The 44,140-nt window shown below is 63.8% G+C and carries 42 protein-coding genes; 37 read left to right on the top strand and 5 right to left on the bottom strand.

Annotated elements, in window-relative coordinates; translation table 11 throughout:
* Window positions 1-451 precede the first annotated feature (451 nt).
* From CK220_RS29735 to CK220_RS29715, 5 genes are all read left to right on the top strand, one after another.
* The gene (locus tag CK220_RS29735) at window positions 452-1,699 is read left to right on the top strand and encodes an ABC transporter substrate-binding protein (protein ID WP_095814938.1); all 1,248 of its coding nucleotides are present in this window, start codon (window positions 452-454) and stop codon (window positions 1,697-1,699) included.
* Window positions 1,700-1,718: 19 nt separating this feature from the next.
* Complete coding sequence (locus CK220_RS29730) at window positions 1,719-2,690, top strand: YVTN family beta-propeller repeat protein (protein ID WP_095814937.1); 972 nt, start codon at window positions 1,719-1,721, stop codon at window positions 2,688-2,690.
* Window positions 2,691-2,770: 80 nt separating this feature from the next.
* Window positions 2,771-3,559 (top strand): ATP-binding cassette domain-containing protein, encoded by a 789-nt coding sequence (locus CK220_RS29725; RefSeq protein WP_095814936.1) that lies wholly within the window; start codon window positions 2,771-2,773, stop codon window positions 3,557-3,559.
* 11 nt (window positions 3,560-3,570) lie between these two features.
* Complete coding sequence (locus CK220_RS29720; protein ID WP_176479258.1) at window positions 3,571-4,431, top strand: ABC transporter permease; 861 nt, start codon at window positions 3,571-3,573, stop codon at window positions 4,429-4,431.
* Window positions 4,431-5,060 carry a hypothetical protein gene (locus CK220_RS29715; protein WP_095814934.1) on the top strand — a complete coding sequence of 210 codons (630 nt, stop codon included), beginning with the start codon at window positions 4,431-4,433 and terminating at the stop codon, window positions 5,058-5,060. The genes CK220_RS29720 and CK220_RS29715 overlap by 1 nt, the downstream gene beginning before the upstream one ends.
* A 44-nt stretch (window positions 5,061-5,104) precedes the next feature.
* Here the strand turns inward: CK220_RS29715 and CK220_RS29710 are convergent, their stop codons facing one another.
* Both CK220_RS29710 and CK220_RS29705 read right to left on the bottom strand, forming a co-directional pair.
* Window positions 5,105-5,305: a hypothetical protein gene (locus CK220_RS29710; RefSeq protein WP_095814933.1), complete on the bottom strand. Its 201-nt coding sequence runs from the start codon at window positions 5,303-5,305 to the stop codon at window positions 5,105-5,107.
* A 407-nt stretch (window positions 5,306-5,712) separates the two neighbouring features.
* Window positions 5,713-6,093, bottom strand: a complete 381-nt coding sequence (locus CK220_RS29705) for a cytochrome c family protein (protein ID WP_095814932.1) — start codon at window positions 6,091-6,093, stop codon at window positions 5,713-5,715.
* 288 nt (window positions 6,094-6,381) lie between these two features.
* Between CK220_RS29705 and CK220_RS29700 the strand changes: the two genes are divergently transcribed.
* The 4 genes from CK220_RS29700 to CK220_RS29685 all read left to right on the top strand — a co-directional run bounded on the left by CK220_RS29700 (window position 6,382) and on the right by CK220_RS29685 (window position 9,154).
* Entirely contained in the window at window positions 6,382-6,591 is a 210-nt protein-coding gene (locus CK220_RS29700; protein WP_095814931.1) for a hypothetical protein, read from the top strand.
* 91 nt (window positions 6,592-6,682) lie between these two features.
* Entirely contained in the window at window positions 6,683-7,621 is a 939-nt protein-coding gene (locus CK220_RS29695) for an ABC transporter substrate-binding protein (RefSeq protein WP_245429449.1), read from the top strand.
* Entirely contained in the window at window positions 7,618-8,445 is an 828-nt protein-coding gene (locus CK220_RS29690) for an ABC transporter permease (RefSeq protein ID WP_095814930.1), read from the top strand. The genes CK220_RS29695 and CK220_RS29690 overlap by 4 nt, the downstream gene beginning before the upstream one ends.
* Window positions 8,414-9,154 carry an ATP-binding cassette domain-containing protein gene (locus tag CK220_RS29685; RefSeq protein WP_095814929.1) on the top strand — a complete coding sequence of 247 codons (741 nt, stop codon included), beginning with the start codon at window positions 8,414-8,416 and terminating at the stop codon, window positions 9,152-9,154. Before CK220_RS29690 ends, CK220_RS29685 begins: the two co-directional genes overlap by 32 nt.
* 27 nt (window positions 9,155-9,181) lie before the next feature.
* Here the strand turns inward: CK220_RS29685 and CK220_RS29680 are convergent, their stop codons facing one another.
* Window positions 9,182-9,535 (bottom strand): hypothetical protein, encoded by a 354-nt coding sequence (locus tag CK220_RS29680; RefSeq protein WP_095814928.1) that lies wholly within the window; start codon window positions 9,533-9,535, stop codon window positions 9,182-9,184.
* Between the two features lie 722 nt (window positions 9,536-10,257).
* On the opposite strand from CK220_RS29680, the gene CK220_RS29675 reads away from it, so the two are divergent.
* From CK220_RS29675 to pqqE, 7 genes are all read left to right on the top strand, one after another.
* Window positions 10,258-12,147 carry a methanol/ethanol family PQQ-dependent dehydrogenase gene (locus CK220_RS29675; RefSeq protein WP_245429451.1) on the top strand — a complete coding sequence of 630 codons (1,890 nt, stop codon included), beginning with the start codon at window positions 10,258-10,260 and terminating at the stop codon, window positions 12,145-12,147.
* Between the two features lie 159 nt (window positions 12,148-12,306).
* The gene (locus tag CK220_RS29670; RefSeq protein WP_095814926.1) at window positions 12,307-12,831 is read left to right on the top strand and encodes a c-type cytochrome, methanol metabolism-related; all 525 of its coding nucleotides are present in this window, start codon (window positions 12,307-12,309) and stop codon (window positions 12,829-12,831) included.
* Between the two features lies 1 nt (window position 12,832).
* The gene (locus tag CK220_RS29665; protein ID WP_176479256.1) at window positions 12,833-13,705 is read left to right on the top strand and encodes a substrate-binding domain-containing protein; all 873 of its coding nucleotides are present in this window, start codon (window positions 12,833-12,835) and stop codon (window positions 13,703-13,705) included.
* Between the two features lie 451 nt (window positions 13,706-14,156).
* Window positions 14,157-15,095, top strand: a complete 939-nt coding sequence (gene pqqB / locus CK220_RS29660) for a pyrroloquinoline quinone biosynthesis protein PqqB (protein WP_095814939.1) — start codon at window positions 14,157-14,159, stop codon at window positions 15,093-15,095.
* Entirely contained in the window at window positions 15,092-15,847 is a 756-nt protein-coding gene (gene pqqC, locus CK220_RS29655) for a pyrroloquinoline-quinone synthase PqqC (protein ID WP_095814924.1), read from the top strand. The genes pqqB and pqqC overlap by 4 nt, the downstream gene beginning before the upstream one ends.
* Window positions 15,847-16,143 (top strand): pyrroloquinoline quinone biosynthesis peptide chaperone PqqD, encoded by a 297-nt coding sequence (gene pqqD, locus CK220_RS29650; protein ID WP_095814923.1) that lies wholly within the window; start codon window positions 15,847-15,849, stop codon window positions 16,141-16,143. Before pqqC ends, pqqD begins: the two co-directional genes overlap by 1 nt.
* Entirely contained in the window at window positions 16,140-17,261 is a 1,122-nt protein-coding gene (gene pqqE / locus CK220_RS29645; RefSeq protein WP_095814922.1) for a pyrroloquinoline quinone biosynthesis protein PqqE, read from the top strand. The genes pqqD and pqqE overlap by 4 nt, the downstream gene beginning before the upstream one ends.
* Before the next feature lie 106 nt (window positions 17,262-17,367).
* On the opposite strand, the gene CK220_RS29640 is transcribed toward pqqE, so the two are convergent.
* Window positions 17,368-18,045, bottom strand: a complete 678-nt coding sequence (locus CK220_RS29640) for a GntR family transcriptional regulator (RefSeq protein WP_095814921.1) — start codon at window positions 18,043-18,045, stop codon at window positions 17,368-17,370.
* A 134-nt stretch (window positions 18,046-18,179) separates the two neighbouring features.
* Here CK220_RS29640 and CK220_RS29635 point away from each other — a divergent pair, with 134 nt between their 5' ends.
* From CK220_RS29635 to CK220_RS29550, 18 genes are all read left to right on the top strand, one after another.
* A complete protein-coding gene (locus tag CK220_RS29635; RefSeq protein WP_095814920.1) occupies window positions 18,180-18,767 on the top strand; it encodes an amino acid synthesis family protein in 588 nt (195 codons plus the stop codon).
* Window positions 18,760-20,559: an alpha/beta fold hydrolase gene (locus tag CK220_RS32880; protein WP_095814919.1), complete on the top strand. Its 1,800-nt coding sequence runs from the start codon at window positions 18,760-18,762 to the stop codon at window positions 20,557-20,559. Before CK220_RS29635 ends, CK220_RS32880 begins: the two co-directional genes overlap by 8 nt.
* Window positions 20,556-21,593 (top strand): LLM class flavin-dependent oxidoreductase, encoded by a 1,038-nt coding sequence (locus CK220_RS29625; protein ID WP_095814918.1) that lies wholly within the window; start codon window positions 20,556-20,558, stop codon window positions 21,591-21,593. The genes CK220_RS32880 and CK220_RS29625 overlap by 4 nt, the downstream gene beginning before the upstream one ends.
* A 12-nt stretch (window positions 21,594-21,605) precedes the next feature.
* A complete protein-coding gene (locus CK220_RS29620) occupies window positions 21,606-23,078 on the top strand; it encodes an aldehyde dehydrogenase (protein WP_095814917.1) in 1,473 nt (490 codons plus the stop codon).
* A gap of 65 nt (window positions 23,079-23,143) precedes the next feature.
* The gene (locus CK220_RS29615; RefSeq protein ID WP_095814916.1) at window positions 23,144-24,148 is read left to right on the top strand and encodes an ABC transporter substrate-binding protein; all 1,005 of its coding nucleotides are present in this window, start codon (window positions 23,144-23,146) and stop codon (window positions 24,146-24,148) included.
* A 62-nt stretch (window positions 24,149-24,210) separates the two neighbouring features.
* Window positions 24,211-25,071, top strand: coding sequence for an ABC transporter permease (locus CK220_RS29610; RefSeq protein ID WP_095814915.1), 861 nt, complete (start codon window positions 24,211-24,213; stop codon window positions 25,069-25,071).
* Window position 25,072: 1 nt separating this feature from the next.
* Entirely contained in the window at window positions 25,073-25,873 is an 801-nt protein-coding gene (locus CK220_RS29605; protein WP_095814914.1) for an ABC transporter permease, read from the top strand.
* Window positions 25,870-26,949: an ABC transporter ATP-binding protein gene (locus tag CK220_RS29600; protein WP_095814913.1), complete on the top strand. Its 1,080-nt coding sequence runs from the start codon at window positions 25,870-25,872 to the stop codon at window positions 26,947-26,949. The genes CK220_RS29605 and CK220_RS29600 overlap by 4 nt, the downstream gene beginning before the upstream one ends.
* Window positions 26,950-27,268: 319 nt before the next feature.
* Window positions 27,269-28,291, top strand: a complete 1,023-nt coding sequence (locus tag CK220_RS29595; protein ID WP_095814912.1) for an ABC transporter substrate-binding protein — start codon at window positions 27,269-27,271, stop codon at window positions 28,289-28,291.
* A gap of 72 nt (window positions 28,292-28,363) precedes the next feature.
* Entirely contained in the window at window positions 28,364-30,847 is a 2,484-nt protein-coding gene (locus CK220_RS29590; RefSeq protein WP_095814911.1) for an ATP-binding cassette domain-containing protein, read from the top strand.
* Entirely contained in the window at window positions 30,844-31,884 is a 1,041-nt protein-coding gene (locus CK220_RS29585; RefSeq protein ID WP_095814910.1) for an ABC transporter permease, read from the top strand. The genes CK220_RS29590 and CK220_RS29585 overlap by 4 nt, the downstream gene beginning before the upstream one ends.
* A 109-nt stretch (window positions 31,885-31,993) precedes the next feature.
* Window positions 31,994-32,821, top strand: a complete 828-nt coding sequence (locus CK220_RS29580; protein ID WP_095814909.1) for a phosphogluconate dehydrogenase C-terminal domain-containing protein — start codon at window positions 31,994-31,996, stop codon at window positions 32,819-32,821.
* A 284-nt stretch (window positions 32,822-33,105) separates the two neighbouring features.
* A complete protein-coding gene (locus CK220_RS29575) occupies window positions 33,106-34,047 on the top strand; it encodes a D-ribose ABC transporter substrate-binding protein (RefSeq protein ID WP_067325557.1) in 942 nt (313 codons plus the stop codon).
* Window positions 34,048-34,126: 79 nt separating this feature from the next.
* On the top strand, window positions 34,127-34,792 hold the full coding sequence (locus CK220_RS29570) for a DUF2291 family protein (RefSeq protein ID WP_095814908.1): 666 nt from the start codon (window positions 34,127-34,129) through the stop codon (window positions 34,790-34,792).
* Window positions 34,789-36,333, top strand: a complete 1,545-nt coding sequence (locus CK220_RS29565; RefSeq protein WP_095814907.1) for a sugar ABC transporter ATP-binding protein — start codon at window positions 34,789-34,791, stop codon at window positions 36,331-36,333. Before CK220_RS29570 ends, CK220_RS29565 begins: the two co-directional genes overlap by 4 nt.
* Window positions 36,330-37,394 (top strand): ABC transporter permease, encoded by a 1,065-nt coding sequence (locus CK220_RS29560; protein ID WP_095814906.1) that lies wholly within the window; start codon window positions 36,330-36,332, stop codon window positions 37,392-37,394. The genes CK220_RS29565 and CK220_RS29560 overlap by 4 nt, the downstream gene beginning before the upstream one ends.
* A gap of 2 nt (window positions 37,395-37,396) precedes the next feature.
* The gene (locus CK220_RS29555) at window positions 37,397-38,431 is read left to right on the top strand and encodes a Gfo/Idh/MocA family oxidoreductase (protein ID WP_095814905.1); all 1,035 of its coding nucleotides are present in this window, start codon (window positions 37,397-37,399) and stop codon (window positions 38,429-38,431) included.
* Window positions 38,428-40,332: a hypothetical protein gene (locus CK220_RS29550; RefSeq protein WP_095814904.1), complete on the top strand. Its 1,905-nt coding sequence runs from the start codon at window positions 38,428-38,430 to the stop codon at window positions 40,330-40,332. The genes CK220_RS29555 and CK220_RS29550 overlap by 4 nt, the downstream gene beginning before the upstream one ends.
* 6 nt (window positions 40,333-40,338) lie before the next feature.
* Here the strand turns inward: CK220_RS29550 and CK220_RS29545 are convergent, their stop codons facing one another.
* Window positions 40,339-41,052 (bottom strand): transcriptional regulator NanR, encoded by a 714-nt coding sequence (locus CK220_RS29545; protein WP_095814903.1) that lies wholly within the window; start codon window positions 41,050-41,052, stop codon window positions 40,339-40,341.
* Window positions 41,053-41,237: 185 nt separating this feature from the next.
* Here CK220_RS29545 and oiaX point away from each other — a divergent pair, with 185 nt between their 5' ends.
* From oiaX to CK220_RS29530, 3 genes are all read left to right on the top strand, one after another.
* Entirely contained in the window at window positions 41,238-42,488 is a 1,251-nt protein-coding gene (gene oiaX, locus CK220_RS29540) for a 3-oxo-isoapionate-4-phosphate decarboxylase OiaX (protein WP_095814902.1), read from the top strand.
* A 2-nt stretch (window positions 42,489-42,490) separates the two neighbouring features.
* On the top strand, window positions 42,491-43,816 hold the full coding sequence (locus CK220_RS29535; RefSeq protein ID WP_095814901.1) for a four-carbon acid sugar kinase family protein: 1,326 nt from the start codon (window positions 42,491-42,493) through the stop codon (window positions 43,814-43,816).
* Between the two features lie 68 nt (window positions 43,817-43,884).
* Window positions 43,885-44,140: triose-phosphate isomerase (locus tag CK220_RS29530; protein ID WP_176479257.1), on the top strand; the 256-nt coding region annotated here is incomplete at its 3' end.

Below are 44,140 nucleotides of genomic sequence, written 5' to 3'. Positions count from 1 at the left end.
CTCCATGATCTCCAGCGGCTTTCCCGCACCAACGGCAACAGCGGCACGCGTTTTCATGAGGCATTCCTCCCAAGGCAGTCGAAGATTTCATGGTTCCGGCGGGCTTGAGACCTGCCTCGCAACAAAATTTCCGTTTTTCTGGTCGCCGTGAGGTCGCAATAGTCGAACGATCCAGCGCATAAGTCTATTCTACCAAGGTCCCCACCCCCGCCCGCCTCGAGACAGCTGCGTTATGGGCGCTCCTCGAGCATCGGTTTGGAACTTCCGCGCGGTTGCCGGCAGGCCGTGACACCGACCTCCTTGCCATGGGAGTAGGACTAAAGCAGAAGCCGAGACGTCCTGCTCACGAGGTTGATAAATCCCGACGGTTCACTAAGCTCGCCTTGGGGCACCTTGGCTTCGCGCTGGTCCGGCAACGATCGGGCTCAGGCGCAAGAACGGTAATTTGTCGATGACAAGCGCGGTGCCGGGCACCTTGGCGGCCCTTTTGTGCTTTCTGTCCCTGACCGCTGGTGCTCCGCGTGCGTTCGCCCAGCAACCGACCGTGCAGCCGGCCGGAGCGATCAAGCCGGACCAGAAGACAACCGAAATCAAGATAGGCTATTTACGGGCCTATGCGCCGCGCCTGACGCTTTCCCTGCTCGACGCGCCGCCGCGTGACGAAGGTGTCGCCGGCGCCAATGTCGCCATTCGCGACAACAACACCACGGGCACGTTCATCAAGCAGAAATTCAGCCTCGACGTCACCGAGATAAGACCGGAAGCCGACGCGGTTCAGGCATTCAACGCGCTGATTGCCAAAGGCGACCGCTATTTGATCGCGGACCTCTCGGCCAAGCAGCTGCTGTCGATCGCCGACATTGCCCGCGACAAGGGCGTGCTGATCTTCAACGTGGGCGCCGCCGACGACAGACTGCGCGAGGAGGACTGCCGCATAAATGTATTCCACATCGCGCCGACGCGAAGCATGCTCGCCGACGCTCTGGCGCAGTATCTGATGGTGAAGAAATGGCCGAACTGGGTGCTGCTCTACGGCTCGCATGATGAAGACCGCCTCTATGCCGACGCGTTGCGCCGCGCGGCAGCCCGCTTCGGTGGCCAGATCGTGGCGGAAAAGGAATTCAAGGATACCGGGACGGCGCGCCGCACCGACACCGGAGCCACGCAGATACAGCAGCAGATTTCAGTATTCACGCAAGACTTGCCGGAGCATGACGTGCTGCTTGTGGCCGATGAAAGCGAGGTGTTCGGGACCTACGTGCCCTACCGCAGCTGGACGCCGCGGCTCGTCGCAGGCACGGCCGGTCTTGTGGCATCGTCATGGCATCCCGCAAGTGAACAGTGGGGCGGCATCCAAATGCAAAATCGCTTCCTGAAGACGGCAGGCCGGCGAATGCTGTCCAAGGACATGTCGGCCTGGACGGCCGTGCGGGCCGTCGGCGAAGCCACCACGCGCACCAATGGCGACGATCCGAAAAAGATCAGCGATTACATCCGCTCGGACGACTTCTCGGTCGCCGCCTTCAAGGGACAGAAGCTGACCTTCCGCAAATGGAATCTCCAGCTTCGCCAGCCGATCCTGCTTGGCGATACCAAATCGGTGGTCTCGACATCTCCCCAGGAGGGCTATCTCCACCAGGTCTCCGAACTCGACACCCTCGGCATCGATCAGCCGGAAACGAAATGCGTTCTCAAGTAGCGCCAATCGGGAGGAATTCGTGCAGAGCCGAGCTTGCGTACTCGCCATTCTCGCAACCGGCGTTATGGCCGGCCCGGCATCGGCCTACACGGCCTACGTCTCAAACGAGAAGGACAATACGATGACCGTCGTCGATACGGCGACCATGCAGGTGGTCAAGACCGTCGACGTCGGCCAGAGACCGCGCGGCATCACCATCTCGCACGACGGCAAGTTCATCTATTTGTGCGCCAGCGACGACAATACGATCCAAATCATCGATACCACGACGCTGCAGGTCGTCGGCACGCTCCCCTCCGGCGACGATCCCGAATTGTTCGTACTTTCGCCCGACGGCAAGACGCTCTACGTCGCCAACGAAAACGACAATCTGGTCACCGCGATCGACGTCGACAGCAAGCAAGTCAAGTCCGAGATCCCGGTTGGCGTGGAACCCGAAGGCATGGCCGTCAGCCCCGACGGCAAGACCATGGTCAACACCTCGGAGACCACCAGCATGGCGCATTTCATCGACACCGAGAGCCATGAGGTAACGGACAACGTACTGGTCGACACGCGCCCGCGCTTCGCCGCGTTCAAGCCCGACGGCTCGCAAGTCTGGGTCAGTGCCGAGGTCGGCGGCACCGTCAGCGTTATCGACAACGCCAAGCGCCAGGTCGTGAAGAGGATCAAGTTCGCGATTCCCGGACTGCGGACCGAAACCATCCAGCCGGTCGGCATCGCCATCAGCGCCGACGGGAAGAAGGCTTATGTCGCGCTCGGCCCGGCGAACCATGTCGCAGTGATCAACACCGAAAGCTACGAGGTGGAAAAATACATACTCGTCGGGCAGCGCGTCTGGCATCTGGACTTCACCCCCGATCAGAAGACACTGATCACAACGAACGGCAATTCCAACGACATCACTTTCATCGATACGGCGACCGAGGAGCCGGTTCAGTCGGTCACTGTGGGTCAGCAGCCCTGGGGCGTGGTCCTATCGCCCAAATAGAAAAGCAACCGGAGGATTAGGCCTGGAAGCCGGGGTCAAAGACGTCAAGCGCGCTAGATAAGGATCCTGAAGGAGCATCCATGCAGCATGCGAGGACGGGGAAAACGGGGAACGGAGCGGCGGCACTCGATGTCGCCGGCGTCAGCCATTCCTATGGTCCGAAGCGGGCGCTCAACGACGTTTCGTTCTCGATCGCGCCGGCGACTTTCACCGCCCTTCTCGGTCTCAACGGCGCCGGCAAGACAACGCTGTTCTCGCTGATCAGCCACCTCTACGACACGCGCCAGGGATCGATCCGCATCTTCGGCCATGACGTCAGCCGTGCGTCCAGCGAGGCGCTCAGGCGGGTCGGCATCGTGTTCCAGGCACGCACGCTCGACCTCGACCTGAGCGTATACCAGAACCTCTCCTATCACGCCTCGCTGCATGGAATCGGGCGGCACGAAGCTCGACAGCGCATTGCAGCGCTGATCGAGACCGTCGACATGAAAGGCCGTCAGCATGACAAGGCCCGGAGCCTTTCCGGCGGCCAGATGCGGCGCATCGAGATCGCCAGGGCGCTGCTCCACCGCCCGTCCCTGCTGCTTCTCGACGAGGCGACTGTCGGTCTCGACATTCAGTCGCGCGCCGGCATTCTCGCCACCATCCGCAAGCTGGTCGAAACCGAGGGCATCGGCGTGCTTTGGGCCACCCATCTCATCGACGAGGTTGATGACGGCGACCATGTCGTCGTGCTGCGGCAGGGTGATCTGGTCGCCAAGGGCAAGGTGGCCGACGTGGTCAAAGCGAGTGGTGCCGCGTCGATCCGTGACGCCTTTTCCAAACTCAGCCGTGGCGAAGCAGCCGCCGACGCGGAGATCTCGCCATGAGCACTTCCGCAATGCCGGAAAAGGTCGGCGCCATCACCCCGGTGAAGTCCGACGCGTTCGGCCTTCGTCATTACCTCATCTGCCTCAAAGGCATTGTCCTGCGGGAAGGCCTGCGCTTCCTCCACCAGCGCGAGCGCTTCATCTCGTCGCTGGTGCGACCGCTCGTCTGGCTGTTCATTTTTGCCGCCGGATTCCGGCAGGTGCTCGGTGTGTCGATCATCCCGCCCTACAAGACCTACGTGCTCTACGAGGTCTACATCACGCCGGGCTTGTGCGGCATGATCCTGCTGTTCTCGGGCATGCAGTCTTCGCTGTCGATGGTCTACGACCGTGAGATGGGCAATATGCGCATCCTGCTGGTCAGCCCATTTCCCCGCTGGTATCTGCTGGTGTCGAAGATGCTCGCCGGCGTCTCCGTGTCGATCGCCCAGGTTTATGCCTTTCTGATCGTTGCCTGGTTCTGGGGCGTCAAGGCGCCGCCGCTCGGTTACCTATTCGTGCTGCCGGCCCTGTTCCTGTCGGGGATGATGCTTTGCGCGCTCGGCATGCTTTTGTCCTCGATGATCAAGCAGCTCGAAAACTTTGCCGGGATCATGAACTTCGTGATCTTTCCCGGCTATTTCGCGTCGCCGGCGCTCTATCCTTTGTGGCGCATCCAGGAAGCGAGCCCGCTGCTTTACAAGCTCTGCCTTGCCAACCCCTTCACCTATGCCGTCGAGCTGATCCGCTTCGCCTTCTACGGGCAGGTCGCCTGGGTGGCGCTGGGTGTCGTCGCCGGGTGCACGCTGCTGTTTCTGGGAGGCGCCATCATCGCCTATGACCCTTCGCGCGGCCTGATAACCCGCAAACAAGGCACGGGAGGAAACGGCTGATGGAACGGATGAGCCTTGTTCGCAGCCTGGTTGCGGCTGTCATGCTCATGCCCATCGCCGGCGCCATGGCCGCGAATACCGATCCGGACTGGCCCTGCATGCAGCGCAAGGTGCCGCAACTCTCGCTCGGCCAAGTCTGGAACGGACCGGAGCTTTCGTCGGCGGCGAAGGGCTGGTCGGAGGACCCTTCCGTCGCCGCCTTGGTCGAAGAGGCGGCCGCTCGCCGGCTGCCGGTCGTGGACGCGCAGAAAAAGATCAGGGATTTCGCAGCCTCACTGCCGGCCGAACAGCTCGCGCCGAAAATGGCGATGCTCGTGCAGGGCATGTTCGACCGTATGGACACCGAGCGTTCGCACGTGATTTCCGGCATTTCCCGCTACGCCCACAAGCAGCTCGAAATGGCCGCCGAATTGCGCAAGGAAGCCTCGGATGTCGATGCGCTGCGGGCAAAACCCGACGCGGATCAGGACGAGGTCGAGCGGCGGACCGACCAGCTGAACTTCGCGACGCGAATTTTCAATGAACGTGCGCAATCGCTGAGTTATGTCTGCGATGTGCCGACGATAATCGAGCAGCGGCTTTACCAGTTGTCCAAGACTATCTCGGAAACGCTTGCCGCGAAGAAATAACGCATGCCGCCCCGCAGCGGTTTTGGGATAACAGGCCCGCCCCGTCAGGATGACCGGCCGGGCAGCACACGCCAGCGCTGCACGAAATAGCCGGGATGTGCCTCCAACCAGCGGGCGACCAGCGGCTGCGCCTGCATGAAGGCCACCCCGGGATTCATGGCCAAGCCGTTCGCTATTTGTTCTCTCTGCTCACAGGTCTGCGGCACGGCCGTCATGCAGACCGTCATCACGATTGTATAAAACATTGCCCCTTCCCCTTCGAATTCCCGAACCCCACGCCCGGGACGCATAGCGATTTGCCTGCAGGGTTAGGCTGCCCATTCGTCTTGATGCGAGTGTGAAAGCGCGCCCTGCCGCTTCACATCGGAACATAACATGTGAGCTTGCCGACCGCCATCGGCGGCGGTCGACTGCCCGTCCTTTCTCGATTTTTCGCACGTTATGGCCCGACGGTATGGCCGCCGCTTTACTCTCCCCGATCGCTGCCGAACACTCGAGCAGTTCGGCGTTCCGATGAACCGCTCCCGCGGACCCTAGTGAGGATGGCGACACGGCCGGCTTCGTTCCGACGCGACGAAGCGAGACACCAGGCTGGCGCCGAGGGCGGCTGATTCGAGCCGTGAAAGAGCGAGGTTACAGTGAAAGAGCGAGGCTACTTGGAGAATTGTTTCAGGTAGGCGATGACGTTGGCGATGTCTTCGTCCTGCTTGAGGCCCGCAAAGGCCATCTTTGTGCCTTTGACCATGGCCTTTGGATCATGGAGATAGGTCTTCAGCGTGGGCTCGTCCCATTTGACGCCAGACTTTCCGGCCGCAGCCATGGCCTGGGAATAGCTGAAACCCGGATGCGTGCCGGCCGTTCGGCCGATGACGCCGTTCAATGATGGACCGAGCTTGTTTTGGTCCTTGTCTGCTACGTGGCAGACCTTGCATTTGGCGAAGACCTTCTCACCCGCCGCGGCATCCTGGGCGTGGGACTGGTTGGTGATGAAAGTCGCTAAGAATACGACGGCGAAAAGTGCGATAGCGCGCATGGCATTTCCTCGTTGATCGTCAAGCAGCCCCGGATGATTTGCAGGCCATTGCTTTGACCAAGTCAACCATACGAAAGTCCACAGCAGCTCCGGCACCGTAGGAGCCGCCCTGTACTTTCGCCTTTGTTGACGGCCTTGGGGCGAACGCGTAGCTTCGGACCATTCTGGATAGTCATGGGCACCTCGGGAATCCGGTCAGGCTGAATTTGTCCAGGCCGAGATTGCCCGGGCGATGGGGGCGGGCAGGATTTCGCCGGAGCGGGCGTCTTTGCGCGCAAGAGGTGCCGAATGAGTGTGGTCGACCTCGTATTGACGGTTTGCCTGAGTGCAAGTCCGGGCTACTGCCATGACGAGCATCTCAATTTCGAGAGCCGCGGCTCCCTGTTTCAATGCATGATGCTGGCGTCCAGCGAAATCGCGAAATGGTCGCAGGAACATCCTACCTTCAAGGTCAGGCGCTGGAAATGCGCTTTCCCGAAGAAGGACCGGGAGATCTGACCGACATCACTGGTTATTGCAGTCTCGGGGAGGAGGCATCATGGTTTCGCGGCGGGAAACGCTCCGTCTGGCAGTCCTTGGAACGGTCGCGATGCTTGGCTCACGCCCCATTGCCGCCTCCGCCGCGTCCAAGGTCCGCATCGGCGTGCTGAAGTTCGGCACGGTGAGCTGGGCCCTTGATACGCTGAAGGACCGCAAGTTCGACGCAGCTAACGGGATCGATGTGGACGTCATCTATTTCGCCGGCGAGGATGCGACCAATGTCGCGATACTCGCTGGCGCGATCGATATGATCGTGACCGATTGGCTGTGGGTCTCGCGACAGCGCTCGGACGGTGGCGATGTCACAATGGCCCCCTATTCGACGGCCGTCGGGGCGATCATGGTGAAGGAGGCATCGCCGGTGCGCACGATCACCGACCTCAAGGGAAAGAAGATCGGCGTCGCCGGCGGACCTCTCGACAAGAGCTGGCTGCTGATACAGGCGCTGGCCAGACGCGACCACGGCCTTGACCTGCCGGCGATCAGCGATGTCGTCTTTGGCGCCCCGCCGCTGATTTCCGAAAAGGCGATTCAGGGCGAACTCGATGCGGTGCTCAATTTCTGGCATTTTTGCGCCCGGCTCGAGGCCAACGGCTTTCGTCGGCTGCTCGGCGCGGACGACGCAGCGCACGCGCTCGGAGCTGCAGGCCCGGTGTCCGCGCTCGGCTATGTGTTCCATGACAAATGGGCGATCGAAAATCCGGACGTCGTCCGCGGCTTTCTCAAGGCTTCCGCCCAGGCCAGGGATCTGCTGGCCAAGTCCGACGAAGAGTGGCTGCGTCTTGCGCCGATCGTCCGAGCAGAGGGCAAGGAACTGGCAAAGCTGCGCGACCGCTATCGCGAGGGCATCCCCAGGCGGCCGGGCGCCGAGGAAGCGGCCGATGCCGGCAGGCTCTATCGGGTGCTGGCCGGGATCGGCGGCGAAAGACTGGTCGGCAGCGCACCGGAGATGGCACCGGGCACGTTCTGGCAGGAGCCCCCGAAATGACCGCAAGGGATACCGGAGGGCGCACGCTTGGTGAGACAGCCGGCATGTCCGGCCGTTCCGGCCCCGCGGCGACGCTGATACCCGCGCTGACGGTGACGATCTCCCTGCTAGGGCTTTGCCTGTTGTGGAGCCTGGCGGCGAATGCCTGGCCGAGCCGTGCCTTTCCCGGACCGGGACAAGTCTGGCAGGTATTGCTGAGAGAGGCTGCGAGCGGCGATCTGTTCTATCATCTCGGCACAACGCTGGCCCGGGTTGCCGCGGCATACATCGTCGCGATGATCGTCGGATCGGTGATCGGCATTCTCCTCGGCAGCCACCGCGGCGCGGACCGGTTCTTCAATCCCTGGGTGATCCTGTTCCTCAACATCCCCGCGCTGGTGATCATCGTGCTGGCCTACATCTGGTTCGGCCTCAACGACGTGGCGGCGATAGGCGCGGTTGCCGTGAACAAGATCCCGAATGTCGTGGTGACCATGCGCGAGGGCGCCAGGGCGCTGGACCCGAGCTACGCCGAAATGGCGGCTGTCTACCGCTTCGGTTTCCTCGACCGCGTTCGCCATATCCTGCTGCCGCAATTGCAGCCCTATCTGGCCGCGGCCTCGCGTTCCGGCATCGCCCTCATCTGGAAGATCGTTCTGGTGGTCGAGCTGCTCGGCCGCTCCAATGGTGTCGGCTTCCAGATTTATCTCTATTTCCAGCTTTTCGACGTCGCTGCCATTCTTGCCTACACGCTGGCATTCGTGGCGGTGATGCTTGTCATCGAACTTCTTCTGGTGCAGCCCGTTGAACGACATGCAGCCCGTTGGCGCCGCCGTCCCACTTAGGGTCGACATCGCCGAAAAGACCTTCAGATCCGCGCAAGGCGTCTCGGTGACGGCGCTTAAAGATCTTTCCTTCGAGGTCCGTCAAGGCGAATTCGGTTGCCTGCTCGGGCCGTCCGGCTGCGGCAAGACCACGACGCTGCGCATCCTGCTTGGGCTCGACAAGCAGTTTTCCGGCTCCTTCCAACTGCCCGAAGGCGGCTCGGGCGGCATCGCCGCCGTGTTTCAGGAACCCACCTTGCTGCCGTGGCGGACAGTCGAGCAGAATGTCAGACTGGCATTGCCGAAAAGCCTGCGAACGAAAAATCTCGACGGGTTGTTCGACACCCTCGGTCTCGCCGGCATGCGCTCGCTCTATCCGGCGGAGCTTTCGCTCGGGCTTGCGCGAAGGGCAGCGCTTGCAAGGGCCTTCGCGAACGAACCGGCGATGCTTTTCCTGGACGAACCTTTTGTCTCGCTCGATGGGCGGACGGCCGAGCAGCTCCGGCGCCTGCTTTTGACCGTGTGGTCTGCGCGGCCTACGACCGCCTTGATGGTGACGCACAATCTGGCCGAGGCCCTGACGCTGTCGGACCGCATCATCGTGCTTGCGCCGCGGCCTGCGCATGTGCTCGGCATTTTCGATGTGCGGCTGCCACGGCAACACCGCAGCCAGCAGGCGATCAGCGGACTGTTGCAGTCGTTCCACCAGAAATTCCCGGGCGTGACCTGATTGCCTGCCGCGGGCGGCATCAGAAAGTTAGAAGCAACGCACGTCGGCTTCCGCCTGCGCACGCTTCAACTCGGTGCGCGCGGCTCTTGCCGGCGCGCTCTCGCGAAACAGGCCTGCATTCTCGCCTGTCGTCAACGACATGCTTTTGAAGGTCTCGGCCCTCTCATAATGGTCGTAAGGGAGGATCGAGGCGATGACGTCGATCGAGCAGGCACAACTCTCCAATGCCTGACGCGTCTGGCCATTCGTCTGCATGCAGCCAAGCACATAGTCGACAATCGTGGCCGTCGGGTAGTCTTCCGCAGTGCCGGCTGGGTTGGCAGAGGCCGGTGTCGATGCAAGCAGGAGCGGCAGGATCGAGAGTCCAACATATCTGATCATGAGAGCTCCTCCAGTTGCCGGATGATGGTGCATCGAGGCTACATCGTCGCGGCCAGTTGGCGACATGCCGCGAGCCCGGTCAACCTCTCATCGCCTCCATATAGGACCAAAGGAGGAATGCCTCGCCAACCGGCAATGACGTTTCACGGCAGCTGCATAACCCACCCAACGGTGCTCCTTTTCGGCCTCTTTTAAAATCTATCTCAATACTGATATCGACAAACGACACCTCGCTCGTATCCTCCGAAATATCACCATATAAAGCTAATATATGTATCACGATGAAATACGGACATCCTAGGTAATCTTGCATGGAGCCCGCTCAAGAATATGCCATGCAATTCCATCAACACTGGAATTCTCTCCCGTTCTTCAATGTTTTGCGACGCAACATAACGATTTTGCGGTGCAAAATTTCCGCAGGGGTTTTTTCTTGCCTGGCATTTTTGAATGACATAGCCTTACCTTGTTTCCGGCTTCAAGGATGTCGCTATTATAGGGAACGGCGGCAGTCTTCGTAGGCCAATTGGGTGGGTGAAGGCTAGACTGAACTGGGTAGAGGATAGGAACGCTCCTCTATTGGTTCGGTTTAGGTCGTGACACGCTGCCGGAAATACTTCCCAAATGACTCGCTTGGACTGCCCGTGGCGGGCTTGACGATCGATTCCCGTTGTTAACCTGGGAGGATTTTGATGCGCGCACTTACGCAAGCTACCTACATTATGACGACCTCGGCGCTATTATCGCTCGGCTCGCTCTATCCGGCGTCAGCCAACGAAGAGCTCGCGAAAATGGCCAAAAACCCGAAAGACTGGGTTATGCAGACGGGTGATTACGCCAACACCCGTTATTCCACGCTCAAGCAGATCACCAAGGAGAACGTGAAGAACCTGCAGGTCAAGTGGACCTTTTCGACCGGCGTGCTGCGCGGCCACGAGGGCGGACCGCTGATTGTCGGCGATGTGATGTATGTTCACGCGCCTTTCCCGAACACCGTCTATGCCCTCGATCTCAACAATGACGGAAAGATCCTCTGGAAGTACGAGCCCAAGCAAGACACGAACGTCATTCCGATCATGTGCTGCGACACGGTCAATCGCGGCGTTGCCTATGCGCCTGCCGATGGCGACCGCCCGGCGATGATCCTTCTTAACCAGGCGGACACCACCGTGGTCGCGCTCGATGCCAAGACCGGCAAGGCCATCTGGTCAGTCAAGAACGGCGAACAGACTGACGGCGGAAAGGGCGAGTCCGGCACGTCCGCGCCCGTGGTCGTCAAGGACAAGGTTCTCGTCGGTGTCTCCGGCGCTGAATTCGGCGTCCGCGGCTGGCTGGCCGCCTACAATCTGAAGGACGGCAAGCTCGCCTGGAAGGCCTATTCGGAAGGTCCGGACGCGGACACCCTGATCGATCCCGAAAAGACCACGCATCTCGGCAAGCCGGTGGGAAAGGACTCCGGCACGAATACCTGGGAAGGCGAACAGTGGAAGACGGGTGGCGGCACGACATGGGGATGGTATTCCTATGATCCCAAGCTGAACCTCGTCTACTACGGCACCGGCAACCCCTCGACGTGGAATCCGGTCCAGCGCCCTGGAGACAATCGCTGGTCGATGACAATCTTCGCCCGCGATGCCGACACCGGCGTGGCCAAATGGGCCTACCAGATGACCCCGCACGACGAATGGGACTATGACGGCATCAACGAGATGATCCTCGTCGACGGCATGGACGTCAAAGGCAAAAAGCACGACGTGCTGGTGCATTTCGACCGCAACGGTTTTGCCTACACCATGGATCGCGCCACCGGCGAGCTTCTCGTTGCCAAGAAGTACGATCCTGCGGTGAACTGGGCGACCGAGGTCAACATGGACCCCAAGAGCAAGGAGTATGGCCGCCCGCAGGTCGTGGCGAAATATTCGACCCAGCAGAACGGTGAGGACACGAACTCGACGGGCATCTGTCCGGCGGCGCTTGGAACCAAGGACCAGCAGCCGGCCGCCTATTCGCCGAAGACCGGGCTGTTCTACGTGCCGACCAACCATGTCTGCATGGACTACGAGCCCTACAAGGTGAGCTACACGGCCGGTCAGCCATATGTGGGCGCCACCGTGTCGATGTATCCCGCGCCTGGCGGTGACGGCAACATGGGCAACTTCATTGCCTGGGATGCGGCCAAGGGCGAGATCGTCTGGTCGAAGCCCGAGCAGTTCTCGGTATGGTCGGGCGCATTGGCGACCGCTGGCGACATCATCTTCTATGGCACGCTCGAAGGCTACATCAAGGCAGTCGATGAGCACGGCAAGGAACTCTACAAGTTCAAGACCCCGTCCGGCATCATCGGCAATGTCACGCCCTTCGAGCACGACGGCAAGCAGTACATCGCCGTTCTGTCCGGCGTCGGCGGATGGGCCGGTATCGGTCTGGCAGGCGGATTGCTTTCGCCCGACCAAGCCGCGGCCTGGCATGGCGCCGTCGATCAGGGCCGCGCGCAAGGCGATCAGGCCGCGGTCGTTGGTACCGCCGGTCTCGGAGCGGTCGGCGGCTACGCAGCGCTTGCCGACTACACGACGCTGGGCGGCCAGCTCACCGTCTTCGGTCTTCCGGATTGATATCCGGCTACGACCGTTAAGACCGGCTTGAAAACAAGAGAGCCCGGCTCCCCGGCTAAACCACCGCCGGGCTCTCGATCTCGCCGCGCACCCGAACATCGATCGATGCCGCTTCGCGACGGTAAACCCTGATCCTTGGCAAATGAAGGAAGCGTCTGAATGTCTGTCCGCATCGCAATTTCCGTCCTCGCCCTGGGTCTTCTGCCTCTGGCCAGCTCAAATCTCGCGCAGGCCGAGGACAGCGCCGAAAAGGCCAAGGCGGTGAAGGAAGAAGGCGGCAAGTATTTCGACGCGGATGGAAACCCGACCTTCAAGATCGAAAACGGAAACGTGGATTGGTACACGTTCAGCGGCTATCGCCGCTATCACTCGGACTGCCATGTCTGTCACGGACAGGACGGGACGGGTTCGAGCTATGCGCCGGCCCTGGCCAACAGCCTGAAAAACATCGACTACCCCACTTTCCTCTCGATCGTCGCCCAGGGCCGCAAGAATGTCGGCAGCGGTAAGGAGAATGTCATGCCTGCCTTTGGCGACAACAAGAACGTCTATTGCTACCTGGATGACCTCTACGTCTATCTGCGCGCCCGGGCCGATGGCGCGGCACCTCGCGGCAGGCCGCCCAAGCACGAAGACAAAGCTCAAGCGGCGAAGGATGCCGAAGCATCCTGCATGGGTGGATGACATGGCCGGCCGCGTCCCATCGAGGCTGCGCGTTATCCTGCCGATCCTCGGCGGGCTCGCCTTGTCGCCGTCAAACGCCGGAGCGCAGGGCGCCGGTCTCGGCGCCGCGGGAGAGCTGGTCGATCCCGACATTCTGCGCGTCTGCGCCGACCCTTCGAACATGCCGTTCACGGACCAGAACGGCCAGGGCTTGGAAAACAAGCTGGCCGAACTGGTTGCAAGGAAGACGGGGCGGAAGTCGGTCGCCTACACATGGTTTCCTACCGTCATCGGCTTCGTGCGCAACACGCTTGCAGCCAACCGGTGCGACGTCATCATGGGCTACGCCCAGGGTGATGAGCTGGTGCAGAACACCAATGCCTACTACCGCTCCTCCTATGTGCTTGTGCATCCAAAGGGCGACGCCCTCGAGGGTGTCGAGACGATCGAGGATCCCAAACTCACCGGCAAGAGGATCGGCGTCGTCGAACGAACGCCGCCGACCGCCAACATGGCCGCCAACAAACTCTTGCGAACGGCGAAAATCTACCCGCTTGCCGTCGATACGCGCGTCACCCCATCGATGGGCGAGGTTGTGCTCAAAGACCTACTCGCCGGCAAGATCGACGCGGCGATCCTGTGGGGACCGATGGCAGGCTACTATGCCAAGCAACTCGGGGCGAATGTTGCGATCGTCCCGCTGGTCAAGGAAAAGACCGGCTCGCGCATGTCCTATCGCATCACCATGGGAGTACGTCCATCCGACCAGGAATGGAAGCGTACGCTCAACAAGGTAATCCGGGAGAACCAGGCAGAGATCAACAAGCTCCTGCTCGACTACAACGTGCCGCTGATCGACGAACATGACAACCCGATCACGCCGACGCCGGGGTGAGCTTGATCGAAGGGGAGAGAGATGGAGGTAAGGAACTGATCCTTGAGCCAGGCAGTTGTGTTTTGTTCCTTTGTTTTTGGCTGTTTGAGAACCCAGTGTTTCATTTGTCCATTTGTGAGGTGATGGACGAGCCATTGTATTGCCCCCAATGGCGTCAATGACGACCGGTCCCTTCGGGCTGGCTAAAGAGGAGAATGCGATGAAGAAGAAGAGCTGGAAGAAACCGACAATGTGCCAGGTTGCCGCGGGCTTCGAGATTTCGCGGTATCTGCCTGCTGAAACGCCTCCCAGGAAGTAGGCCGCAGCGGTGCGTGTCCCTGGCTACGGGGGCATGCATCCCCTTGGCGCTTAAGGTCGTCGCGACGGGGGTTGCCGCGGGAAACGCGGGCGCGAAGCCGTTTGCCGCCGACAATTTGGCGTCGGTCAAATGGGCCGCGGAGCAGACATCGCCATGCGCGTGAAGATCATAGGCTCGGCGGCGGGAGGCGGCTTTCCGCAATGGAACTGCAACTATCGCCTGAGCCGCTCGGCTCGGAGCGGCATGGTCGGCGTGCATCCGCGGACCCAGTCGTCCATTGCCGTATCGGCGGACGGGACAGGCTGGGTTCTGTTCAACGCGTCGCCCGACATTCGCCAGCAGATTGCGCAAACGCCTGAACTGCAGCCCGCGGCCGATGCGCCGCTGCGCTCGACGCCCATCCGCGCGGTGGTGCTGACCAATGGCGACGTCGACCATATCGCCGGCCTGCTCAGCCTGCGGGAGCGGCAGCCCTTCGCAATCTATGCAACGGCACAGGTGCTGGCGACGCTGGCGACGAATTCGATCTTCAACGTTCTCGATCCGGCGATCGTGCCGCGCCGCGTTCTGGCGCCAACGGAGGAACTGGCGATCTGCAACGCGGACGGCCAGGAGACCGGCGTGGTCGTCGACGCCTTTCCCGTGCCCGGCAAGGTCGCGCTCTATCTCGAGGAGAGGGGCGATCCCAGCGCCGATTTCAGCTCCGACACGGGCGATACCATCGGCGTGCGTATCAGCGGGGCTGGCAGTCGTGGCGCTGTCTTTTACATTCCCGGCTGCGCGCGCATCGATGCCGCGCTGCGCAGGCGTCTGGCGGATGCCGCCTGCCTTCTGTTCGACGGCACCGTCTATACAGACGACGAGATGATCATCGCCGGCGTCGGCCAGAAGACCGGTGCGCGCATGGGGCACATCGCAATATCTGGAGAAGCGGGTTCGATCGCCGCCCTGGCCGATGTGAGGATCGGCCGCCGCGTCTTCGTGCACATCAACAATACCAATCCTGTTCTCGACGAGAATTCCGCCGAACACGCGGCGGTCAAAGCGGCTGGCTGGGAAATCGGGAGCGACGGAATGGAGATGGAATTTTGAGCGACTTCCACGACGCGGCGCGAGATGGTCTGTCAAAGAGCGAGCTCGAGGCGGTGCTGCGGCAGGTCGGTGCCGAGCGTTATCACAACCGCCATCCTTTCCATCACAGGATGACCAGTGGCGTCCTGACAAAGGCCGAAATGCAGGCCTGGGCATTGAACCGCTACTGCTATCAGGCCGTCATTCCGCGCAAGGACGCCATGATCCTGGCACATGCCGAGGATCCGGCGTTTCGCGCCGCCTGGCGCAAACGCATCGAGGACCATGACGGCGAAGACGGCTGGAGCGGCGGCATCGCTCGCTGGCTGCATCTGGCGACCTCGCTCGGGCTCGATGCCGAAGCCGTCAAGAGCGAAAGGCTGGCGCTGCCGGCGACCCGTTTCGCCGTCGGCGCCTACCTTTCCTTCTGCACGAACCGCACACTGCTGGAGGCGGTCGCATCGTCGCTGACCGAGATGTTCTCGCCGCTGATCATCGGCGAGCGGGTACCGGCGATGCTGGCCAAATACGATTACATCACCGAGGACACGCTGGCCTATTTCAGCCGGCGGCCCGAACAGGCCTCGCGCGACGCCGACTTCGCCCTTGCCTATGTGCTCGGCCACGCCGACACGGCCGAGCGCCAGCAGCAGGCGATCGATGCGCTGGTGTTCAAATGCGATATATTGTGGGCCATGCTGGATGCGCTTCAACACGCCTATGGCGCGCCGGGAAACCTTCCACCGGGCGCCTTCCGGCCGGAGGCAACCTGATGATGGCGCTGCGTGAAAGAGCCATCGTGTCGCTACGATCGGTGCCATCGCTGCCGAGGCACGTGCGTATGCAATACGATCCCGTGCGGCAGGGCTTCGCCGTGCTTTCGCCGGAGAAGGTATTCTGGCCGAACGACATCAGTCTCGACATATTGCGCCGCTGCGACGGACGGTCCTCGGTCAGCCACATCATCGCCGGTCTTGCCGCCGATTATGATGCCGAACAGGAGGCCGTGGCCGCCGATGTCATCGCCTTCCTGCAGGAATGGTCGGACAAGCTGCTGGTGAAGCTATGAGCGAACCCCTTCTGCCTCCGATCGGCATGCTGGCGGAACTGACGCATCGCTGCCCGCTGCAGTGCCCCTATTGCTCCAATCCGCTTGAATTGCTGAAGGCCAATCGCGAGCTCGACACCCAGACTTGGCTCGATCTCTTCTCGCAGGCCGCCGATCTCGGCGTTCTGCAGGTGCATCTGTCCGGCGGCGAGCCGACGCTGCGCCGCGACCTCGAGCAATTGATCGCCGGGCTTTCGGCGCGCGGTGTCTACACCAACCTCATTACCGCCGGCATCAACATTGCCGAGGGCCGCATCGAGGCCTTTGCCGAAGCCGGGCTCGACCACCTGCAGCTAAGCTTTCAGGGCGCCCGTCCGGCGACCACCGACCGTATCGGCAACCACAGCGGCAGCCACGAAAAGAAGCTGGAGACGGCACGCCGCGGCCGCGCGGCCGGGCTGCCGCTCACCATCAATGCGCCGATCCATCGCCACAACATCGAGGAAGTGCCGGAATTCATCGATCTGGCCCTTTCGCTGGACGCCGAGCGGCTCGAGATCGCGAATGTGCAGTATGCCGGCTGGGCGTTGGCCAATCGCAATGCGCTGATGCCCGAACGCGCAGCGGTCGAGCGGCAGGCGGAGATCGTCGCGGCGGCCCAAGAACGGCTTGCCGGCATCATCAACATCGATTTCGTCCCGCCGGATTATTTCGCCGTCTATCCCAAGCCGTGCATGGGCGGCTGGGCGCGCGACGCCTTCATGGTGACGCCCGATGGCACGGTGCTGCCCTGCCATGCCGCGCAGACCATCCCTTCGCTCCGCTTCGAGCGTTTCGGAGAGCGCTCGCTGGCCGAGATCTGGACCAATTCACCCGCATTCAATGCCTACCGCGGGACCGAATGGATGCAGGAGCCGTGCCGAAGCTGCGAGCGGCGCGAGATCGATTGGGGCGGCTGCAGATGTCAGGCGATGGCGATTGCCGGCGATGCCGCTGCGACGGATCCGGTCTGCATCAAGTCGCCGATCCACGCCCGCATGGCCATGCTCATCGACGAAACGCGCCGCGCCTCGGCAGACAGTGCGGCGGACGAACCCTTCATTTACCGTCGTATAGGAGCCGTGACGGAACTCGCCTGACACAGCTTTCCTCTAAGCGGTTCCCGATACCGTCATAATCGGAAATCTAGCCGGGCGGGATTTGCGCGAAAGCGTGTCGCCTGAATCCGTTTCAGCGCGAGGCGCTTTAGAGAGGATCAAGGCGCAGTTTGTCCCGGGCGATCTTCCAGGCGGATTCGACGTGGCGCCGTGCCGCGGCTTCGGCCTCCTGCGGCTTACGCGCCCGGATTGCATCCATGATCGCGTTCATCTCGGCGATCGCCGGCTCGCGCCGGTTTGCCGAGGCGATCGTCATCGAACGCAGCTGGTTGATGCGCACATTCAACCCGCTGACGATCTCCCAGGCGACACGCTTGTCCGCAGCCTCGAACAGCGCTTCGTAGAACTTCGTCGTCGCGCGCATCACCGCCGGCGGTTTCCCCGAGGCCCAGGCCTCGAAGAGCTCGCTGAGGGCGTGCTCCAGTACGGCCAGCTGCCCATTGGTAGCCGATTGCGCGCAGGCGCGCGCCGCGATGCCTTCGAGCAAAGCCCTAAGCTCATAGATCTCGTCGGTGCGGCCGATGTCCGGCTTGGCAACCGCCGGACCGTGCCCGGGGATCATCTGCACCAGGCCCTCCGCCTCCAGTTGCCGCAAAACCTCGCGCACAACCGATCGGCTGACGCCAAGCTGGTCGCAAAGCGGCCGCTCGACCAGCCTTTCGCCGGGCTGGAAATGAAAATCCATTATGGCCTCGCGCATGCGCTCGAGCGCCAATGTTCTCAAGGTCTTGGCGCTGCGATCGATGCGAAGCGTGTCGTCCTGCATGTCTCTGCTCCCTCCACGCCACGAAAACAGATTCCATGGCCGGTTGACAAGATATCTGGCGCTCCATAGTATGGTATACCATAAGACGACAGAGGAAATAGCGCTCTGTCGAGCGCCACCCGACAGAGGTTTCGATGCAGCCGGCCATTCGCAAGATCGTCACCTACAGCGAGAACACGCTGATCGAAGGCGGCAAGGCAGCTCCCAGGCCGCTGCGCCTGATCGGCGTCGCCGCCGTGCTGACGAACCCCTGGGCGGGTCGCGGCTTCATCGAAGATCTTTCGCCCGAGATCCGCGCCTTTGCGCCGGTGCTTGGAGAAACCCTGACCAGCGAGATCGTTGCCGCCGCCGGCTCGGCCGAGGCGATCGAGGCCTACGGCAAGGCCGCGATCTGCGGCACGTCGGGCGAGGTCGAGCATGCCTCGGCGCTGATCCACACACTGCACTTCGGCAATCATTATCGCCGCGCCGTCGGCGCCAAGACTTATCTCGCCTTCACCAATCTGCGCGGCGGGCCGAACACACCCATCATGATCCCGCTGATGGACAAGAACGACGAGGGCCGCCGCTCGCATTATCTTACCGTGCATTTCCAGATCGGCGACGCACCGGCGCCCGACGAGTTGGTCGTGGCGCTCGGTGCTTCGATCGGCGGCCGTCCTCACCATCGCATCGGCGACCGCTATCAGGACCTCAAGGAAGTGGGCGACCTGCATGGCTGACGCCGTCGCACCTGGATGGACCCGGGCCGCCACGCCCGACGGAACCGGCTTCATCCGCGCCGGATCGGGCGCGCCGGTGCTGTTCATCCACGGCGTCGGCATGAACGCGACGATCTGGCAGCCGCAGATCGAGCGAATGGCCGGCCGCTTCGACCTGATCGCCATCGACATGCTTGGCCACGGCCAGTCGCCGCTGCCGCCGCAGGATCCGGAACTCGCCGACTATGCCGGGCAGGCGATCCGGCTGCTCGATCATCTCGGCCTCGACAAGGTTTCCGTCATCGGTCACTCGATGGGGGCTTTGGTTGCGCAGGAACTCGCGCTCCAAGCGCCGGAGCGCATCCGCCGTGTCGTTTCGCTCAACGCCGTGTTCCGGCGTCCGCCTGAACTCGCCGAAGCGGTGCGCAAGCGCGCGGCGGCGCTCACCGGCCACGGCGATGCGGCGGGGGTCGCCCAGACCATCGCCCGCTGGTTCGGCGATCCGGTTCCAGCCGAGCTCACGGCGGCCGCCGGGAAGGCGGCGGCGGCGTTGAGCGAGGTCGACCCCGAAGGCTACGCCCGCACCTATCGCCTGTTCGCCCGCGCCGACAGCGACCACGCCGAGCGCCTGCAGACCCTGGCCATGCCGGCCCTGTTCATCACCGGCTCCGAGGACAAGAACTCCTCGCCGGAAATGTCGGCCGCCATGGCGAGGCTCGCGCCGCGTGGCCGCTGCAGCGTGCTTCCTGGTCAGAGGCACATGATGGCGGTCGCGGCACCCGACCTCGCCACACGGCACATCGTCGAGTTCCTCAACGAAGGTGAAGGCTTGGAGCCGAGCGACGGAGCAGCAGCGGGTGCCAGCTTCGACAGCGGCGAGTTCCGGCGCGCGCTCGGCTCCTTCCTAACCGGCGTCACCATCGTCACCACGATCGGCTCGGAAGGCGAGCCGCGCGGCTTCACCGCCAACTCATTCACCTCTGTGTCGCTCGATCCGCCGCTGGTGCTGGTCTGCATCGCCCACAAGGCGCTCGGTCATCCCGTGTTCGCGACATCGAAGAGCTTCGCCATCAACATTTTGAACGAGAGCCAGAAGGCGGCCTCCGGCATCTTCGCCTCGAAGGCTGCGGATAAATTCGCTTCGGTCGACTGGCGTCCGGGGCAGACCGGCAGTCCGGTTCTCGACGGCTCGGTCGCAACCTTCGACTGCGATATGGAGCGGCTGGTCGAGGCGGGCGACCATTCGATCCTGATCGGCCGCGTCCGCGACTTCCAGCACAATTCCGCGCAGCCTCTCGGCTATTGCCGCGGCGCCTACATCACGCCCGGCCTTAGTCAGGAGGCGCTGGCCGCCGCCCAGCCCGGCACCGATGTCGGCGCCATCCTCGAAAACGGCGGCCGCATACTGTTCCTGGAAACCACGGACGGCTTCCTCGAACTGCCGCGCGGCCGGGGGCTTGGCTCGGCAAGCGACGGCAAGAGCCTCAACGGACTTCTGGCCGCAAAGGCCATCGAGGCCCAGCTCGGCTTCCTCTTCGCCGTATGGGACGACGCAGGCAACCCCTCGCGCACGCATGTCTATTATCGCGGTACCTTCGACGTGCCGGCTTCCAGCGATCGCGGCATCCGGCTGATCGACATCGACGCGATCGACGGGTTGAAGATCGCCGATCCGGCTATTCGCTCGATGCTCACCCGCTATGTGCGCGAATGCACCGAAGACGCATTCGGCGTCTATGTCGGCAATGAGGTCGAAGGCGAGGTAAGGCCGCTCGCCAGGACCGTCGCCCTCAATACAGGTGACCAGGGATGAAGTTCTCGCTCTTCGTGCATATGGAACGCTCGGATCTAGCCAAGCCGCATTCGGAGTTGTTGAGCGAGCTGGGTGAGCTGGTCCTGCTGGCGGAAGAGGCGGGCTTCGAGACCGCCTGGATCGGCGAGCATCACGGGATGGAGTTCACCATCTCGCCCAATCCGTTCATCAACATCGCCTATCTGGCGGCCAGAACCAGCCGCATCCGTCTCGGCACAGGAACCATCATCGCGCCCTTCTGGCACCCGATCAAGCTTGCCGGCGAGGCGGCGATGGCCGATGTCATCACCGGCGGCCGGCTCGACATCGGCATCGCGCGCGGCGCCTACAGCTACGAATACCAGCGTGTCTTCCCGGGGCTCGACGCCTGGGGAGCCGGCCAGCGCATGCGGGAGATCATTCCGGCGATCCGCGGCCTCTGGGACGGCGATTACGAGCTCTCCGGCGAGTTCTGGCAGTTCCCTTCGACCACCTCCTCGCCGAAGCCAGTGCAAAAACCCTACCCGCCGATCTGGGTGGCGGCGCGCGACCCGAACTCGCACGACTTCGCGGTCGCCAACCAATGCAAGGTGCAGGTCACGCCGCTGGCGTCCGGCGACGACGAGGTGGCGAGCCTGATGCAGCGTTTCAACGCCGCCTGCGCCGCGCATCCCGAAATCCCGCGTCCGGAAATCATGCTCTTGATGCACACATTCGTCGCCGACGACGCCGCCGATGCCGATCGGCTGAGCCAGGATCTGTCGAACTTCTACTGCCAGTTCGGCGCCTGGTTCCAGAACAAGAAGCCGGTGCACCAGGGCATTTTGGAACCGCTGAGCGCCGAAGAGATCGCGGCCATGCCGCAATACGCGCCGGACAAGATGCGCCAGAACCTGGTGATCGGCGAGGCGGACGAGGTGATCGCCCGGCTGAAGGCCTATGAGGCGCTCGGCTACGACCAGTATTCGATCTGGATCGACAGCGGCCTTTCGCACGAGCGCAAGACGAAATCGCTGCAACTGTTCATCGACCGGGTGATGCCGGCCTTTCTCTGATCGCGAGCCTCCATGACCGACGCTCTCTTCAGGAATTTCATCGACGGCCGCTTCGACGAGCCGTCGGCCAGCTTCGACAGCTTCGATCCGTCGACCGGCGTATCGTGGGCGAAGATGCCGGCGGCGTCCGAAGCCGATGTCGACCGCGCCGTCGAGGCGGCGCATCGCGCACTGCGCACCGGCCCTTGGGCGTCGATGACAGCAACCGCGCGCGGCAAACTGCTGGTCAGGCTCGGCGACCTTGTCGCCGCCAATGCCGGCCGCCTGGCCGAGTTGGAGACGCGCGACACCGGCAAGATCATCCGCGAGACCCGCGCCCAGATCGCCTATGTCGGCGACTACTACCGCTACTATGGCGGGCTGGCCGACAAGCATGAAGGCGTCCATGTGCCGATCGACAAGGTCGATCTCGACGTCACCATCCGCCGCGAGCCGATCGGCGTCGTCGCCGCGGTGGTGCCGTGGAACTCGCAGCTCTTCCTCTCGGCGGTCAAGCTCGGCCCGGCGCTTGCCGCGGGCTGCACCGTTGTGCTCAAGGCCTCCGAGGACGGCCCGGCACCGCTGCTCGCGTTCGCCGAGTTGGTTCACGAAGCCGGCTTTCCGGCCGGCACCGTCAACATCCTCACCGGCTTCGGCCAGGAGTGCGGCCGGCGCCTCACGAGCCATCCGCTGGTCTCGCGCGTCGCCTTCACCGGCGGCCCGGCGACGGCGCGCGCCATCGTCAGGAACACGGCGGAGAACCTCGCCCACACGACGCTCGAGCTTGGCGGCAAGAGCCCGGTCGTCGTCTTTGCCGACGCCGACCTCGACAGCGCCGCCAATGCGGTCGTCGCCGGCATCTTTGCGGCGACCGGGCAGAGCTGTGTCGCCGGCTCGCGCCTGCTGATCGAGCGCTCCGTGAGGCAAGAATTCCTCGGCCGGTTGAAACGCAAGGCCGAAGCGATCCGCATCGGCGATCCTCAGGATCCGGCCACCGAGATGGGTCCTTTAGCCACCCTGCGCCAGCGCCACCGGATCGAGACCATCGTCGCGGAAAGCCTCGCCGCGGGCGGCACGCTGGTCACCGGCGGGGCGCGGCCGGAAATCGGCGCCGGCTTCTACTATGCGCCGACGATCATCGATGCCGGTGATAGCAACCTACCCTGCGTGCGTGAGGAATTGTTCGGGCCGGTGTTGAGCGTGCTCGCCTTCGACACTGAGGCCGAGGCTTTGGCTTTAGCCAACGACACGCCTTTCGGTCTCGCCTCCGGTGTCTTCACCTCAAATCTCGGCAAGGCGCACCGCATGGCGCGCGACATCCATGCCGGCGTCGTCTGGGTCAACACCTATCGCGCTGTCTCGCCGCTCGTTCCCTTCGGCGGCTACGGGTTGTCGGGTCTCGGCCGCGAAGGCGGGCTCGACGCCATCCGCGACTACACGCGCTCGAAATCGGTCTGGATCAAGACCTCGGACGAGCCGATCCCCGATCCCTTCGTTATGCGCTGAGAACGCATGCCGAGGGTGCACCGACAAGAACAAGAAACGGAACAGAGAAATCAGAGGAGAATGACATGAGACTGATCTTAGCCGGCGTGCTCGCCGGACTGTTGTCGGCAACCGCCGCCAAGGGCGACGAAATGGTGTTCACCAGCTGGGGCGGCACCACGCAGGAAGCGCAGACCAAGTCCTGGGCCGAGCCGTTCGCGGCGAGCTCCGGCATCAAGGTGCTTCAGGACGGCCCGACCGACTACGGCAAGCTGAAGGCCATGGTCGACGCCAAGAACGTCACCTGGGACGTGGTCGACGTGGAAATGGATTTCGCCATCAAGGCCGCCAAAGACGGGCTGCTCGAGCCGATCGACTTCGCCGCCGTGCCGAAGGCCGATCTCGACCCGCGCTTCAGCAACGAACACGCCGTCGGCAGCTTCTACTATTCCTTCGTGCTGGCATGGAACAAGGGCGCGGTTTCGGGTGAACCGACAAGCTGGGCCGACATGTTCGACACCAAGAAGTATCCCGGCAAACGGACCTTCTACAAGTGGTCGGCGCCGGGCGTGATCGAGATCGCGCTGCTCGCCGACGGCGTGCCGGCGGACAAGCTCTATCCGCTCGATCTCGAGCGCGCTTTCAAGAAGCTCGACACGATCAAGTCGGAGATCGTCTGGTGGGGCGGCGGCGCGGAGTCGCAGCAGCTCATCGCTTCCGGCGAGGCCGCCTTCGGGCAGCTCTGGAACGGCCGTGTCTTTGCGCTCGAGAAGGACGGCGCCGATGTCGGCGTCTCCTGGAACCAGAACCTCACCGCCGCTGACGTTCTCGTCGTGCCGAAGGGCGCCAAGAACAAGGACAGCGCCATGAAGTTCCTCGCCGCCGCGACCAGCCCGACCGGCCAGGCGAAATTCGCCGAGGCAAGCGGCTACGCGCCGATCAACACCAAGGCCAAGGCCGAAATGCCCGCCGACGTGGTGAAAGGGCTGCCCGACGCGCATGTCGACGGTCAGATCAATCTCGACATGAACTACTGGGCCGAGCACCGCGACGAGATCGCCACGCGCTGGTACGCCTGGCAGACCAAGTAGCGCCACAGGAACCCAGGAGGCGCGGCAAGCCGCGCCCCCTTCGGGACGACGGGAACCGCTCGATGCAAGCACACTCCCTCAGCCGCGGCTCGGTTGCCGGCCTGCCGGCCGGCAGCGGCGGCGCCCTGCCGGCCCTGGTGCTGGTCGGCCTGTTCTTTGTCGTGCCGGTGGTCGCGCTCTTGCTGCGCAGCGTCACCGATCCCGAGCCCGGCCTGCAGAACTATGCCGCGCTGTTCGGCAGCGGCACTTATGTGCGGGTGTTTCTCAACACGTTCCTGGTCGCGGCGGTCGTCACCGTCGTGACCATCCTCGTTGCGTTTCCGGTCGCCTGGATGCTGGCGATCATGCCGCCGGCGCTCGGCTCGATCGTCTTCGGCATCATCATCCTGTCGATGTGGACCAACCTCCTCACCCGCACCTATGCCTGGATGGTGCTGCTGCAGCGCACCGGTGTGATCAACCGGGCGCTGATGGGGCTCGGCGTCATCGACGAGCCGCTGCCGCTCATCAACAATTTGACCGGCGTCACCATCGGCATGGTCTACATCATGCTGCCCTTCATGATCCTGCCGCTGGTCGGCACGCTGCGCGCCATCGACCCGATGACGCTGCGCGCCGCCGCCCTTTGCGGCGCGAGCCCGTTGCAGGCATTCCGCCGCATCCTGCTACCGCTGTCGTTGCCCGGCATCGCCGCCGGCGGGCTGATGGTCTTCGTCATGTCGCTCGGCTATTTCGTGACGCCCGCGCTGCTCGGCGGCACATCGAACACGATGCTCGCCGAGATGATCGCGCAGACGGTGCAGTCGCTGCTCAACTGGGGGCTCGGAAGTGCCGCGGCCTTCGTGCTGCTCGCCGTCACCATGGTGCTCTACGCGATCCAATTGCGCATGGTCGGCGCCAGGCGCCTCGCCGGAGGGCTCTGAGATGCTGCTCGACTACGACCGGCTCGGATGGCTACGCGCGGCGCTCGCCGGCTTCACTGCGCTGGTCGCAGCTTTCCTTCTGTTACCTGTGGTCTTCATCGTCCTGTTGTCGTTCGGCTCGTCGCGCTGGCTGGCCTTTCCGCCACCCGGCTGGACGCTGAAATGGTATCAGGAACTGCTCGCCGATCCGGCCTGGATCGACGCCGCTTTGACCAGCGCGAAGATCGCCGCGATGGCCGCCATCCTCGCGGTTCTGATCGGCCTGCTCGCCTCCTTCAGCCTGGTCAGGGGCGAATTTCGCGGCCGGCAGTTCCTGCGCGGCCTGCTGCTGACGCCGATGGTGCTGCCGGTGGTGGTTTTCGCCATCGCCATCTATGCCTTTTTCCTGCGCATCGGGCTCGCCGGCACCACGATCGGCTTCGTCATCGCCCACACGATCCTGGCGCTGCCCTTCGCCATCGTTCCGATCGCCACCGCGCTCGAAGGTTTCGACAAATCGATCGAGGACGCGGCGATCGTGTGCGGGGCAAGTCCGCTGCAGGCGAGGCTCAGGATCACCCTGCCCTCGATCCGCATCGGCATCTTCTCGGCGGCGATCTTTTCCTTCCTCGCCTCTTGGGACGAGGTGGTGGTGGCGATCTTCATGGCGAGCCCGACCCTGCAGACCTTGCCGGTGAAAATCTGGGGCAGCCTGCGTGCCGATCTGAGCCCGGTCGTCGCCGCCGCCTCCAGCCTGCTCGTCGGCCTCACTCTCGCCCTGATGATCGTCACCGCACTCCTTCGCAGAAGACTATCCAGATGACCCGGCCATTCCTGTCCATTCGCGCGGTAAGAAAGGCGTTCGGCGCCTTCGTCGCCGTCCACGACGTCACCATCGATGTGCCCAAGGGCGAATTCCTGACCTTTCTCGGGCCGTCCGGCTCCGGCAAGTCGACGACGCTCTATGCGATCGCCGGTTTCCAGGATCCGACGGCGGGCGACGTGCTTTTGGAAGACAAGTCGCTGCTTTCGGTGCCGTCGCACAAGCGCAACATCGGCATGGTGTTCCAGCGCTACACGCTGTTCCCGCATCTGAGCGTCGCCGAGAACGTTGCCTTTCCGCTGCGGGTGCGCCGCCGGCCGGACGCCGAAGTGAAGCGCAAGGTCGCCGATATGCTGGCGCTGGTGCGCCTGGAAAAATTCGCCGAGCGCTATCCGGGCGCACTGTCGGGAGGCCAGCAACAGCGCGTGGCGCTCGCCCGCGCGCTCGCCTACGACCCGCCGATCCTGCTGATGGACGAGCCGCTATCGGCGCTCGACAAGAAGCTGCGCCAGGAGATCCAGGCCGAGATCCGCCGCATCCACCGCGAGACCGGCGTCACCATCCTGTATGTCACCCACGACCAGGAAGAGGCGCTGCATCTTTCCGATCGCATCGCTCTGTTTAAGGAAGGCCGCATCGAGCAGATCGGCACCGGCGAAGACCTCTATCTCAGGCCCGCCAGCGAGTTCGTCGCCGGCTTCATCGGCAATTCCAACTTCCTGGCGGCGGAGCATCTCGAAACAGAGAATGGCGTTGCCTTGGTGCGGTTGGCCGATGGCTCGATCGTCAAGGGCGTGAAAGCCACCCATGCGCTCGGCCGCGGCCAAAAGGCCAGGCTGATGGTGCGGCCGGAAGCGTTCCGCCTGACGCCCATGGAGGGGAATGCGGCGCTCGCCGTCGAGATCGTCGACACCGCCTTCTTCGGCGATCGCCGAAGAGTCGTGGCCCGTACGAAGTCGGGCGACGAGATCGATGTCAGGCCAACTTCGGATACAGCCGAACCGGGCGGCGCCGATGCCGCTTCGGGCCGGCAGATTTTCTTCGATCCCGCTACGGCCTTCCTGTTTCCGGCTTGAATCCGGGCTGGGTCATCCCCGCGACTGGCCGCCATCCAGTGCCACGTCGTCACAACCGCGACCGCTTCGCGCCAGGCGGAAGACCGGAACGCCTATGCGGCTCAGCCAGGTGAGGTCCAGCTATGATGGACACTCGCTGGGCCCGCGGTCGCGGATAGAAGGCACGGGACTTCCTCGTCTGAGCAGTTCTCGCCCAGGCCAGCAAAGCGCTTGCCTATTTGGTATGCTGGTATAATGTGTACCTGACATAGCGTGATCATCAGCAGATGCGCTACGCTGAGGGCTGCCAAGCCAGTCGTTTCGTTGGGAGGAGAATGACATGAGAGTTTCGATTGTTGCGGCGCTGGCCGGCGTCGCACTGGCAAGTGCTGCTGCGCTGCCGGCAATGGCGTCTCCGGACGCGCCGGTCATCGCGCTGGCCAATGCCTATTACGGCAATACCTGGCGGCACCAGATGGTGAAGGCGTTCGAGGCATCGGCCAAGGAGGCGAAGGCCGCCGGACAGATCGCCGACTACATCGTCATGAACGGCGACGGCTCGGTCGCGCAGCAGAACAGCCAGATCGCCGAGCTGATCCTGAAGAAGGTCGACGTGCTCGCCGTCGACGCCGCCTCGGAGACCGCGGTCAACGGCGTCATCGAAAAGGCCTGCAAGGCCGGCATCATCGTCATCTCTTTCGACTCAGTCGCTTCGGCACCCTGCAATTACCAGCTCAATTTCGACTTCAAGGGTTACAAGGCCGCCCAGGCGGAAGCCGTGTTCAAGATGCTCGGCGGCAAGGGTAACGTCATCCAGGTGCGCGGCGTGAAGGGTTCGGCGCCCGACAACGACATGTTCAACGCGCAGCAGTCGGTGCTGGCGAAGTACCCGGATATCAAGGTGGTCGCGACCGTCTACGGCCAGGCCACGGCCTCGGTGGCGCAAGCGGCGATCGCCAACGTGCTGCCCTCGCTGCCGCACGTCGACGCCGTGCTCGGCCAGGGCGGCAGCGACGATGTCGGCATCGCCCAGGCCTTCGTCCAGTATGGCGGCGACTACAAGGACAAGATGCCGGTCATCGAAGGCGGCGGCGGCACCGACTTCGTCAAATGGTGGGCCGAGGAGAACGCCAAGAACGGCTACCAGACCGTATCGATGAACACCACGCCCGGTATCGGCGGTGCCGCCTTTTGGCTCGGCCTGTCGCTGCTCAAGGGCGCCAAGGCGCCCAAGCTGATGATCATGCCGGTGGCGACGGTCGATGCCGGCAACCTGAAGGACTACGCCAAGCTGCCGGGCGGCCAGATCATCAGCCCGAGCTATTCGCTGGATTGGGTCAAGCAGAACCTGCTCAGCAAGTAAGGCACCAGCCCAGGGATCGGGCGTCGCCTACGGCCGCGCCCGATCCTCGCCTTGCGAAGAACCGGAGGACGAATGTCCCAGCTTGCCGTTGCCGCTCAGGACAGCGCCGCAACCGCGGCGCCTGCCGCGTCTGCCCGGCCAGCCGTCGTCGCGCTCAGCGGGATCACCAAGAGTTTCGGGCCGACGCTCGCCAATGCAGGGATCGATCTTTCGGTCGACGCCGGCGACGTGATCGGGCTGGTCGGCGGCAACGGCGCCGGCAAATCGACCTTGATGCGCATTCTGTGCGGTGCAATGTGGCCGACGCTCGGCTCGATTTCCTTTGCCGGTGAAGAAATGGCTTTCGCCAACTCCGACACCGGCGAAGCGCAGCGGCGTGGCATCCGCATGGTGCACCAGGAGCTGTCGCTCTGCGCCAACCTGTCTGTCGCCGAGAATTTTTTCCTGGAAACACCGAGCGATTCCGCAAGCCGGCCGGGCTGGCGCGCGCTCTACCGCGCCCGTGCCCGCGCGGCGCTGGATGCCGTCTTTCCCGGCAACGGCATCGACGCCGACGCCGAGGTCGGCCACCTCACCATCGCCGAACGGCAGATGGTGGAGATCGCGCGCGCTGCGGCGACGCCGGGCGTCAAGCTGATTGTGCTCGACGAGCCGACATCCTCGCTCGATCTCGACCGATCGAAGCAGCTCAGGGCCTTCATTCGCGAGCGGGCGAAAGCCGGGCTCGCCTTCATCTTCATCAGTCACAAGCTGCACGAAATCATCGACATCGCCAGCGAAGTCGTGGTGCTGCGCAACGGCCGCACCGCTTGGCAGGGCCATGCCGCGGACGCTTCGATCGGCAAGCTGGTGCAATTGATGGGCGGCAATGCCGACCCGGTCCACCAGCACGCCGTCACGGCCGCATCCTCCCAGGACGTGCTGGTGCGGCTCTGCGGGCCGCTGACGGCCGAGCTTGGCCACGACATCGACATCGTGCGTGGCGAGATCGTCGGGCTGGCCGGTCTCGAAGGCAGCGGGCAAAAGGAATTGCTGCACGCGATCTTCAAGCCCGAGCGAAAGCAGCATGCCGGCGTCTCCAGGGGGGCGGAGGCAGGCTTCATCGCCGGCGACCGGCAGAAGGAAGGCGTGTTCCCGCTGTGGAGCGTGCTCGGCAACATCAGCATCGGCGCGCTTGCCCGCCGCCCCGCGCTAGCTGTCGTTTCCGACCGAGCCAACCGAGACACCGCTTCGCATGCCGCAAGCCGCCTGCGGCTGGACGAGAAGCGCTTTCAGTCCAGCATCACCGAGCTCAGCGGCGGCAACCAGCAGAAGGCGCTGGTGGCGCGGGCGCTGGTCGCCGACACGCCGGTCATCCTGCTCGACGATCCGACGCGCGGCGTCGACATCGCCACCAAGCAGGATTTCTACCGGCTCTGCAACGAGGTCGCGCGCGGCGGCCGCGCGCTGATCTGGCACACGACCGAGGATGCCGAGTTGCTCGCCTGCGACCGCGTGCTGGTCTTTTCCGGCGGGCGGATCGTGAAGGAACTGGCGGGCGAGGCGATCACCGAGCAGGCGATCGTCGGCGCCTCCTTCGCGCAATCGGCGGACAGGCAGGCGAGCGCCGCCAAAGACCGGACCGCGATGGCGAGGTTCGGGCGCCGGCTGGTCAATTCGGCGCCGTTCATCGGGCTTGCCGCCGTGCTCGCCATCATGATCGCGATCAACCCGGCGGTCGCCTCGACTTTCGGACTCGACCTTTTGTTGATGCCGGCGCTGTCGCTGGTGCTGGTGACGGCGGCGCAGATGTTCATCGTCGGCGGCAGCGAGATCGACCTCGGCGTCGGCGCCTTCGCAGGACTTGTCAGCGTGCTCAGCGCGACGCTGCTCTACGACCAGCCATGGCTCGGCGCGCTGGCGCTTGTGGCCGCGCTCGCCGCCTATGCGGGGCTCGGCGGCGTCATCCAGGCGCGCAAGATCCCGGCCATCGTCGTCACGCTCGGCGCGTCCTTCATATGGGTCGGCATCGGCTACGCTCTGCAGCCGACGCCGGGCGGCGCCAGTCCCGAGTGGTTGTCGACGCTGTTCGGCTGGTCGATCGGTTTTATGCCGACGTCGATCATCCTGATCGCCGCCGTGGCGCTGATCGTGCTCGTCATCGACCGGCTGCCGCTCGGCGTGGTGCTGCGCGGCTTCGGCAACAATCCGGCGGCCATGATCCGCTCGGGATGGTCGCCGACGCGCTACGCGCTGGTGCGCTATCTGATCGCCGGCTTGTTTGCAGGCGCCGCCGGCCTGTCGCTGACAGCCATCAACACGGCGAGCGACATCAATTCCGGCAATTCCTATACCTTGCTCAGCGTTGCCGCCGTGGTGATGGGCGGCTGCTCGCTGCTCGGCGGCATCATCTCGCCGATCGGCGCCGTCGCCGGTGCGGTGACGCTGTCGCTGATCGGCGCGCTGCTCGGCACGCTCAGCGTCAGCAGCGACTACAACGCCGCCACGCAAGGGTTGATCCTGATCGCGCTGCTGACGTTGCGCAGCCTGACCGCCGACCGCAGGAGCGAACCATGAGCGCATTCGCGGGCTTCGGCATCTGGGCGCAACGGAACCGTTGGATCTGGTCGGCGATCGGCGTGCTTATTTTGTGGCTGGTGCTGTCCGTCGTCACCAACCGATTCAGCCTGTCCAGCCTGTCCGGCGTCATTCTGTCGGCATCCTTCCTGACGGTCGTCGGCATCGGCCAGATGTTCGTGGTGACGACCGGGCGCGGCAATATCGATCTGTCGGTCGCCTCCGTGATCACGCTCAGCGCCTTCGTCGCGCTGCTGACCATCAAGGGCCAGGACGCAAATCTTGCCATCGGCGTGCTCGCCGCCATCCTGCTCGGCCTTGCCGTCGGGACGCTCAATTCGCTGCTCGTCGTCGGTCTCGGCATTCCGGCGATCATCGCGACATTGGCGACCGGCTATGTGCTGGCGACGGCGACGCTGCTGTCGAACAAGGCGATACCGGGCTTCATCGTCAGCCCGGCGCTGAAGGAACTGGCGACCGGGCGCATTTCGGGCGTGCCGATCATGGCGATCATCGCCATCCTCGGCGTGGCGGCGACTGGCTTCGTGCTGCGCTACACCATATTCGGGCAATTGCTCTCGGCGGTCGGCCAGAACCGCGCCGCGGCACGGCTCGCCGGCATCCGCAACGGGCGCGTGATCGCGTCGGCCTTCATCATCTCGTCGGTGCTGGCTTCGCTCGACGGGCTGCTGCTCGGCGCCTATATCGGCGGCGCCTTCCTCGAAATGGGCCAGCCCTATCTCCTGCAGTCGATCGCCGCCGTGGTGCTTGGCGGAACGCTGATCTTCGGCGGCTCGGCGACCGCGCTCGGCACACTCTTCGCCAGCATCCTGCTCGTCCTCATCGTCACCACCATGCAGATCATCGGCCTGCCTCCGGGCGCGCAGGACATCGTGCAAGGCGTTGTCGTCATCTTGGTTCTGGCGCTTGCCGGACGTCAGGCGCTGGCGCGGCGTGCGTTTGTCGAAATTGCAGACGGCGATCATGATGCAACGGCCGACGCGGAAGCGAGCGCGGCAACGGCCCAGCCGAAGTGAGGGAGCGACGAATCAGAGATTTCTCTTGCCAATTTGGTAGGGTGATTATACCAGTATACAAGGTGACGATCTGCATTGACCGTCGCCTAAAACATCAGGAGCAGGTTAGATGACAACGATTGCGCTGTTCGGTGCGGGCGGCAAAATGGGCTACCGGCTGTCGACCAATTTTCGCGCTTCCCCCTATGTGATCCGTCATGTCGAGATCAGCGAGGCGGGCAAGGAGCGGCTGAAAAGCGGTCTCGGCATCGACACGCTCAGCGTCGACGAGGCGCTCGCGGGCGCCGAAGTCGTGATCCTGGCGGTTCCCGACACGCATATCGGCAAGGTCGCGGCGAGCATCGAAAGCAAGCTGGCGCCGGGGACGATGGTGATCGTGCTCGACGCCGCGGCGCCTTTTGCCGGCCATCTGCCCAAGCGCCCCGACCTTACCTACTTCGTCACGCATCCCTGCCATCCGCCGATCTTCAACGACGAAACCGACATGGCGGCCAAGAAGGACTTCTTCGGCGGCGTCAAGGCCAAGCAGCATTTCGTCAGCGCCCTTATGCAGGGCCCGGAGGAGGACTATGCCAAGGGTGAGGAAATCGCCCGCATCATCTGGGCGCCGGTGATGCGCTCGCACCGCGTGACCGTCGAGCAGATGGCCCTGCTCGAACCTGGTCTTTCTGAGACTGTCTGCGCGTCGCTGCTCGTCGTCATGAAGGAAGCCCTCGATGAGGTTGTGGCGCGGGGCGTCGACCGGCAGGCGGCGCTCGACTTCCTGCTCGGCCACATGAACGTGCTCGGCGCCGTCATTTTCGGCGAAACCAAGGGCGTGTTCTCGGACGCCTGCAACAAGGCGATCGAATTTGGCAAGCCGGTGCTGATGCGTGACGATTGGAAGCGCGTTTTCGAGCCGGAAGAGATCGCCGCCAGCATCCAGCGGATCACGTGAGGCGGGATACCTCGCGGGCCTCAGATGGACCACTATCAGGTACATATCATCTGAATTTGTGGTTGACTCATCATACCAGTTGGATTTAGCTGTTTTCACTCGGATCTATGGGAATCCGAAGCTGGAGGAGCGGAGGATGGCGGGGAACGGCAGCGAGCGCCGGTTCGGATGAAAGCCGGCGAAAGGCTTTCAAATCCGGGCGGCGCTGCCTGCACCGCCTGACGTCTTCAGAAGCGCAGACAATCGCCTCGGTGTCCGAGGCAGGTTTTCAATGGGAGGACTTCATGAAGCTTACTCGAAGAATGACGCTTGCGGCTTTCGCCGGCATGCTCGCACTCGGCACCGCGATGCCTGCTTATGCGGCGGACCTGATTGCCATCATCACGCCCTCGCACGACAATCCGTTCTTCAAGGCGGAAGCGGTGGGCGCCGAAGCCAAGGCCAAGGAGCTCGGCTACGACACGCTGGTGCTGGTGCATGACGACGACGCTAACAAGCAGTCGGAACTGATCGACACGGCGATCGGCCGCGGCGCCAAGGCCATCATCCTCGACAATGCCGGCGCCGACGCCACCGTCGCCGCCGTGCAGAAGGCCAAGGACGCCGGCGTTCCCTCGTTCCTGATCGACCGCGAGATCAACGCCACCGGTGTCGCCGTGGCGCAGATCGTCTCCAACAATTACCAGGGCGCCCAGCTCGGCGCGCAGGAATTCGTCAAGCTGATGGGCGAGAAGGGTAATTACGTCGAGCTGGTCGGCAAGGAATCCGACACCAATGCCGGCATCCGCTCCAAGGGCTATCACGACGTCATCGATGACTATCCGGACCTGAAGATGGTCGCGCAGCAGTCGGCCAATTGGAGCCAGACCGAAGCCTATTCCAAGATGGAATCGATCCTGCAGGCCAACCCCGACATCAAGGGCGTTATTTCGGGCAACGACACGATGGCGATGGGCGCCTACGCGGCGCTGGCCGCAGCCGGCCGCAAGGACGTCATCGTCGTCGGCTTCGACGGCTCGAATGACGTGCGCGACTCCATCACCTCCGGCGGCATCAAGGCGACGGTGCTGCAGCCCGCCTACGCTCAGGCGCAGATGGCGGTCGAGCAGGCCAACGAGTACATCAAAAACAAGAAGTCGCCCGAGAAGGAAAAGCAGCTCATGGACTGCGTCCTCATCAACGGCGACAATGCTCCCAAGCTGGAGACCTTCGCGCTCAAGAACTGAGCCGGCGCGATGCACAGCGAGGGGCGAACGCACGTTCGTCCCTCGCCTCCATTTCACTTTCCGGGTGCCCTTGATTGTCATGACCAAGCCGACTTGTCCGACCAGGCAGACTTGGCTGATCCTCGCGATAACCGCCGCCATCGGCCTCAGCGCCTGCAAGATCCTGCCGACGCCGTCGGCGCAGGGAGGCGACAGCGCCAACAGCTCGGCCTTCAATCCGGATAAGATGGTCGAGGAAATCTGGGCCTCGAAGGTCATCCCCTACCTGCAGCAGAAGGCTGGACCGTTCGCCGAGGTCCATGCGCTGGCGAAGACCGATCCCGCCGCTGCCGGCGCAAAATACGGCAATCCGAAGAAGCAGGCGAATTCGCCATGGACCTTCGCGGTGCGCGTCGAAGGCAAGATCGTTGCCGCCAACACGCAGTCGCGCGCGGCCACCATCGATGTCGACGTCGACGGCGACGGCAAGGCGGATGCGCGGGTGCAGATCGGGCCGGCCATGCGTGGGACCGCCATTCGCGACAGCCTGGATTTCGTGCAGTTCAACGACTTCACCAACCAGATCGACTTCGCCCAGTTCGGCAAGGCCTTCAATGCCTATGCCGGCAAGACGGTGATGTCCAAGCTGCCGCGCGACGGGCTGGAGGGCCGGACCGCGAAGGTGCTCGGCGCCTACACCATCGAGGGCGGCCAGGATCTGCCGCTGGTGACACCGGCGGAGGCCGAGATCGGGCCGAAGCCATGAGCCCCTCGCCCGGTCACGACGTCATCCTGAAGCTGGAGGACATCTCCAAGGTCTATGCCGGCACGGTGGCGGTCAAGCACGCGAATTTCGAGGTGCGCAAAGGCGCGGTCAACGTGCTGGTCGGAGAGAACGGTGCCGGCAAGTCGACGCTGATGAAGATCATCGCCGGGGTCGAAAGGCCGACCGCCGGCCGCATCCTGCTCGACGGCAACGAAGTTTCGTTCTCGTCCTCCGGCGACGCCGTCAGCCGCGGCATCGGCATGGTGTTCCAGGAGCTGAACCTGTTCGGCAATCTCTCGGTCGCAGAGAACATCTTTGCCACGCGTGAGCTGACCAACGCCTTCCGCAAGATCGACCACAGGGAGCAGGAACGGCGGGCCGCCGAATTCCTCGAACAGCTCGAAGCCGGCATAAGGCCAGACATGCTAGTCGAGGATTTGCGCATCGGCCAGCAGCAGCTGGTCGAGATCGCGAAGGCGGTCTCGCTCGACGCGCGCATCCTGATCATGGACGAGCCGACCTCGGCGCTGAGCGCGGCGGAAGTCGAGATCCTGTTCAAGGTGATCGCCGACCTCAAGGCGCGCGGCGTCGCCATTGTCTACATTTCGCACCGGCTGGAGGAGCTGATCCGCATCGGCGACTACATCACCGTGCTGCGCGACGGCCGCATCACCGGCCAGGAAGAGATGAAGAACGTCGACACGCAGTGGATCGTGCGGCAGATGATCGGCTCGGACGCCAAGGATTTCGCCAAGGCGGACGGCCATCAACCCGGCGAGGAGGTGTTCCGTGCCGAGGAGATCTGCCTGCCGCGCGTCACCGGCGGACTTGCCGTCGACCATGTGTCGCTCTCCTTGCGCGCCGGCGAGATCCTCGGCATCTACGGGCTGATGGGCGCCGGACGCAGCGAGTTGTTCGACTGCATCATGGGCCGCCACGGCCAGGCGAGCGGCAAGATCTTCATCGGCGGAAACCAGGTCAGGGAACGCGATACGACGCGCCGCATCCAGCGTGGTCTGGCGCTGATCCCGGAAGACAGACAGCGCGAGGGCCTGGTGTCGATCCTGTCCGTCGCCAGCAACCTGACGCTGGCCAGCCTGTCGCGCTTCGTCAGCCTGTTCCATATCCGCGGCGGCGCCGAGCGCCAGGCGGTCACGCAGATGGTGCGCGAGCTGGCGATCAAGGTCGCCGATCCGGCGCAGGAGGTGTCGTCGCTGTCGGGCGGCAACCAGCAGAAGGTGGTGATCGGCAAGGCGCTGCTTACCGGGCCGAAAGTGCTTTTGATGGACGAGCCCAGCCGTGGCATCGATGTCGGCGCCAAAGCCGACGTCTTCCGCACGATGCGCAAGCTGTCGCGCGATGGGCTGGGCATCCTCTTCGCCACCTCCGACCTCGACGAGGTGATGGCGCTGTCCGACCGGATCGCGGTGATGAGCAACGGAAAACTGACGGGCATGTTCGATCGCGCCGAGGCGACGGAGGCGGCCATCGTCGCCGCATCGGCGCTCGGCCACGGACCCGCGCATGGAGAATCCCGATGACCGACATTCCAGCCAAGGCTGCCGCGCCATCCGCATCCAGCGGTTCCGTGCTGCTGACGCTGATGAAGCTCCGCACCTTCATCGCGCTGATCGCGGTGCTGGTGTTCTTCTCGATCGCGGCGCCGAATTTCCTGTCGGCCGCCAATCTGATCCTGATGGCCAAGCATGTGGCCCTCAACGCCTTCCTCGCCATGGGCATGACTTTCGTCATCATCACCGGCGGCATCGACCTGTCGGTCGGCTCGATCGTCGGCCTGTGCGGCATGGTCGCCGGCTATCTGGTGCTCAACGGCATCGATCTGCAGATCGGCTACACCGTCTATTTCAACGTCGTCGAGATCGCGTTGATCACGCTGGCGGTCGGCATATTGATCGGCGCCGTCAACGGGCTGCTGATCACCAAGCTGAACGTCGCGCCGTTCATCGCCACGCTCGGCACGCTCTATGTCGCGCGCGGCTTTGCGCTTTTGTCGTCGGACGGCCGCACCTTCCCCAACCTCGTCGGCAAACCGGAGCTCGGCACCACCGGCTTCGGTTATCTCGGCGCCGGCAAGCTGCTCGGGCTGCCGGTCTCGATCTGGATCCTGGTCGTCGTGGCGCTGTGCGCGGCCTATCTCGCGCGCTACACGCCGCTCGGCCGCCATATCTTCGCTGTCGGCGGCAACGAGCGGGCGGCGCGGATCTCGGGCGTGCGCGTCAACATGGTGAAGATGTTCGTCTACATGTTCTCCGGCTTCTGCGCGGCGATCGTCGGCCTCATCATCTCGTCCGAGCTGATGGCCTCGCACCCGGCGACGGGCGAGAGCTTTGAATTGAACGCCATCGCGGCCGCGGTGCTCGGCGGCACCTCGATGTCGGGCGGCCGCGGCACGATCGGCGGCACCATCGTGGGCGCCTTCGTCATCGGCATCCTTTCCGACGGGCTGGTGATGATGGGGGTGAGCTCGTTCTGGCAGATGGTGATCAAGGGCCTCGTCATCATCGTCGCTGTGGTCGTCGACCAGGCGCAGCGACGGCTGCAAAGCCGCGTGACGCTGATGCAGATGGCGAAGGTGGGTTGAGCATGGCGGAGTTGCGCGGAGCGCTGATCGGCTGTGGCTTCTTTGCCGTCAACCAGATGCATGCTTGGCGCGATATCGACGGCGCCTCGATCGTGGCGATCTGCGACCGCGATCCGGAGCGGTTGAGGATTGTCGGCGATCAGTTCGGCATCGAGCAGCGCTACAGCGATGCGGCCGCGCTGTTTGCCGGTGAGACGCTCGACTTCGTCGACATCGCGACCACCGTTGGCAGCCATCGGCCGCTGGTCGAGATGGCTGCCGCCAACCGCGTGCCCGTGATCTGCCAGAAGCCTTTCGCGTCGTCGCTCGGCGACGCCAAGGCTATGGTGAAGGCCTGCGCGGACGCCAGCGTGCCGCTGATGGTGCATGAGAATTTTCGCTGGCAGTCGCCGATCCAGGCGGTGCGCGCCGTCCTCGACAGCGGCGAGATCGGCAAGCCGTTCTTCGGGCGCATCTCCTTCCGCTCGGCCTATGACGTGTTTTCTGGCCAGCCCTATCTTGCGACCGGCAAGCGCTTCATCATCGAGGACCTCGGCATCCATATCCTCGACATCGCACGCTTCCTGCTCGGCGACGTGTCGAGCCTCACCGCGCGCACCACGCGGGTCAATGCCAGTATCGCCGGCGAGGATGTGGCGACGATGCTGATGGACCATGAAGGCGGCGCCATCTCCGTGGTCGATTGCAGCTATGCGACGAAGCTTGCCGCCGAGCCATTTCCGGAGACGCTGATCGAGCTCGATGGCTCAGACGGCACGATCCGGCTGGCGCAGGGCTACCGGCTCACAGTCACCGGCAAGAGCGGCACCAGCGCCACCAACGCCTCGCCGCCGCTGCTGCCCTGGGCGTCGCGGCCCTGGCACAACATCCAGGAAAGCGTCTTGGCGATCCAGAAGCATTGGGTGGACTGTCTTGCCGCTGGCAAGGAACCCGCCACCTCCGGCGCCGACAACCTCAAGACATTCGCGCTGGTAGAGGCTGCCTATGCCGGCGCCGCCAGCCGGCAACCGGTGCGCATCGACGAGCTGCTCAGATGACCACGGATCGGTTGCTCCTCTACGGCACGCGTGCGGTCGAAACTGAATCGGTCCGGCTCAGCGCCGGCCCGCTCAGCGCCGATTTCGTCAACGGCAATCTGCGCACCATCCGCCACGACGGCATCGAGGTGCTGCGCGCCATCGCCTACATCGTGCGCGATCGTGACTGGGGCACCTATGAGCCGGCGCTGACGGATCTGGTCATCGAACAGGGCGACGATCGTTTCTCCGCGCGCTATTCGGCACGCTGCGAAAGGCCAGGCGGCAGCCGGCTCGACTTTGACGCTACCATCGAGGGCTACGCCGATGGCCGTCTCAGCTTCGACGTCAAAGCGCTGCCCGAAAGCGATTTCGAGACCAATCGCTGCGGCTTCTGCATCCTGCATCCGATCGCCGCCCTCGCCGGCAGCCCGGTCAAGGTCGAGCACACCGACGGCCGCGTGGTGGACGCGAAGCTGCCGCTGCTGATCGACCCCTGGCAGCCGTTCAAGGATATGCGCGCCATTACCCATCGGGTCGCCCCCGGCGTTACCGCCGAATGCCGGATGGAAGGCGACATTTTCGAGATGGAAGACCAGCGCAACTGGTCCGACGCCTCCTACAAGACCTATGTGCGGCCGCTGGCTCTGCCATGGCCCTATGTGCTGCCGGCGGGACAGACCAATCGGCAGACCATTACCTTGCGTATAACTTCCGACTCCAAGGTGACTGCCGCGACGACCGGCGTCGAGCCGGTCCGCATCGAACTTGGCGAGACCGGCGCGAAACTGCCCGATATCGGCGTGGTCATCTATCCGGAAGACGTCGAGGAGGCTTTGGGCAAACTGCCGCTGCTGTCCGAGCTTGGCCCGCAGCAGCTTCTCCTCCACTACGATCCGACACGCGGCCATGGCCTGGACGCCTTGCAGACTCATGCCGGGCTGGCCGCCGCTTTCCCCGTAGCGACGACACTCGAATGCGTGGTCGCATGCGCAGGCGATCTCGACATGGAACTGTCCGGTGTCGCGGAGATGGTGCGCCGGGCAGGTTTGCGGCTCGATGCGATCGCGGTCTCGCCTTCGGTCGACCGCCAATCGACGCCGCCCGGCAGCATCTGGCCGGCCTGTCCGCCGATGGAAGATGTCTACGCCGCGGCACGGCGCGCCTTCCCCGGCATCCGGCTCGGCGGCGGCATGTTCAGCTATTTCACCGAGCTCAACCGCAAGCGCGTTCCGGCCGGCGAACTCGATTTCGTCAGCCATTGCACCTGCCCGATCGTGCATGCGGCCGACGATCTCAGCGTCATGCAATCGCTGGAGGCGCTGCCATTCATCACCCAGTCGACACGGGCAATCTATGACGCAAAGCCTTATCGCATCGGACCCTCGACCATTGCCATGCGGCAGAACCCCTATGGCGGCGCGACCAAGGACAATTCCGGCGGCCAGCGCGTCGCCATGGCAAATCGCGATCCGCGCCATTCCGGCCTGTTCGCTGCCGCCTGGACGATCGGCTATGCCGCGCGCGTGGCGCCGGCCGGGCTCGAGATGCTGACGGTGTCCAGCTTCACGGGGCCGTTCGGCGTGCTGGCCGCCGCCGGCGAATCCGCCGAGGAAGGAACGCCGCGACCGATCTTCCATGCGGTGCAGGGGCTCGCCGCGCTGGCCGGCCGTACCCATATCGCCCTGCGCGTTAGCGATGATCGCATAGCGGCCCTGGCGGCCCGCTCGCCGACCGGCGCCGTCACGGCATGGCTGGCAAACCTCACAGCGGACGACGTGGCGGTCTACACCTCGGCGCTCGCCAGCGAAGCGGCAGGTCCGGTTACGATTTGGGACGGAGCGGGTGCGCGCAGGCTTGACCTGGGTAGGGCTGCGGGGCGCCTGACGATGCCGGCTTATGCCATAGTCAGGATCGGCTGAACGAAGCTATTTCTCGGAGCTCATCACGTAGAGGGCGCGCGAGCGCTCGAGATGCTTGATCATCGCCTTCTCGGCGCGTTCGGCGTCCTTCTTCTCGATACAGCCGATGATCTCCTCGTGCTCGGTCAGGGTGAACTTTTCCTTGCCGGTCCAGATCAGCATCTCGGTGTGATATTCCTTCAGCCAGCCGAGCATTGCCTCGCTGACCGCGACATAGATCGGATTGCCGGAAATCGCCGCGATCTGGGTGTGGAACCGCATGTCGGCGGAGATGAACGCCTCGGCATCGCCGCGCGCGGCGCGCTGCTCGGCAACGATTGCCTTCAGCCGCTGCACGTCCTCGGGCGTCGCCTTCTCGGCCGCTTCCTTGACCATGCCGCGCTCGAAGAAGATACGCACGCTCTTCAGGTGCTCGAGTGTGTCCTTCGAAGACGACAGGATGATCTTGGCGGCGCCATCGACCTGCTTGATGATCGACTTGGCTGTGAGCTGCAGCACCTTGGCGCGTTCGCCATGCGAGATGGCGACGAGTCCCATGTTGCTCAGCGCCTGCATCGCCTCGCGGATCGCCGGGCGGCCGACCTCGAAGCGCTCCATCAGCTCGCGCTCGGACGGCATGTCGTCGCCCGGCTGCAATTCGCCGCTGGTGATCAGGCGCTTCAGCCTGACGAAGACTTCGTCGGAAAGCTTGCGCCGGACGATCGGTTCCGAACGGTTCATCGCCGCGAATCACTCCCTTGACCCAGTCCCAATCTAGCACCGCGGCTGCAATTTCCGGAATGCCCGTCGCCTCTGCCGCAAGGCGCTCCGCAGGCAGGATTTGCTTGCAATGCTTATGTACTCATTATACCAGATTTGGAGCGCGGGGAATTCTTTTCCTGCCTTGCGACTGAGTATGGCCGGCCATGATCAACCTCACCTACCGCATCGAGACCTCGGGGAGCATTGAGATGCTGGCGGCCAAGATCGCCAGCGACCAGTCGACCGGCACTTTCGTCGCGCTGCCTGGCGAGACGGAGGAGCTGAAGGCGCGCGTCGCGGCCCGCGTGCTGGCGATCCGGCCTTTGCCCGATGCGGCACAACCTTCGATACCAGAGGCCGGCAACGGTCCCTTCAAGCGCGCCGATGTGGACATTGCCTTTCCTTTCGACGCGATCGGCACCGATCTCGCGGCGCTGATGACGATTGCGATCGGCGGCACCTATTCGATCAGGGGGCTGTCGGGAATCCGCGTCGTCGACATGAAGCTGCCTGAAGAATTCAGGGGCGCCCATCCCGGTCCGCAATTCGGTCTCGTCGGCAGCCGCAGGCTGACCGGCGTTGAAGGCCGCCCGATCATCGGCACGATCGTCAAGCCGGCGCTGGGCCTTCGACCGCATGAGACGGCCAAGATGGTGGGCGAACTGATCGAGGCCGGCGTCGATTTCATCAAGGACGACGAGAAGCTGATGAGCCCGGCCTATTCGCCGCTGCGGGAGCGGGTCAAGGCGATCATGCCGCTGATCCTCGACCATGAGCAGAAGACCGGCAGGAAGGTGATGTACGCTTTCGGCATCTCGCACGCCGATCCCGACCAGATGATGCGCAACCACGATCTGGTGCTCGAGGCCGGAGGCAATTGCGCGGTGATCAACATCAACTCCATCGGCTTCGGCGGCATGGCATACCTCAGGAAACGATCCGGGCTGGTGCTGCATGCGCATCGCAATGGCTGGGACATCCTGACCCGCCATTCCGGCCTCGGCATGGATTTCAAGGTCTGGCAGCAATTCTGGCGGCTGCTTGGCGTCGACCAGTTCCAGATCAACGGCATCGGCTCGAAATACTGGGAACCGGACGAGTCTTTCATCCGCTCCTTCGAGGCGGTGACGACGCCGCTGTTCTCGCCTGACGATTGCGCCCTGCCGGTGGCCGGCTCCGGCCAGTGGGGCGGACAGGCGCCCGAGACTTACGAGCGCACGGGGCGCACAGTCGATCTGCTCTATCTGTGCGGCGGCGGCATCGTCAGCCATCCCGACGGGCCGGGAGCCGGCGTGCGCGCCGTGCAGCAGGCCTGGCAGGCAGCGGTCGAAGGCATCCCGCTCCGGGACTTTGCGAGAAGCCATGTCGAGCTCGCACGCTCGATCGAGAAATTCGCCGACGGCAAGGCGGCGTGAGCATGCAGAACCTGCTCCTCAGCTATTATGGCGACGACCTCACCGGCTCGACCGATGTCATGGAAGCGCTCGAACTCGGCGGTGTGGCGACCGTGCTTTTCATGCGCAAGCCGGATGCCGGACTGCTGGCGCGCTTCGCTCATTGCCGCGCCGTCGGCCTTGCCGGCACCAGCCGCAGCGAGTCCCCGCAATGGATGGACACGCATCTTCAAGAGGCTTTCACCTGGCTGAAGTCGCTTCAGGCCGAGATCTGCCACTACAAGGTCTGCTCGACCTTCGATTCCAGCCCGACGATCGGCAGCATCGGCCGCGCGATGGAGATCGGTCGCGCGGTGTTCGAACAAGCCTGCGTGCCGCTGCTGGTCGGCGCGCCGCAGCTCAAGCGCTACACCGCATTCGGCCACCTCTTCGCAGCCTATCGCGACCGCTGCTATCGCATCGATCGGCACCCGGTGATGAGCCGCCATCCGGCGACGCCGATGGATGAATCCGACTTGCTCGTGCATCTGTCACGGCAGACAGACCTTCCTTCCGAGCTGCTGGACCTGGCAACGCTGCGCTCGCCCGACAGGTCCGCAATCTTCGACAGGCTGGTCGCCGGCGCGGCAATTCTCCTTATCGATGTCGACAGTCCCGAGAGCCAAGCGTTGGCCGGCAAGGAGATCTGGCGCGCCCGCAAGCCCGGCGGATATTTCGTCGTCGGTTCCTCCGGCATCGAATATGCGCTGCTCGCCGAATGGCAGGACAATGCAGGGGCAAGCAAGAGCTTCCCGCCGGCCGGAGCGGCCGACCGCATCGCGGTGGTGTCGGGCAGTTGCTCGCCAACGACGGAACGGCAGATCCGGCATGCGATGAGCGACGGCTTCGACGGCATCGAGGTCGACCCGGTGGAGCTTGTTTCGGATTCGTCGAGCGCGGCTATCGCGCGCGCGGCGGCGGCCGGCAAGGCCAGCCTCGATGCCGGGCGCAGTGTCATCCTCTATACGGCGCTTGGGCCCTCGGCCGATCGCGGCGCCGAGATCGATCGCCAGGAGGGCGCCCGCCACAGGCTTGGCCGCGGTCTCGGCGAACTGCTTCGCGCACTGACCGTGGAGCAGAAGTTGAACCGCGTGATCATCGCCGGCGGTGACACGTCCAGCCACGCGCTCGGTCAGATGGGCGTCGATGCGCTGACGGTGAGGATGCCGCTGCCGGCGTCGCCCGGCTCGCCGCTGTGCGTCGCCCATTCGAGCATCGCTGCGATCGACGGGCTGGAGGTGGCGCTGAAGGGCGGGCAGGTGGGGACAGATCGCTATTTCTCGGCCATCCGTGACGGTGTCGGCGGTTGATGGCGCCCATGCCGCACTCACCTGCATTCGGCTCGCTGTCGCCAAGGGAGTGACCAATGACGACACAGATGCCCCAAGTCTGGATCGGCACAAGCTGGAATATGAACAAGACGCTCGCCGAGGCGCGTGCCTTCGCCGGCGGGCTGCTTGCCGACCCGCAAGGCGATCCGCGTGTCCAGCGCTTCGTCATCCCGCCCTTCACGGCGGCGCGCGAGATCAAGGCGATGCTTCAAGGTACGTCCGTCAAGGTCGGAGCCCAGAACATGCATTGGGCCGACGAAGGCGCCTGGACCGGCGAGATTTCGCCGCTGATGCTGAAGGATT

The sequence above is a fragment of the Mesorhizobium sp. WSM3860 genome, from assembly GCF_002294995.1.
Lineage (GTDB): Bacteria > Pseudomonadota > Alphaproteobacteria > Rhizobiales > Rhizobiaceae > Mesorhizobium.
This window is presented reverse-complemented; position numbering and strand designations above follow the sequence as displayed.

Excerpts from the sequence above, each read along its gene's own strand:
- pqqD (WP_095814923.1), top strand. The coding sequence starts at position 15,847 with ATGATGGCGCTGCGTGAAAGAGCCATCGTGTCGCTACGATCGGTGCCA.
- CK220_RS29715 (WP_095814934.1), top strand. The coding sequence starts at position 4,431 with ATGGAACGGATGAGCCTTGTTCGCAGCCTGGTTGCGGCTGTCATGCTC.
- CK220_RS29600 (WP_095814913.1), top strand. The coding sequence starts at position 25,870 with ATGACCCGGCCATTCCTGTCCATTCGCGCGGTAAGAAAGGCGTTCGGC.
- CK220_RS29735 (WP_095814938.1), top strand. The coding sequence starts at position 452 with ATGACAAGCGCGGTGCCGGGCACCTTGGCGGCCCTTTTGTGCTTTCTG.
- CK220_RS29680 (WP_095814928.1), bottom strand. The coding sequence starts at position 9,535 with ATGATCAGATATGTTGGACTCTCGATCCTGCCGCTCCTGCTTGCATCG.
- oiaX (WP_095814902.1), top strand. The coding sequence starts at position 41,238 with ATGATCAACCTCACCTACCGCATCGAGACCTCGGGGAGCATTGAGATG.
- CK220_RS29560 (WP_095814906.1), top strand. The coding sequence starts at position 36,330 with ATGACCGACATTCCAGCCAAGGCTGCCGCGCCATCCGCATCCAGCGGT.
- CK220_RS29690 (WP_095814930.1), top strand. The coding sequence starts at position 7,618 with ATGACCGCAAGGGATACCGGAGGGCGCACGCTTGGTGAGACAGCCGGC.
- pqqE (WP_095814922.1), top strand. The coding sequence starts at position 16,140 with ATGAGCGAACCCCTTCTGCCTCCGATCGGCATGCTGGCGGAACTGACG.
- CK220_RS29615 (WP_095814916.1), top strand. The coding sequence starts at position 23,144 with ATGAGACTGATCTTAGCCGGCGTGCTCGCCGGACTGTTGTCGGCAACC.
- CK220_RS29550 (WP_095814904.1), top strand. The coding sequence starts at position 38,428 with ATGACCACGGATCGGTTGCTCCTCTACGGCACGCGTGCGGTCGAAACT.
- CK220_RS29700 (WP_095814931.1), top strand. The coding sequence starts at position 6,382 with ATGAGTGTGGTCGACCTCGTATTGACGGTTTGCCTGAGTGCAAGTCCG.
- CK220_RS29605 (WP_095814914.1), top strand. The coding sequence starts at position 25,073 with ATGCTGCTCGACTACGACCGGCTCGGATGGCTACGCGCGGCGCTCGCC.
- pqqB (WP_095814939.1), top strand. The coding sequence starts at position 14,157 with ATGCGCGTGAAGATCATAGGCTCGGCGGCGGGAGGCGGCTTTCCGCAA.
- CK220_RS29555 (WP_095814905.1), top strand. The coding sequence starts at position 37,397 with ATGGCGGAGTTGCGCGGAGCGCTGATCGGCTGTGGCTTCTTTGCCGTC.
- CK220_RS29620 (WP_095814917.1), top strand. The coding sequence starts at position 21,606 with ATGACCGACGCTCTCTTCAGGAATTTCATCGACGGCCGCTTCGACGAG.
- CK220_RS29675 (WP_245429451.1), top strand. The coding sequence starts at position 10,258 with ATGACGACCTCGGCGCTATTATCGCTCGGCTCGCTCTATCCGGCGTCA.
- CK220_RS29640 (WP_095814921.1), bottom strand. The coding sequence starts at position 18,045 with ATGCAGGACGACACGCTTCGCATCGATCGCAGCGCCAAGACCTTGAGA.
- CK220_RS29710 (WP_095814933.1), bottom strand. The coding sequence starts at position 5,305 with ATGTTTTATACAATCGTGATGACGGTCTGCATGACGGCCGTGCCGCAG.
- CK220_RS29685 (WP_095814929.1), top strand. The coding sequence starts at position 8,414 with ATGCAGCCCGTTGGCGCCGCCGTCCCACTTAGGGTCGACATCGCCGAA.
- CK220_RS29535 (WP_095814901.1), top strand. The coding sequence starts at position 42,491 with ATGCAGAACCTGCTCCTCAGCTATTATGGCGACGACCTCACCGGCTCG.
- CK220_RS29570 (WP_095814908.1), top strand. The coding sequence starts at position 34,127 with ATGACCAAGCCGACTTGTCCGACCAGGCAGACTTGGCTGATCCTCGCG.
- CK220_RS29635 (WP_095814920.1), top strand. The coding sequence starts at position 18,180 with ATGCAGCCGGCCATTCGCAAGATCGTCACCTACAGCGAGAACACGCTG.
- CK220_RS29610 (WP_095814915.1), top strand. The coding sequence starts at position 24,211 with ATGCAAGCACACTCCCTCAGCCGCGGCTCGGTTGCCGGCCTGCCGGCC.
- CK220_RS29580 (WP_095814909.1), top strand. The coding sequence starts at position 31,994 with ATGACAACGATTGCGCTGTTCGGTGCGGGCGGCAAAATGGGCTACCGG.
- CK220_RS29595 (WP_095814912.1), top strand. The coding sequence starts at position 27,269 with ATGAGAGTTTCGATTGTTGCGGCGCTGGCCGGCGTCGCACTGGCAAGT.
- CK220_RS29695 (WP_245429449.1), top strand. The coding sequence starts at position 6,683 with ATGCTTGGCTCACGCCCCATTGCCGCCTCCGCCGCGTCCAAGGTCCGC.
- CK220_RS29575 (WP_067325557.1), top strand. The coding sequence starts at position 33,106 with ATGAAGCTTACTCGAAGAATGACGCTTGCGGCTTTCGCCGGCATGCTC.
- CK220_RS29565 (WP_095814907.1), top strand. The coding sequence starts at position 34,789 with ATGAGCCCCTCGCCCGGTCACGACGTCATCCTGAAGCTGGAGGACATC.
- CK220_RS29725 (WP_095814936.1), top strand. The coding sequence starts at position 2,771 with ATGCAGCATGCGAGGACGGGGAAAACGGGGAACGGAGCGGCGGCACTC.
- CK220_RS29585 (WP_095814910.1), top strand. The coding sequence starts at position 30,844 with ATGAGCGCATTCGCGGGCTTCGGCATCTGGGCGCAACGGAACCGTTGG.
- CK220_RS29590 (WP_095814911.1), top strand. The coding sequence starts at position 28,364 with ATGTCCCAGCTTGCCGTTGCCGCTCAGGACAGCGCCGCAACCGCGGCG.
- CK220_RS29705 (WP_095814932.1), bottom strand. The coding sequence starts at position 6,093 with ATGCGCGCTATCGCACTTTTCGCCGTCGTATTCTTAGCGACTTTCATC.
- CK220_RS29625 (WP_095814918.1), top strand. The coding sequence starts at position 20,556 with ATGAAGTTCTCGCTCTTCGTGCATATGGAACGCTCGGATCTAGCCAAG.
- CK220_RS29670 (WP_095814926.1), top strand. The coding sequence starts at position 12,307 with ATGTCTGTCCGCATCGCAATTTCCGTCCTCGCCCTGGGTCTTCTGCCT.
- CK220_RS29720 (WP_176479258.1), top strand. The coding sequence starts at position 3,571 with ATGCCGGAAAAGGTCGGCGCCATCACCCCGGTGAAGTCCGACGCGTTC.
- CK220_RS29665 (WP_176479256.1), top strand. The coding sequence starts at position 12,833 with ATGGCCGGCCGCGTCCCATCGAGGCTGCGCGTTATCCTGCCGATCCTC.
- CK220_RS32880 (WP_095814919.1), top strand. The coding sequence starts at position 18,760 with ATGGCTGACGCCGTCGCACCTGGATGGACCCGGGCCGCCACGCCCGAC.
- CK220_RS29545 (WP_095814903.1), bottom strand. The coding sequence starts at position 41,052 with ATGAACCGTTCGGAACCGATCGTCCGGCGCAAGCTTTCCGACGAAGTC.